The following is a 56,102-nucleotide window of genomic DNA, read 5'->3' on the forward strand; positions in this document are numbered from 1 at the left end:
GGGCGGCGCCCCCCGGTGGGGGGGGTGGCCCACCTCCCCCCCCCAACCCAACAAACGCGCCCCCCCCCCCCCGGGGGCCGCGCCCCCCGGGGGGGGGGGGGGGCCCCCCGCCGCCGTGCCCCACCCCCCTCGGTGATCAAGAGGTTCGCGTCACGACACGCCGGACGTGGTGACGCACACCTCTTGATCACCGAGGGGGGTGGGGTGGGGTGGGGTCACCCGATTCGGGCGAGGTTGGGCTTGCGCGGTGGGGGGACCCGTGCGGGGACGTGCAACGCCGGCCGTGCGCGCGACGCGAGCGCGCCGGGTGGGATCCCGGGCCCGGCCAACTGGGGGGAGTGGACCCGATGGTGGACGCGACCACGAGGTTCTTTGAGGACCTGGACCGGCGGGGGTACGAGCCTCTGCTGGCGAAGACCTCCGGGACACTGCGGATCGATCTGCACGAGGGGGCGCAGACCCGGCACTGGCTGCTCGCGATCGACCACGGGCGACTGAACGTGAGCCAGGAGGACCGGGAGGCCGACACGGTGATCGGCGCGAGCCCGATGCTGTTCGACGAGATCGCGGCCGGCCGTGAGCACGGTCTGGCCGCCCTGTTGCGCGGGGACATGACGGTGTCGGGGGACGCCCGGCTGGTGGTGCAGGTGGAGCGAATCTTCCCCGGGTCGCCGGACGCCCGTGGGCCGCGTCGCCGCTTTGCGGGGGAGGCGCGCTGATGGGCCAGAGCAACACGATCCGGATCCTGGACGGCAACACGTTCGTCGTCTGTGAGGACACCGGTGACATCGAGGCGACGCCGAGTGAGCCGACCGGGCTCTTCTCCATCGACACCCGGTTCCTGTCCACGTGGGTGCTGAGCGTGAACGGCGAACGCCTCAACTCGCTGTCGTACGACGACCTGCAGTACTTCGAGTCGCGGTTCTTCCTGGTGCCGGGGATGGCCACGCACTACGTGGACGCGAAGTTGTCGATCATCCGGGAGCGTGCGGTCGGCGGCAGCTTCCGGGAGCAGCTCACCATCCTCAACCACGACGAGAAGCCGGTCGACCTCGAAGTCCGGATGGACGCGGCGTCCGACTTCGCCGACCTGTTCCAGGTCAAGGACGAGATCCTGAACAAGAAGGGCGAGATCTACACCGAGGTGGAGTCGGACAAGCTGCGCCTGGGCTACCGCCGGGGCAACTTCCGGCGCGAGACGATCATTTCCTCGTCGATATCGGCGCGGTACGACACCCGGGGCTTCGCGTACACCGTCCACCTGGAGCCCAACGAGCAGTGGGAAGCGGCGATCGACGTGCAGACGCACGCCGTCGGCCCCGGCGGCCGGGACCTGCGTCTCGGGCTACGAGTGCACGGCGGCGAGCGGCTGGCCCTGCAACATGACCTGGAGCAGTGGATCGCGGAAGCACCGAAGGTCAACAGTCAGCACGGCCGGGTGGCCAGCACGTACCGGCGCAGCCTGATCGACCTGGCGGCGCTGCGCTTCTCGCCGCTGTCGCTGGGCGGCGCCACCCTGCCGGCCGCCGGCCTGCCCTGGTTCATGACCATGTTCGGCCGGGACAGCATCCTCACCTGCCTGCAGACCCTGCCGTTCACCCCGCAGTTGTCGAAGACGACGCTGCGCATCCTGGCGTCGTTGCAGGGCAGCCGGTTCGACGACTTCCGGGACGAGGACCCGGGGCGGATCCTGCACGAGATGCGCTACGGCGAGACCGCGGCCTTCGAGGAGCAGCCGCACTCGCCGTACTACGGCTCGGTGGACGCCACGCCGCTGTTCCTCGTGCTGCTCGACGAGTACGAGCGGTGGAGCGGGGACGTCGCGCTGGTCAAGGAGTTGGAGCAGGAGTCCCGGGCGGCGCTGCGGTGGATCGACAGCTACGCCGACCTGGTCGGCAACGGCTACATCTGGTACGAGCGGTGCAACACCGAAACCGGCCTGGAGAACCAGTGCTGGAAGGACTCCTGGGACTCGATCTCCTACTCCGACGGCACCCTGCCGCCGTTCCCGCGGGCGACCTGCGAGGTGCAGGGGTACGCGTACGACGCGAAGGTCCGCGCGGCGCGGATGGCCCGCGAGTTCTGGGGTGACCCGGAGTTCGCCGACCAGTTGGAGCGGGAGGCGGCGGAGCTGAAGGAGCGGTTCAACCGGGACTGGTGGGTGGCCGACGGCGAGTACTACGCGCTGGCCCTGGACCCGGACGGCCGCCAGTGCGACGTCCTCAGCTCCAACATCGGCCATCTGCTCTGGAGCGGGATCGTCCTCCCCGAGCGCGCGGAGAAGGTGGCGGCGCACCTGGTCGGGCCGCGACTGTTCTCCGGCTGGGGGGTGCGGACCCTCGCCGAGGGGGAGACGCGGTACAACCCGATCGGCTACCACAACGGCACGATCTGGCCGTTCGACAACTCCTTCATCGCCTGGGGCCTGCGCCGGTACGGCTTCGCCGAGGAGGCCGCCACCATCGCCAACGGCATCCTGGACGCGGCCACCTACTTCGACGGGCGGCTACCGGAGGCGTTCGGCGGCTACCCGCGGGAGCTGACGAAGTTCCCGGTGGAGTATCCGACGGCGTGCAGCCCGCAGGCCTGGTCGACGGGTACGCCGCTGCTGTTGCTGCGCACCATGCTCGGCCTCGAACCGCACGAGGGGCACCTGGCGGTGGAACCACGGTTGCCGGTCGGGATGGGCCGGATCGAGGTGCTGGACATCCCGGGTCGTTGGGGTCGGGTGGACGCCTTCGCCCGCGGCCGGCTCGATCTGAACAGCCTCGCCGACTGAGCCAGGACCGGCGGACCGGCGGACCGGCGGCGGCGCGCCACCCGCGTCGCCGCCGGGCCGCCGCCCAGGCGATCCCCAGCCGGGCAGGGTAGATTCTGCGGATGCCGGAGCTCGTGTACCCGCCCGTTATCGCCGCCGCCAAGACAATGTTCCGGGTCCTCGACCTGAAGATCACCATCGAGGGCGCTCACCACGTACCCCGCACCGGCGGGGCGGTGTTGGCCAGCAACCACGTCAGCTACCTCGACTTCATCTTCGCCGGGCTGGGTGCGAACGCGTCGGGTCGGCTGGTGCGGTTCATGGCCAAGCAGTCGGTCTTCACGCACCGGATCTCCGGCCCGCTGATGCGCGGCATGCGCCACATCCCGGTGGACCGGCAGGCCGGCGCCGCCTCGTTCCGCTCGGCCGTCGACGCGCTCAAGCGCGGCGAGGTGGTGGGCGTCTTCCCGGAGGCCACGATCAGCCGGTCGTTCACGGTCAAGGAACTCAAGAGCGGCACCGTGCGGATGGCCCGTTCGGCGAAGGTGCCGGTGCTGCCGGTCGCGCTGTGGGGCACCCAGCGGCTCTGGACGAAGGGCCGCCCGCGCACCCTCACCCGCCGGCACACACCCATCACCATCCTGATCGGCGAGCCGATCCACCCGGCGGACTTCCCGGACCCGAACGTGCTGGCCGCCGAGCTGACCACCCGGCTGAGCGCGCTCGTCGAGCGGGCCCAGCGCGAGTACCCGGACGCGCCGGCCGGCCCGGAGGACACCTGGTGGCTCCCGGCGCACCTCGGTGGCACCGCGCCGACCCCGGAGGAGGCCGCCGCGCTGGACGCCGTCGGCGAGGAGCGCACCCCGAGCGTCTGAGAATGATCAAGACCGGCCGCGCGGACCGGCTTCACCAACGCCCGGACGCCGCGCCGCCTGCGAAACCGTCCCAGGAGGTCGGCTCCGGTCCCGAGCGGTAGTAGTCGTCGCGGGAGCGGAACTCCACCGGCAGCGAGCCGGGCAGGGTGATCCGGGTTTCCCCGGCGGACAGCGCGGGGTCGGCCCGCAGCAGCAGAACGTCGCGCTCCTGTGCGGAGAGGTCCACGAGTTGCGGGCGGGTGAGCCGGAACATGGCCGCCGCCCGGCGCACCTGCCGGGCCAGCGCGATGATCTCGCCCGGTGACCCGCCGAGGGCCAGCGCCGGCTGCTGGATGGTGCGCAACGCGTCGCAGACGATCATGAGCTGCGCCGGATCGGTGCGGGGAAGCTCCAGCCGGGACGGCCACTGCCAGCGGATCTGGCCGGTCATCAGACCGGTCAGCCGCCCCGCCGGCCGGGACCGCGGGGTGTCGTCGTCGACCAGGGACAGCTGCGAGCCGGTGCCCACCCAGCAGATCCGCTGGTCGGTGACGGTCACCGAGACCGGCCCGGGAAGCTGCCAGCCGCGTCGTGTCTCGGTCGGCCCGAGCAGGTAGCCAGCGACGAGCAGCCGGTGTCTGCCGAGCACCTTCTCGCCGGGCAGCGGGCGCATGTCGTAACGCCGGTCGAGGGTCGGGCCCACGTCGTCGTCCGGCGCGTCGAACCGGTGTGGGCCGATGAAAAAGGGGGACGCGTCGGCGTGCATCGTCACGACCTCCCGGTCAGCTGGCTGTGGGTTGAGCCTCGCCGATGCGCCGGCCGCTGTCATGACGCCCGTTAGGGGGTCGGCCGGTCGTGCGTCGCCTGTGACCGGTAGATGCCGATCTCCTCCGGGCGGACGAGCCCGTCCTCGATCGCACGGGCGAGCAGAGCGGCCTTTGTGGCTGCCGGCCGCCCCGCCCGGGTGTACTTGATCCGCGCGCGGTCCACATACTGCTTCACGGTGTGCTCGCTGATCTGCATGCGACGGGCCACCGACGCCTTCGACATCGACTGGAACCAGAGCAGCAGCGCCTCTCGCTCCTTGTCGGACAGCATCGGCCGGTCCGGCCTCGGGTCGCCGACCATCGCGCCGGCGAGCGCCGGCGGCACGTACGGGCGGTCGCTCGCCGCGGCCAACACGGTCGCCACGCAGTGCTCCCGGCCCTCGTGCTTGGCCAGGAAAGCCACCGCCCCGGCGTCCAGCGCGGCGAGCATCGTCTCCGGGTCGGTGTGTTCCGAGTAGACCACCACCCGTCGCCCGGTGGCACTCAACTCGGCCAGCTTGTCCAGCGCCATCCGGCCGTGCAGCCGCAGGTCGAGCAGGACGACGTCGGCGTCCGGCGCGGCGCGCAGCACCTCGTCCGGGTCGTCCCCGGTGGCCAGCACGGTCAGTCGCGGCTCGCTGGCGAGCCAGGCGCGCACTCCCTCGACGACCACCGGGTGGTCGTCGACGATCGACACCCCGACCAGCCGGTCACCGGTCACCCCAACCACCGGGTCTGCGCCCATCTGATGTCCCCGTCCCGTTCGTAGAGGTGCTGCACCGGCCCGTCCTCGTGCTCCCCGGGCGGAGGGCCGGTCGCGTCCGGCCCCTCCCGGTCCGGCGTGACCAGACTGACCACCACCTCGCCGGGGCCGGACACCACGGTCAGACGCGCCCACCCCCGGGCGTCGGCGAGCAGGCCGGTGAGCGGGTCGGCCAGCCGGCGGCGGATCTGGACTGGCAGCGGCGGTGGGGTGCCGATGGCGATCAGGTCGATCGGCAGCCCGTTGCGTTCGGCCAGGTCGGCGGCGGCCCGCAGCTCGTGCAGCAACGGGTCGGGCACGTCGTCGGACTCGGCGATCAGGCGGCGCAGCCGGGCCGCGGCCAGCACGCAGCGGCGCTGCGCCTCCGGGTCGTCCGGGGCGATCTCGCCGGCGGCCAGCTCGCCGAGCACCCGTCCGGCCGCCGCGCCGACCAGGGCGAGCCGGTCACGGCGTTCCTGCCGGCCCCGCTCGGCGGCCGCCCGCTCGGCGGAGAGCGTGTGCAGCGTGGCAGCCGCGGCGGCCCGGTCCCGGGCCAGGCCGACGATCACCGCGCTGCCGACGAAGACCGCCACCGGCAGCGAGAAGGTGCCGTAGACGTACATGGTGTAGCGGGCCAGGTCGGCCGGGCCGGGGCCGTGCGCGAGGACGGCGGCGAGCGCGATCAACGCGTGCGTGGTCAGCAGCGCGACCAGACCGCTGACCCGCCGACCCCACAGCGCCAGCACGAAGAACCAGCCGAGCGTGCCCCACACCCAGTTCGCGGCGGCGAACAGTTGCCGTTCGCCGACCGCGGCGAAGACGGCCGCGTCGACGGCGAGCAGCAGCCCGGCGAGCGGCCAGGGCGGCAGCGGCGCGCCCCGCAGCAGCCGGACGCCGGCCACCGCCCCGGTCACGGCGACCAGGATCCAACCGCCGAGCACCACCGTCGGCGCGGTGAACTGGGTCCGCGTCGCCAGCACCGCCGGCAGTCCGATCGCGACATGCCAGGCCAGCGCGATGGCGACGGCGACGATCCGGGCACCCCGGTCGGAGGCGTGCGCCACCGCGGCCGGCGCGGCGAGCACCGCGGGCTCGGGCGGCGTGGGCCCGTCGGCCGGGCCGGGCGGCGGCCCCGGGATGAGCGCCTCGCGGGTGCGGGTGCGCTCCGCCGAGGCGCCGAGGTCAGCCGACACCGGGCCACTCCAGTCGGATCCGGGTGCCCGCACCGGGCGCGGAGCGCACCTCGGCCCGCCCGCCGACCGCCGCCATCCGACCGTGGATCGACTCGCGCAGCCCGTACCGGTGCGCGGGGACGGTGTCCGGATCGAAGCCGGGGCCGTCGTCGACCACCTCGACCACGACGGAGACCGCGTCGCGGGTCAGCCGCAGTGTGGCCCGCGCGCCCGGCGCGTGCCGGACCACGTTGGACAGTGCCGCGTAGGCGCTCTCGGTGATCGCGTCGGCCACCCCGGCGGGCACCGCGCAGGAGGCCAGCTCCAGGCCCACCGCCAGTTCGGGCAGCCGGTCGGGCACCGTCCGCAACCGACCGTCGAGGGGAACCGGGCCGTCGCCGGGCACCGGGCCGAGGTCGGTCAACGCGACGAGGGTACGCAGGTCGGCGGCGCACCGGTCGCGGAACGCGGCCGACGGGCCGGCCACCGCGCCGAGCCCCACCATGGTCAGCGTGCCGAGCACGGTGTCGTGCAGGTCCCGATTCTGCTGGCGCTCCGCCTCCCGGGCGGCCCGGGCGACCAACGCCTCCCGGGTCAACCGCTGGTGCTCGGCGAACGCCCGGTCGGCCCGCCCGATCCGGCGGCGCATCACCGCCGTCATCATCGCCGTGCAGGCCGTCTGCACCAGCAGGGTGGCGGCGTGCGCCCGGGCCTCGGCGGGGTTGCCGGCCGCCTGCGTGCCCACCACGTAGGTGGCGGTGACCAGCAGCCCGGCCGGGACGGACCAGCGGGCCGGTGCGGTGGCCTGCGCGTTGATCACCGTGGTGCTGGCGAGCACCGCGATCCAACTGCCCTCGCCGGGCAGCACCTCGGGCGCCACCAGGCGAGGGATGAGCAGACAGGCCAGCGCGGTGAGCCCGACGTCACCGGCGACCAGTGCCGGGGTGATCCCGTGGCGCACCGCGCGGCTGGCGTACCAGAGCGACCAGCCGGTGAGCGCGGCCACGCCGGGCAGCAGCAGGGCCTCATCGACCGGCGGGGTACGCACCGACAGCGCCACCGCGGCGCCGACCAACCCGCACGTCAGCCGCAGCAGCGCCGGAAATGTGGTGAAGATGAGGCTCAACGCCCCGCCGGCCGGGCTGTCCAGGACGGGCGGTGGCACGGTCGGGGCGGCAGTCGCCGGCATCGGGAGCTGTCCTTCCGACAACGACCCGGTCCGGGTCCGCGCGGCATAGATCGACATCGGAGAATAGCATGGCGGACGGTGAGCGTTCACCCACCGTGCGCATGGTGTCGCCTTCTCGTCACTCTGCGCTGCGGGGCTGGATCAGGTCCCACCGATTGCCGTACAGATCGACGAAGACCGCCACCGAGCCGTACGCCTCGTGCCGTGGCTCCTCCAGGAACCGCACCCCGGCCGCGACCATCCGGGCGTGGTCCCGGGCGAAGTCCTCGGTGTGCAGGAACAGCCCGACCCGGCCGCCGGTCTGGTCGCCCACCCGCGCCTGCTGCTCGGCGCTGCTCGGTCGGGCCAGCAGCAGCGCCGTCTCCCGAGCCCCCACCGGGCGCACCACCACCCAGCGCGAGCCGTCCGGGCGGGCCGTGTCCTCCACCAGCTCGAAGCCGAGGCCGCCCACGTAGAACTCGATCGCCTCGTCGTACTCGCGTACCAGTACCGCGACCAGTCCCAGATGTGCCATCGGGCCATCATGCCGACGGATGCGCCGGCCCCGGCGGGCGGCGTCGCCCATGGTCGGCGACGTCACGCCACTCCTGGTGGTCGGAACCCCGGAGCGTCCTCGCCCGTCTCATTCGGCGGCGGAGAGGTGGTGAGCCGGATGCGTTCGGGCGGAACGGCACTGGCGGCGGCGCTGCTCGGCATGGGGCTGTGTGGCCTCGTATTGAGCGGCTGCGCGGGCCCGGTCAACACGCCGAACGATCCCGGCCCGGCCGAGATCGTCGAGAAGTGGACCTCCTGCGCCGAGGTCGCGCCGCAGGCCGGCGTCGTGCTGCCCGTACCGCCGGGGCCGGACGGGCCCGCGGCGCCGACGCCGTCCGGGATCGAGCCGAAGATCGGGCGGATCGACCCCGCGTTCGTGCCGGTCGCCGCCGTGCTCTGCGGTCGCGAGGTCCGGCCACGTGCCGGTGGCGGCCGGGAGCAGGTGGCCACCGAGCGCCGCGCCGACGAGATCGGCGCGCTGGTGGCCGCGTTGCGCCTGTCCGACCAGGGCCGGGGCCGAGGGGAGATCGCCTGCTCCCTCGAGATGCTCGTCCCTCCGTGGCTGGCGCTGCTCGACGACCGGGGCCGCTGGCTGCGGCCGTACCTGCCGACGGACGTCTGCGGCAAGCCGCGCCCGGAGGTGCGCGCGGCGTTGGACGGGCTGCGCCTGACCACTGTCGACTCCCGTACGGTCGGGCTCGTCGAATCGTCGGCGGCCGAGACCGTCGGCTGCGAGCAGCGGTGGTCGGACATGGTGTGGGTGGAGACCAGCTTCGGACGTCCCGGGCGTGTCGTGCCCGCCACGAGTCCGAAGGCCGGGCCGCCGCGCCTCTGCGTCTACGAGGTGCCCCCGTCCGAGCGGGGCGGCGGCAAACCGGCCGGTGACTTCGTGTACGGCGGGCCGCTGCCGCCCGAGCGGCAGGCGACGGCGCTCCGGGCGCTGGCCACCACCCGGCCGGCGGCCGACTGTGCCTCCCCGGCGTCCCGCTTCGCGGTGCTCCGGTCCCTGGATGGCGGTGGGCCCGAGTGGTACGTCGAACTCGACGCCTGCCGGCGCTTCCTGGTCGTGGCACCACCCGGTGGGACGCAACTCGGGCAGGGTGACGCCGCGTTGGCGGCGCTGTTGGGGCCGGTCTGAGCGTGCGCCGATCTTCGGTGGGGCTCAGCCCACCGGCAGCGCCTTCGTGCCGCCGCCGGCGATCGACCGCTTGACGGCGGCGCCGCCCGACCAGAAGTAGCAGCGCACACCCCGGTCGCCGCGCGCCCACAGCTCCTGCGAGGGGAAGCGGTACGCGGTGCCGGTGCGGTAGCGCAGGCTGGCGTCAACGGGCACCTTGGCGTAGCGGGCGACCAACGTACGGCAGGCGGGGTGGACCGCGTCCTCGTCGCGCACGGCGTCGGCGTAGGAGCGATCCGGGGCGGTCCAGACGCCGACGAACTCGTACTGGTGCCCGGCCGTGCAGGCGGCCGGCCGCAGTCGGCCCCACTCGTCCTCGTTCATGCAGCCGTACGTCAGCGGCGAACGGCTGCCGACCGCGTTGCGCAGCGTCCCGGACCGGTGGATGGCCCGGTCGGAGTCGCCGTTGGCGCCGTCCACCTCGTCCAGCTCGAAGATGTCGCACCGGTAGGAGCGGCTGCCACCCGCCCACCCGTCCGGCGAGGTCGGCGCGACCTGGACGGAGAGCCGCGCGGTGCGCCAGTCCCCGCCGACGAACTCCTTGGCCCGGGTGTCGCAGTCGGCGAAGACGCCACGCATGGCCGCCGACTCCACGGTGGGTGGGGTGCTGCGCGCGGCCAGGGCGCCGGTGAAGGTGCCGACGTGGAACGTCTCGACCAGGTGGGTCTTCGCGCAGTCGACGGGGGAGTAGCTGCTCAGGTACGAGCTCGCCTCGGGGATGACGTGGCACTCGCCAGCCTTCGGGGTGAACTGCTGCGCCGCCGCCATCGGCCGCCAGTCGTCGGACAGGTCACCGTCCGTGCCGGCCGGCGTGCCGCAGCCCGCCAATGCCACCGTGAGGAACGCAGCCGCGAGCGCTGCCCTGCCGTACCGTCGCATGTGATTCTCCCCGTGGCCCCCGTGTGGACGCGCGCAGCATATGGCACCGGTGCGACGGGTTGGCATCCGCTTCCGGCGCGGGTTCGATCCGGTCGATCCCGCTGCCCCGGCCGTGCCCCCCGGCCCGGTCGGACACCTAGACGAGTAATTCCTAACCTTTGCTGGGGCGGTGGGCGCAGCCGGCGGCCGGCGGTGACCCTCGGTCAGCTCCGTGGGGGCGGATGCGGTCGTAAGCGGTATACCTCAGAGTCATATTCATACCTCTGAGGTATACCGCTCAACAGCACATCGATACGGCGGGCAGCCAAGCGGATGACCAGCGCCCTTCGCCGCAGCCCCAGCCCCGTCTTGAGTGAGGACTTATTCGTCTAGGCCGTGACCGGCACGCCGTCGGCCCGCAGCCGGTCGGCCTCCGACGACACGTGCCAGCGGTACGCCACCGAGCCGCCGGCCAGGCCCAACCCGGGCAGCAGCATGGCCAGCGCCAGCAGCAGCATCTGCATGCGCGGACGCAGGCCGATCGGAGCGGGTGCCGGCGCCTGACGCCGTCGCTTTGCCACCGGGCCATCGTCCACCGCTGGCGCAACCTGCTCTCAGAGTTGCTGGACGATCTGGATCGGGTTGCCGTCCGGGTCGGCCGTCCACGCGATCAGCAGGCGGTCGAGCCACCGGTGCGGTGCGGCCAGGGCGGGGGCGCCGTTCGCCGTGAGGGCGGCGTACGCGCCAGCGGTGTCGTCGGTCCAGAGGATCACCGCGGCCCGCTGGCCGTGCGGCACGGGGTCGAGGCCGTGGTCATCGCGCGTGGAGGCCACCGAGGCGATGCCGATCTTGTAACCGTCGAGCGCGAGATCGATGTGGATCGGCTCGCCCTCCGTCGGCACCCTGAAGGTCTCGGTGAAGCCCAGGCCGGCGTAGAACTCGGCGGCTCGGCGGACGTCCTCGCTGAAGAGGATCACCTGCGGAGTCCGGAACATCGACACACGGCGACGCTATCAGCGCAGCCGCTGCCCGCGCGCCCGTCCGGGTCACCGCCGTGGTCGGCGACGGTCTGCACCCACCTGATCATCCCGCTCAGCGTGTCCGCCATCGTCGAGTGGGCGCTCGGAGGCAGGCACTGCTGTACGGATTGCTGCACAGCCCTCAGGATGCGATTGTGCTCGCCGAACCAACGATGCTTCTCGTCCACAGCCCGCTTCTCACCGCAGCGACATGGGATGCCCTGCGTCCGCATCTCCAAGCGGCGGGGTGGCGTGTGGAAGTGCTGGACCTTCGCCCCCTCGTCGAGTCGACGTCCTTTCACGCGGCGGTCTGCACGGCGGCTGCCACCGTCACTCCTGGTGCGCACACCGTCGTCGTCGGCCACAGCCGCGCGGGCGCGTACCTGCCGGGCATCGCCGACGCGGTTGGCAGTGACCAGCTCGACGTCGTCTTCATGGATGCCCGCCTGCCACACCCGGGCACGAGCTGGATCGGATCACTGCCGGCAGAACGGGCCACCTGGCTGCGAGAGATGGCGGTGTCGGGTCGGCTGCCACCGTGGGGCACCTGGTTGCCCACGGCCTCCCTGGCCGATGTCCTGCCCGACCCCGAACAGCGGCGACGGGTGCTGGACGGCATACCTGAACTGCCGTGGCAGGTCGTCTCCGAGGTGCTGCCCACGCCGGGCGAGGCATGGGGCTCCGCCCGACACATCTACCTCCAGCTGAGCGCCGCGTACCAGTCCACGGCAGAGCAGGCGGAGGAACATGGGTACCGGGTCCGGAGCCTGGACGCCCATCACCTGGCGATGGTCACGCACCCCGCAGCGGTGGCGGATCTGCTCCTGTCGGCGTTGCATCCGTAGGCGGCGATTGCTCAACCCCACCACTGTCGACCTGTGGTGTGGTGGGTGCGCCGCCCTGCCCTGGTCAGGTCGAGCAGATTGGCCAGGCGGTACCGCAACACCCGCGTCTGCCGGACCGAGAGAAGCAGCCGGGTTGCCATGCGGTCCTCCAGGCGCACCATCGGCTCAGCGGCCTGGTGCAGGGCCTGTACCAGGACCGCTTGCACGGTGATCGCCTCCGGCCGGTCGGTCTCCACGCCGAGGATGCGGGAGTGGTGCTGACCCCGACTCTCACAATCGTCCCGGTCGCACCAGCGCGGATGCGTCAGACCGGCCGGGGCATCGGCAAGGGTGCCGGTCGGGAAGACGAACGTATGGCCGCAGGACCGTACGACGTCCGGTGCCATGCCGATCAGGTGGGCCTCCAAACCGGCGCGGGCGACGGCGGCCGTCGCGCGGATGGTGTGGTCAACACAGGTGTACGCGCAAGCGTCCAAAGAGTCCGCGCTGTACAGCTCGATGCGGATCGTCGCGGGTTCTGGGCAGGCGGGCAGGATCGGTAGGGTGCTCACGGGTCGCCTCCTTGCTAGGCGATCAAGGCCCTCGATCGGCGTGGCTGCGCTGGTCGAGGGCCGCCTCTGTTGGGCCCTCACAAACGTACAGGCTCTAGACGTCTAGTTACTAGACGTCTAGAGCCTGAACATCCCTGAACACGTACAGATCATGTGCGTGTCTAGGCTGCCGCCCATGACGAGCCCGCTCAACAACATGCCGCTCTACCGGCAGTTGGCTGACCTGCTCGCCCAGCAGATCGAAGAGGGCAAGCTCCGCCCTGGACAGCCGTTGCCGAGCGAACTCCACTTGCAACAGACGTACGGCGTGGCCCGAGGAACCGTCCGCATGGCGATGCGCGAGCTGCGCGAGCGTGGCCTGGTCGTCACCGTGCACGCGCGAGGCACCTTCGTAGCCGAGCAAGGCTAACCGCACCTGACATCGGCCAGCCGACAGGCGAGCTGCGCGGCCGCCGAGGGGTTCATCACCACACTGATCAGACCCTCGCCCTTTTCCGCGCGCATCGTCGGCAGCAAGCCGCGGATGGGTTGGCGGCGGCTGCCGGCCTGGACTGGTGCGGCTGCGAGGTCTGCGGCACGCCTGCGCGACGTTCCTGCTCGTCTCCGGGCCATGCCATGCCATGCCCGGGCGTGATGAAGGTGCTCGGGCACAGCCAGATCGGGTTGGCGAGGAACACCTACGACCTGCGGTGAGGTTGGTGCGCCCGGCAGGATTCGAACCTGCGGCCTTGGGATTAGAAGTCCCCTGCTCTATCCGCTGAGCTACGGGCGCGCGGTGTGGAGTCGCGCCCAGAGGGTACCGCCGTCCGGCTGCCCGACGACGAAAAGGGTGCCCGCGTCCACGTTGCCGAGCAGGGTCTCACGGAGTGCACCCGCCCGGCATCCGGGTTCCCACGAGGAGGCCGGCCGTCGGCCCGTACCCTCGGCTGGTGTTGCTGGACCCCGACGCCGAGAGCGGCGTCGCCTACGAGCTGTGCCAGGTCGTCGGCCGCGCCATCCTGCCCTACCGCACGTCCGACGCCTACGGCACCGCCTTCTTCTTCCAGGGCGGCGACGACCCGGTGGGGGAGGCGCTGCTGACGGCGGCCGACCTGGTCGGCCCTGCGGGCGGTGAGCTGGGCCTGCGGGCGAGCGTCACCGAGCCGGCCGGCGTCGCCCCGGACGTCATCGCGGAGGGCGAGATCGTGCCCGGTTGGGCGCGCTTTCCGGGCGACGGGGTCGCGGTGCTGCCGACCGCCGGCCTGCACCGGTACGCCGGCGACGGCGGCTGGCGGTGGCGCGTGCAGCCGGTGCCGGCGGGGATCGCCGCCGGGCCCGAGGCCGTCGCCCGCCTCGGCGCCGACGCCAGTTCCGCTTTCGTGCTGGCCCATGGGGTACGCGAGGACACCTCGCGCCCTCTGGAGGTGGGGATCGAGCGCGTGGTCCGCGACGGGGACGACGTGCGGATCACCACGGAACTGCCATCGGGGTACGTCGGGGCGCCCGTCTTCGTCGTGCAGCCCGACGCCACCGGCGAGGTCTCGCTGTACTGCCTGGGCCTGGTGCTGCCCGGCGTCGACGGTCACCCGGTGGCGACCTTCGACCGGATCCAGGCCGTCCTGTCGGCCGCGCACGGCGACGCCTGAACCCGGCTCGACTGAACTGTCACCGAGCGCCGTAGATTCGGCGCGGCCGGTCGTCCGAGCTGGGACAGGTCAATCGCCGACCGCCGTCGCCTCGGCGTGACCGGGAGACGGGCGTCGGCTCTGCGGCAGCGTGGGCGCATCGGCGGGATCGTCGGCGGCCGGGGCGGTGGGGCCGGTGGCCAGGAACGCCTCGGCCCAGCGGCCGACCTCGTCGAAGACCTTTGCGCGTACGGCGGGGCCGGAGAGCGTGAGGTCGTGCAACCCGCCGTCGAAGCGGGCCAGGGTGACGTGCCGGCCGAGGCGGGGCGCGTACCGCACCATGTGTTCGACGTCCAGCACGGCGTCGGCCAGGGTCGCGTTGTCGTGCCACTTGGTGCCCCGGAAGGAGCGGGTCGAGCAGGCCAGCAGCACCGGCACCGGGATGTCCAGGCCGGCGCGCAGCCGGCGTTGACCGGCGCGGATCGCGTTCAGCCAGCCGGCGCGCACCGGGAACCCGGCCAGCGGCTTCCACGCGAGGTCATAGGTCCACTCGCCGCGGTGGTCGGCGTGCAGGCTCTCGCCGTACACCGTGCCCAGGCCGAACGGCAGGATGCGGTGCGGCGCCCTGCGGCCCAGCCGGGAGACGGCGGCCGCGAGGGGTCGACGGACCGCCCAGGGGGCGTTGAGGTCGAAGAAGGGGCTGTTGAGGACCAGGCCGTCGACGGTGCCGGCGTCGCGGCGGGCATCCGCCCAGAGCGAGATGATCAGCCCGCCGGTGGAGTGGCCCATCGCCAGCAGGGTGTCGTGCCCGTCGTCGGTGCGGATGATCTCGGCGGCGGCGTCCAGCTCGGGGAAGTAGTCGCTGATGTCGCGGCAGAAGTTCGGCGTCTGGTGCGCGAGCAGGCTGCGGCCGTACTTGCGCAGGTCGAGGGCGTAGAAGTCCCAGCCGCGCTCGGCGAAGAAGTCGGCCAGGTGGGTCTGGAAGAAGTAGTCGACGAAGCCGTGCACGTAGAGCACCGCCCGCCCGGTGGGGCGCTCGGCCCGCCGCCGGACCAGGGTCGCGACAACGGGGCCTTCGTCGTCGGTGCCCAGGTCGATCGTCTGCCGCTCGTACGGCGGCCCCAACACGTCCGGTTCCACGAACGCGACGCTACGCCGGCAAGCTACCCGGCGGTAGCCCCACGCTGCATGCCCCGACCGGCCGTGCCTCCCGGCCGGGGCATGACAGGGGTACGCGTCAGGCCGTCTCGGCGTCGGCGCGGCTCGGGTCGGCGGCGGGCAGCGCGTCCGACTCGTCGGTCGGGTCGACCTCGCCCTGCGGCTGCGGGATGTCCCGCAGGTGCTTGTTGTGCCGGGGCTCCTGCCGGGTCTTGGCGTCGTTCAGCCGCCGGCGCAGGTCGTCGCGGACGTCGTTGAGGGCGGCGTGCAGGTCCTCCTCGGCGGAGGTGGTGACGATCTTCTGCCGGCCGGCGATCCAGCACTCCAGGGTGACCTTCTGGCCCCGGGCCTCCCGGTCCTTCACCGACACCTCAAGCTCGGTGGCGTCGGCGTGGAAGCTTGCCAGCCGGGCGTCGAGGGTGGCGAACTGCTCGGCGATCCAGTTGCGGTCGCCCTGGGAGAACCCCGCACCCACCCGCAGGCACTCGCCCACGGTCGCCGGGTTCGCCACGGCGCTCATCGCCGCACCTCGGAAACGGTTGCGGAGCCGAAAGTAGTGATCGTCATGGCGCTGACCTCTCGTCGACGTGGAGCTTGTCGGTGGTGCGTTGATCAAATCCATACCCAGTTCGGGCGGCTCCGGAACCGTCGGCGCCCGGACAGGTGGGTCGGCCGTACCACATCGGGGGTGTGATCAGGGCGTTGTCCACAGGTGGCCTCGTCATCCACAGGCCGGGGTGGTGGCGCTGGCGGCAGCCGACGAGAGCGCACAGGCTCGGTGCCGAGTCGACTCGCTGGCAGACCCCGGATCCCCTGGAGGGACGATGTTCGACACGTACGTCACGATTGTCGGCAACATTCTGACCGCGCCCGAGTGGCGGCGTACGACCCAGAGCAACACCCTGGTGGCCAACTTCAAGGTCGCCTCCACCGCCCGCCGGCTCGACCGCGACAGCGGTCGGTGGGTCGACGGCAACTCGCTGCGCGTCCGCGTCAACTGCTGGCGCAAGCTCGCCGAGGGCGTGGCCGCCTCGGTGATGGTCGGCGACCCGGTGGTGGTCTGCGGCCGGCTCTACACCCGCGACTGGACCGACGACGCGGGCAACCACCGCACCCTCTACGAGCTGGAGGCGGTCGCCGTCGGCCACGACCTGTCCCGGGGGCGGGCCCGCTTCCTGCGCAACCGGCCGACCATGACCACCAGCACGGTCGAGGACGCGGCCATCGAGAGCCGGGTGCACGGCGAGCCCACCGAACCGGTGCCCGACGAGCAGGCGCCGGTGCTGCGCGACGACCGCCCGCTCGACGACGATTTCGAGTTGCCCGAGTACGGCTCGCTGCGTACCAGTCCGCTGGGCCACGGCCCGCTCGACGACGTCTCCCTCGAGGGCGGTGACTCTCTCGACGACGGCTTCTCCGGCGGCGGCGATGGGCCCGCGGCCCTCGACGACGAGCTGGCCCTCGCGGTGAGCGCGGACGACTCCGACCTGGAGGGCGACCCCGACGACGAGTTGGGGCCGGTGCCCGAGGAGGGCCGGCCGGAGGTTCCGCCGTCCGGTCGGGGCCGGCGGGGCCGGGGGCGGGTTCCGCAGCCGGCGTGACGGTTCGCATCGAGCCGGAGTCGGTGTGACAGCTCGGCCCGGTCGCCTGAGGGCGGTGTCGACGACGGTGCGCGCCGGCGGCACGACGGGGGCGGGGTGGCGACGCGACCGGCGTCGTCACCCCGCGTGACGGAGGTGGGGTTCGATGGAGCACGGCGGCCGCGGCTGGCGCACGGGGTGCTCGTCTAGGCTGGCCGGCCGGGGGGTGGTACGCGTGCGACGGACAGCGCCGGTGGCGAACGCGGTGGGCCTGGTGGCCGGTTACGCGCTGGACAGGCTGTTCGGCGACCCTCGCCGGTGGCATCCGGTCGCCGGGTTCGGCCAGGTGGCGGGCGCTCTGGAGAGTCGCCTGCACCGGCCGGACCGGACGGCCGGCGCGGTGTTCACGGCGCTGGCCGTCGGTGGGCCCGTGGTGCTCGGGGCGGTCGCTGCGGCGGCCACCCGGCACCGGCCGGTGAGCCGTGCGGTGCTCGTCGCCGCCGGCACCTGGACCGTGCTGGGCGGCCGTACTCTTCGGCACGAGGCCGCCGTCATGGGCCGAACGCTTCGTGACGGTGACCTGCCCGCCGCCCGATGGCGCCTCGGCAACCTCTGCGGCCGGGACCCCTCGACCCTTGACGAGTCGGAGTTGGCCCGGGCCACCGTCGAGTCGGTCGCGGAGAACACCTCCGACGCGGTGGTCGCCCCGCTGGTCTGGGGTGCGGTCGCCGGCCTGCCCGGGCTGCTGGGCTACCGCGCCGCCAACACCCTCGACGCCATGGTCGGGCACCGATCGGAGCGTTACGCGCGGTTCGGCACCCCGGCCGCCCGGCTGGACGACCTGCTCAACCTGGTGCCGTCCCGGCTGACCGGGCTCCTCACCATCGCCGTCGCGCCGGTCGCGAACGGCGACCGGGAGCAGGCCTGGCGGGTGTGGCGACGGGACCGCAACGATCACCCGAGCCCCAACGCCGGCCAGTGCGAAGCGGCGATGGCCGGCGCGCTCGGCGTCCGCCTCGGTGGCCGCAACAGGTACTTCGGGCGCTCCGAGGTCCGCCCGTTCCTGGGCGACGGCCCCCGTCCCGAGGCACGACACCTCAAGCGGGCAGCCCGCATCTCCGGCGCTGTCGGCCTGGCCGCACTCGGGCTGGCGGCCGCGTACCCGGTGACCGTCGGCCGCCTGGCCGGCGCCGTCGCTCGTCGGAGTCTGCGGGCCGTCGCGGCCGGGTCCGGGAACGGCCTGCGGTCCGGCGGGGTCGGGTCGGAGCGGGGCCTGTTTCGCGGTGCGGCGCGGCGGGTGAGCGGGCGGTGAGCGGCGGGCTGCTGGTCGCCGGCACCACCTCGGACGCCGGCAAGAGCGTGCTCACCGCCGGCATCTGCCGATGGCTGCACCGGCAGGGCGTGAAGGTGGCGCCGTTCAAGGCGCAGAACATGTCGAACAACTCGGCCGTCGTGGTCGGGCCGGACGGGCGTGGCGGCGAGATCGGCCGCGCGCAGGCCATGCAGGCCGCCGCCTGCGGGCTCGCCCCGGACCTGCGCTTCAACCCGGTGCTGCTCAAGCCCGGCAGCGACCTGGCCAGCCAGGTGGTTCTCCTCGGTACGGCGGTCGACACGATCACCGCCGGCACCTTCCGACAGGTGCGGCCTCGGCTCGCCGAGACCGCGTACGCGGCGCTGGCCGAGCTGCGGACCGCGTACGACGTGGTGATCTGTGAGGGTGCCGGGAGCCCGGCGGAGATCAACCTGCGGGCCGGGGACTACGTGAACATGGGGCTCGCGCGGCACGCCAACCTGCCCGCCATCGTGGTCGGCGACATCGACCGGGGCGGCGTCTTCGCCTCGATGTTCGGCACGGTGGCCCTGCTCGACCCGGCGGACCAGGCGCTCATCGCCGGCTTCGTGATCAACAAGTTCCGCGGCGACCTCGGCCTGCTCCAGCCCGGGCTGGACATGCTGCGTCAGGTGACCGGCCGTCCCACGTACGGGGTGCTGCCCTGGTCGCTCGACCTCTGGCTGGACGCGGAGGACTCGCTCGCCTACGGCCGGGTGCTCGGCCGCCCCGCCGCACCGCACGGCACCGACTGGTTGGACGTGGCAGTCGTCCGGCTACCCCGGATCAGCAACGCCACCGACGTGGAAGCGCTGGCCACCGAGCCGGGCGTGCGCGTACGCCTCACCGTCGAGCCGGCCGAACTGGCCGCCGCCGACCTGATCGTCCTGCCCGGCTCGAAGTCGACAGTCGCGGACCTCACCTGGCTACGCGAGACCGGCCTCGCCGACGCGGTGACCAGACACGTGGCGGCCGGCAAGCCGCTGCTCGGCCTCTGTGGCGGCTTCCAGATGCTCGGCCGGGCCATCCACGACCCGGTCGAGAGCCGGCAGGGCAGCGTGCCCGGGCTCGGCCTGCTGCCCATCGAGATCACCTTCGATCCGCGCAAGACCGTCCGGCAGTCGGTCGGCACCGGCCCCGGCGACGTGGCGGTCCGCGGCTACGAGATCCACCACGGGTACGTCTCGCAGACCGACCCGGCCCTGACTCCGTTGCTGACCGGAGCCGACGGCGACGGTGAGGGCGCGGTGCTCGGCGCGGTGCACGGCACGCACTGGCACGGGGCGTTCGAGTCCGACGGGTTCCGCCGCTGGTTCCTCACCGAGGCCGCCCGGCTGGCGGGGCGTACCGGGTTCCGGGTCGCGCCGGGCACCAGCTTCGCCGCGGCCCGGGAAGGCTCGCTCGACCTGCTCGGTGACCTCGTCGAGGAGCACCTGGACACCGACGCCCTCTGGCGCCTCATCGAGAGCGGCGCACCCCCCGGTCTTCCCTTCATCCCACCCGGCGCCCCGCGGCTCTGAGCAGGGTGGTTCAGGGCCGGATGTCGGCGGGGCGGTCCGTGGTGGGCAGGCCGGCCGCCAGCCACGCGTCGACGCCGCCGATCATGTCGGTGGCCCGGCGCAGGCCGAGGGTCTGGAGGCTGGCGGCGGCCAGGCTGGAGCTGTAGCCCTGGCGGCACACCACCACGATCTCCCGGTCGTAGGCGGTGGCCTCCGGGATGCGCCAGGCGCTGGCCGGATCGAGCCGCCATTCCAGCACCGTGCGGTCGATGACGACGGCGCCGGGCAGGTCGCCCTGTTCGCGGCGCTGTGCGTCGGTACGGGTGTCGACCAGCAGAGCGCCACCGCGGACCGCCTCGACGGTCTGCTGTGGAGTCAATCGGTGCAGCCCGGCGCGGGCCTGTTCGAGGAGGGCGTCAATGCCGGGGCTCATCACGTCTCGGAGCACCACCCGATCATGCCGACTCGGGTACCAAACCGCGCGGCGAACGGGCCGCCCGTCACCCGTCGCCCGCCCCAAATCCCCCGGTCGTGAGAATGACCGGCCCGGGGCGTCAGCCGGACGTGTCACCCCACCGAAACCGGCGTGATCGACTCGGTTTCCGTGATGTCGGGGTTTGCTGGCCGACGGGATACCCCGACATCAATGAGGCCGAGTTGATCTGGGCGGTGAACCCCCGTTGCCGGGGTGTGAGCGGGGCATACTTCGGTCGTGCACGACTCGTCACCAGAGGGCTTGCCCACAGGGGCCCGTAGCGGCGCGGCCCCGACCGCACGGGCCGGCACGGGGCTGAGGGCGGGGCTCAGGGCGGGAACGAGGACGGGAACGAGGGCGTAGACGAGGGCGGGGCTGCGGGCGTGGACGGGGCTCAGGCCGGGAACCAGGGCGGGGCCGCGGGCGTGGACGGGGCTCAGGCCGGGGCTGCGGGCGTGGACGGGGCTGAGGGCAGGGCTCAGGGCGGGAACCAGGGCGTAGACGAGGGCGTGGACGTCGGCGGGTCGACCGAGCGATCCGCCGCGCCGGTGCCGCCGGTGGTGGTCGTCGAGGCGTACGCCGAGTTGGCCCGTCGGGTGCTCGCGGGCCCGGCGCGGTTGGGGCGGACCCGGCTGGTCGCGGTGGACGGGCCGAGCGGCGCGGGCAAGAGCCGGTTCGCCGCGCACCTCGCGGACGCCCTGGCGGCGCTGCCCGGCGGGCGCCCGCCGGTGGTGCACACCGACGACCTGCTCGACGGCTGGGACGACCAGCTCACCTTCTGGCCTCGTCTCGACACCGAGGTGCTGACCCCGCTGCGCCAGGAAGAGCCGGGCGCGTACCGGCGCTACAGCTGGGTGCGGCGGTGCTTCCTACCCCGCCCGGTGCCGGTGCCGGTGACGCCGGTGCTGATCGTGGAGGGGGTCAGCGCGGCCCGTGCCGTCGTCCGGCCGGAGCTGACCCTCGCCGTCTTCGTCACCGCGCCCGCGCCGCTGCGGCTGGCCCGTGCGGTCGAGCGGGACGGGCCGGAGATCCTGCCCGAGCTGCGCCGCTGGCATACCGGGGAGCGGGCGCACTTCGCCGCCGACGACACCGCGGCGCGCGCCGACCTGGTGGTCGACGGTGCGCCGACGCTGCCGCTGGACGCGTCCCGGTACTACGTGCGGGTCCGCTGACCGGGCATGGACGCCGGCCACCCGCTGCGGCACGATGCGAGGAGTCACGGCGAAACGGGGGCCCCATCATGACGGCAGCGGACGCGCCGGCGCGGCGCCGGATCACCCTCACCGGCATCAGCTCGCGGGCCTGGGAGCATCCGGCCGACCGGGGCGCCCTGGTCGCGCTGCGTGAGCTGCGTGGTTTCGACGACGTGGTGCGGGCGTTCTTCGGCATGTGGAACGAACGGGGTTTCCGGCTGTCCGTGCTGGCGTCCGGCATCCGCGTCGATCACCGGCAGTATCCGGCGGTGTGGCAGCGCTACACCGAGGCCGCGGCGGCGCTCGACGTGGCCGAGCTGCCCGAGCTGTATGTGACGCAGTCGCCCTGGCTGGGCGCCGAGGCGGTGGGTCTGGACCGGCCGTTCATCGTGCTGAACTCCGCGTGCGTGCAGCAGCTCGACGAGGACGAGCTGCGCTGCCTGCTCGGCCACGAGTTGGGGCACGTGGGCAGCGGGCACGCGGTCTACAAGACGATGCTCATGATCCTCACCCGGTGGGCGGCCAACCTGAGCTGGTTGCCGGTGGGCGCGTTCGCGCTGCGGGCGATCATCGCCGCGATGCTGGAGTGGTGGCGCAAGGCGGAGCTGTCCGCCGACCGGGCCGGCCTGCTCGCCGGGCAGGACCCGGCCGCCGCGCTGCGGCTGCTGATGAAGCTCGCGGGCGGCGGCGACCTGTCGCAGATCGACACGACCGCCTTCCTGGAGCAGGCCGCCGAGTACGCCGGCGGCGGCGACCTGCGCGACAGCCTGCACAAGATCCGGATGACGGCGTGGAGCACGCACCCGGCGCCGGTGGCGAGGGCCGCGCAGTTGCGGCAGTGGATCGACTCCGGGGCGTACGGGCGGGTGCTGTCCGGGGACTATCCGCGCCGCGACGACGACGCCTCGACAAGCGTCTCGGAGGAGATCAAGGCCGCCGCCGAGTCGTACCGGGAGGAGTTCAGCCGCTCCACCGACCCGCTGGTCGGGTTGCTGCGCCGCCTCGGCGACGGCGCCAGCGACGTCGGCGGGTGGGTGGGCGGCACGGCGGGCCGTGCCCGCTCCTGGATGGACGCCGCCACCGAGGCCGCCGGCCGCGCGCACCGCGCCGGCCGGGCCGCCCCGGGCGCGCGGGCGGGCTCCGGCCCGGCGGATGACGGTGACGGTACGGGCTCGGCCGGCACGCCTGAGTAAGGCCGGCATACGATTCCGGTCATGACCTCACCGATCATGTCCGAGTCCGAGGTACGGGCCGCCGTCGAGCGGGAGATGCCCGGCGTACGCGCCGACCTGGAACGCCTCGTCCGCATCCCCGGCATCGCCTTCGAAGGCTTCGACCACTCACACGTGGAGCGTTCCGCCGAGGCGGTCGCCGAACTGCTGCGCGGCTGCGGCCTGGACGTCGACATCGTGCGCTCCGGCGGGCAGCCCGCGGTGATCGGCCGTCGGGCCGCCCCACCCGGTGCGCCCACCGTGCTGCTCTACGCCCACCACGACGTACAGCCGGTCGGTGACCGGTCGCTGTGGGAGTCCGACCCGTTCGAGCCGGTCGAGCGCGACGGTCGCCTGTACGCCCGGGGCGCGGCCGACGACAAGGCCGGCATCATGGCGCACGTCGCGGCGCTGCGCGCGTACGGGGACGCGCTGCCGGTCGGCGTGGCGCTGTTCATCGAGGGCGAGGAGGAGTACGGCTCCGACTCGCTGGAGCAACTGCTGCGCGAGCACCGCGACGAGATCGCCTCGGACGTCATCGTGATTGCCGACTCCGGCAACTGGGACATCGGCGTACCGGCGCTGACCACCTCGCTGCGCGGCGTCGTCAACTGCTTCGTCGAGGTCCGCACGCTGGACCACGCCGTGCACAGCGGCATGTTCGGGGGTGTCGTCCCGGACGCGCTCACCGCGCTGGTCCGCCTGTTGGCAACCCTGCACGACGACGCCGGTGACATGGCGGTGGACGGGCTGGTCAGCCGGGAGGGCGCTGCCGTCGACTACCCCGAGGACCGGATGCGGGCTGAGTCCGGACTGGCCGAGGGTGTCCAGTTCATCGGCACCGGCCGGCTCACCGACCGGGTCTGGACGAAGCCGGCGGTGTCGGTGCTCGGCATCGACGCGCCGTCCACCGGCGAGGCGCCGAACGCCCTGGTCCCGGCCGCGAAGGCGAAGCTCAACGTCCGTCTCGCGCCGGGAGACGACCCGAAGCGGGCGTACGCGGCGGTGCGCGCCCACCTGGAGAAGCACGCGCCGTGGGGCGCCCAGGTGACCGTCACTCTGGAGCACGACGGCGACCCGTGCGTGATCGACGCGTCCGGGCCGATGTTCGACGCCGCCCGCTCGGCGTTCCGCGCCGCCTGGGACGGCACCGACCCGGTCGACATCGGCATCGGCGGTTCGATCCCGTTCATCGCCACGTTCCAGGAGATGTTCCCGGATGCGGCGATCCTGGTGACCGGTGTGGAGGACCCGCACGCCCGCGCGCACGGCCCGAACGAGAGCCTGCACCTCGGCGAGTTCGCCAAGGTCTGCCTCGCCGAGGCGCTGCTGCTGGGCAAGGTGGCCGCGGCAAGCAGTTAGGTGTCGGCACGACAACTTTGCGTCTGATCTGGGAGTTTGCGGCGTGTCGCCGGGCGGCTTGTTATAGCCTTTCGAACATGAGTACGAACGAGGTGATGGCCCGGTTGGGGGCCGCCGTCAGCGCACTGGGGGACGTCGACGTCTCCGCGTGGTCCGAGGACACGCTCAACGACCAGCTCGGTGAGCTGTCCGCCGCCCTGGTCGCCCTCGACTCGGTGCTCTCCCGGGTCGCCGGCGAGGTCCGCGCCCGAGGGTTGCGCATCGAGGAGCCCGTCTCCGCCTGATTCCCGCCGCCCCCTCGTGGGCTGCGGCACCGCGCCGACACCGCCCGGGCACGGCAATGCCCGGGCGGTGTCGGAGGTGGCTGGCAGGATGGGCTTCGTGCGGTTCATCGACCTGGCGGCCACCTCCGCCGCCGTGGGCGCCACCAGCGGCCGGCGGGCCAAGGTGGAGCTGCTCGCCGACGCGCTGCGCCGGCTCGACCCGGCCGAGGTGGAGCCCGGCGCCGGCTATCTCGCCGGTGAGCTGCGTCAGCGGCAGACCGGCGTGGGCTACGCGAGCCTGCGTGACCTGCCGCCACCGGCCACCGAGCCGACGCTGACCGTGGCCGCCGTCGACGCGGCCATCGAGCAGATCGCCGCCGTGCAGGGCGCCGGGTCGCAGGCCCGCCGCCGGGCTCTGCTCGGCGGCCTCTACGCGGCGGCCACCGCCGACGAGCAACGGCTGCTCACCGGCCTGTTCGGCGGTGAGCTGCGCCAGGGCGCCCAGGCCGGGCTGCTCGCCGACGCCGTGGCCCGGGCCGCCGAGGTGCCGGTGGCGATCGTCCGTCGGGCCCTGCTGCTCGCCGGTGACCTGCGTGCCGTGGCGGTGGCCGCGCTGGCCGGCGGCGAGGCCGAGCTGGCCGGGTTCGGCCTGCGGGTCGGCCGGCCGCTGGCGCCGATGCTCGCGCAGAGCGCTCCCTCGGTCGACGAGGCGCTGGCCGCGACCGGCACGCCGGCGGTGGTCGACGTGAAGCTCGACGGCATCCGCATCCAGGTGCACCGCTCCGGCGCCGACATCGCCGTGTTCACCCGCAGCCTCGACGAGATCACCAACCGGGTGCCCGAGGTGGTCGCGGCGGTTCGCGCCCTGCCGGGCCGGGAGCTGGTGCTCGACGGCGAGGCGATCGGCCTGGACGAGACGGGCCGTCCGCTGCCGTTCCAGCAGACCTCCAGCCGGGCCGCCCGGCGCACCACACCGAGCACCACCGGGCGGACTCCGGTCGCCCCGGCGGTGCTCGCGGCCGCCGCCAGCACCGGCGCGACGGTGCTCACTCCGTACTTCTTCGACCTGCTGCACCTCGACGGCCAGGATCTGATCGACCTGCCCGGCCGGGAGCGGTGGGCCGCGCTCGCCGGCGCGGTGGACGCGTCGCTGCTGGTGGGGCGCATGGAGGTCGACGGCCCGGAGCAGGCCGGCGCGGCGTTCGCCGCCGCGCTCGACGCCGGCCAGGAGGGCGTGGTGGTCAAGGCACCGGACGCCCCCTACGACGCCGGCCGGCGCGGCGCCGCCTGGGTCAAGGTCAAGCCACGGCACACCCTCGACCTGGTGGTGCTCGCCGTCGAGTGGGGCAGCGGCCGGCGCAAGGGCTGGCTGTCCAACCTGCATCTGGGCGCCCGTGACCCGCGTACGGGCGACTTCGTGATGCTCGGCAAGACGTTCAAGGGGCTCACCGACGAGCTGCTGCGCTGGCAGACCGAGCGGTTCCTCGACCTCGCCGTGGAGCGCGGCGACTGGGTGGTCCGGGTCCGCCCGGAGCAGGTGGTGGAGATCGCTTTCGACGGGGTGCAGACGAGCACCCGCTATCCGGGTGGGATGGCCCTGCGGTTCGCTCGCGTGGTGCGCTACCGCGACGACAAGTCCGCCGCCGAGGCGGACACCATCGACGCGGTCCGCGCCATCCACGCCGGTCGGCTGAGCGGTTGACGGGCCACACCGGCCCTCGTCTCGCGCCGGGCCGGCCGCCCGCTCAGGCGGACGCGCTCGGCGTCGGCTCGGCCGCCCGGTCCAGCGGGGCGCTCGCGCTGTCGAGCCCGGCGGCCCGGCGTGCCTCGCGTCGGGCCACCCAGCCGTAGCCGAAGAGCGCCATCGCGGCGAAGAGCCACCACTGCACGACGTAACCGAAGTTCTGCCAGTTGTTGGTGTGCCCGACCGGCACGGCCTTGAACGCCCCGTCGGCGGCCGGGGTCTGGTCGTCCAGCAGCAGGTAGCCGCCGTAGACCGGGTAGGGCAGCTCGCGGGCCAGGCGCGGTACGGCGATCCGCCGCGTCTCCAGCCGGCCGTCGCGGCGGTCCACCGTGCCGGCGCCGCTCTCGGTCTCGTGCACCCGGCCGCTGACCGTCACGTCGCCGCCCGGCGGGGCGGGCACCGACGGCTGGGCGGTCGCCCCGCCCGGCGCGGGCGGGATCCAGCCCCGGTCCACCAGCAGCGCGCTGCCGTCGGGGAGCACCAGCGGGGTGAGCACCTCGAAGCCGACCCGGCTGTCGACCGTCCGACCACGGACCAGGACGGTGTTCGACGGGTCGTACCGGCCGGTGGCGGTGATCCGGGTCCAGACCTTGTCCTTCGCGGGGGCCGGGCCGGCGGTCCCGGGGCCGCCGGTGGGCGGGCGGAACGCGGCGGCCAGGGGCGCCGGGGCCATCCGCTCGCCCGCGTCGATCCGCTCGTTGATCTCGGTACGGCCCCGGTAGCGGTCCAGCTGCCAGTTGCCCAGCCACACCATGACGGCGGCGGCGACCAGGGTCAGCGCGAGGGCGCCCAACCAGCGTGGGCTCAGCAGGAACCGGTACACGGCACCGAGGCTACCCGTATGACCGGGGCCACTCACCGCGACCGGGCCGGGACCGTCCGCCGACCCCCGGTTGGCGGTGCTCGCCCGTCGGACCGGACGGGTATCGTCACGCCGACGGATCGACCTCCTCGGTTGTCCGTCGCGTACCCGCCGCCGCCCGCGAGGAGTCGATGATGACCGTCGTGCCGCGCCTGGTGCTCAGCGCACCGTCCTCCGGGCACGGAAAGAACGCGCTGGCGATCGGGCTGCTCGCCGCCCTGGCCGAGCGGGGTGTCGACGTCGCCGGGTTCAAGCTCGGCCCGGATCATGTCGACGCCGCGTACCTCGGTCTCGCCGCCGGTCGGCCCGGTCGGGTGATCGATCCCCGGCTGGTCGGCGTCGACCGGCTCGCCGCGCTTGTCGCACACGGCGCCGCGGGTGCCGCGCTCGCCGTCGTGCAGGGCAGCATGGGCCTGTACGACTCCGTCGGTGGCCGCCCGGAGCAGGAGTCCACGGCCGCCGCGGCCACCGCGCTGCGCAGTCCGGTGGTGCTGGTGGTCGACGTGGCCGCGATGGGGCAGTCGGTGGCCGCTTTGGTGCACGGTTTCCGCTCGTACGACGAGCAGTTGTGGCTGGGCGGGGTGATCCTCAACCGGGTGGCGTCGTCGCGGCACGAGGCGATGCTGCGCGAGGCGCTGGACGACGTCGGCGTGCCGGTCTACGGCGCGCTGCGTCGCCAGGACCTGCCGGCCGTGCTGCCGTCGCGCCGGCACGGGGTGGCGCCGGTGGTCGACTCCTCGACCGACGCGGTCCGTGCGGTGCGCCGGCTGGGCGAGGCGGTCGCCGCCACGGTCGACCTGGAGCGGCTGCTCGGGCTGGCCCGTTCCGCTCCGCCACTGCCGGCGGCGGCCTGGTCGCCGCAGGAGGCGCTCGGCGAGCTGGTCGTCCCGGCGCAGCGCCCGCTGGTGGCGCTCGCCGGCGGGCCGGGCGGCAGCTTCAGCCACCCGGAGACCGCGGAGCTGCTGTCGGCCGCCGGCGCCGAGGTGGTCACTGTCGATCCGCTGCGCGACGAGGCGCTGCCCGTCGGCACCCGCGCGCTGGTCGTCGGGGGTGCGCTGCCCGAGTCGTACGCCGAGCAGCTGTCGGCCAACCGGCGGCTCTGCATCGCGGTGGCCGAGCTGGCCCGCACCGGCCGGCCGGTGGTCGCCGAGGGCGCCGGCCTGCTGTGGCTGGCCCGGGAGCTGGACGGGCTGCCGATGTGCGGTGTGCTGGACGCGGTGGGTGTGAGCCGCGACGGCCTCGTGGTGGGCTACCGGGAGGCGACCGCCCAGACCGACAGCGTGGTCGCCGCGCGCGGCACGGTGGTCGTCGGGCACAAGGAGCACCGGGCGGTGCTCACCCCGCGCGCCGGTCAGCGGCCGGCCTGGAGCTGGGACGGCGGCACGCCGGAGGGTTTCGTGTGGCGCAACGTGCACGCCTCGCAGCTCACCCTGCACTGGGCGGGACACCCGGCGACCGCCGCCCGGGTGGTGGCGGCGGCGGTCAGCGAGCCGGCAGCCGACGCGGTGCCCGCGCAGCCTCCCGTGGTGCCCGCGTGATCGGTGAGTTGGCGGTCCGCCGGTTTCCGGCGTTGACCGTCTCCACCCCGCGTACCGAGGTGCGTCGGCTCACCGCGGCGGACGCGTCGGCCGCCGGGGAGATCTTCGCCGACAAGCTGACCCGGCGGTGGCTGCCGCTGGCCGACGACTCCGGCCCGATCGACGGGCACGCCTGGTGCACGGATCTGGCCCGGCAGCGGCGCGACAGCGGCGAGGGCGACCACTACGCGGTGGTCCGCCGGGAGGACGACCAGATGGTCGGCTCCCTCTGGACGCGGCGCACCGACTGGGGCGCCCGGCTCACCGAGGTCTCCTACGCGATGGCCCCCCACGCGCGGGGCTTCGGCCTGGCCGCCGAGGCGGTGGACGCGGTGGCCATCGCGCTGATCCTGGAGCACGGCTTCCAGCGGGTCGAGCTGCGGGTGGCACCCGGCAACCTGGCGTCCCGCCGGGTCGCCGAGAAGGCCGGCTTCAGCTACGAGGGGCTGCTGCGCAACGCCGGTTTCGTCGGCGGTGGCCGGGCCGACCTCGAACTGTGGTCGTTCGTGGCCGCTGATCTGCGCTGATCCGCGCCGTCATCCCACGATGGCGTCCGACGGTGGCGTGAACTGGCGGGTCGGCGTGCCCTTCAGGCCGTCGCGCAGGGTCTCGGCCACCGCCGCGATCGGGATCTGGGACTGCCCGTCACCGACGGCGTTGAACGGGTTGTCCGGGTCGGAGATGAAGCTCGCCGCGGCCAGCTCCGGGGTGTAGCCGACGAACCAGGCGGACCGGGTGCTGTCGGTGGTGCCCGTCTTGCCGGCGACCGGGCGGCCGACCGTACCCCGCACGCTGTCGGCGGTTGACCAGCCGCCGCAGCCGCCGCGTGCCGGACTGTCCCCGGTCGGGCAGCGGGCGGCGTCGGTGGCCGCCCGGGCGGCGTCGGCGCTGACCACCTGGCGGCAGCGCGGCTTGGCGACCTCACGGTGCAGACCGCCCGGAGTGGCGTACGTGGCCGGAGTGCCGTCCCGGTTCATGATCGCCTGCACCGGGATCGCCTCGCAGTAGCGGCCGTCGGCCGCGACGGCGGCGTAGGCGTTCGCCATCTCCAGCGGTGTGGCGTCGGAGACGCCCAGGGTGAACGCGCCCCACTTCTTGGCCTTGCCCGGGGACGCCTGTTCCCGGTCGACGTCGGTGCGCCAGCGCAGCCCGAGCTGTTCGGCCAGCCGGACCGCCCGGTCCGCGCCCACCTTCTCCTCCAGCCACACGAAGTACGTGTTGACCGACTTGCCGAAGCCGGACCACATGGTCTGTTGCCCGGTCATCGCTCCGCTGGCGTTGGAGGGCGCCCAGCCGTCGTAGACCGACGACTTGTAGCGGTACGGGGCGTTGAACGAGGTGGACAGCGTCATCCCCGAATCCAGCGCGGCCAGCATCGGGAACATCTTGAACGTCGACCCGGCCTGGTAGCCCGGCAGGTCGCCGCCGCCGAGCAGCGGCGCCACCGTGTTCGGATAGTTCGCCTTCACCTTCGGCCCGGCCTCCGGGTTGGAGCTGGGTGGGTTGTCGGCCAGGTCCAGGGAGTAGTTCCGGTTCACCGCCATCGCCTTCACGCGCCCGGTCCCCGGCTCGGAGACCACGATCCCGTTGGCGAACGGGCTGCCGGTGCCCTCCTTGGCGCCGACGTTCTTCTCCGCCGCCTCCTGGATCTTGGGGTCGAGGCTGAGCACGATGCGGTAGCCGCCCCGACGCAGCTTGTCCATCCGCTCCAGCCGGTTGGCCCCGAACGCGGGCTGCGAACTCCACCAGTTCTTCAGGTAGTCGCAGGCGAAGCCCCAGCTCCGGTACTTCTCGATGAGCGAGGCGCAGTCGCTCGGCGGGGTGGTGAGCTTCAGCCGGATCGGCTCGGTCTTCGCGGCGGCGGCCGAGTCGGGGGAGAGGTAGCCGAGCTGACTCATCCGGTCCAGCACATAGTTGCGCCGCCCGGTGGCGTCCTTCTGGTCGGTGTCGGCCGGGTCGTACTCGGAGGGGGACTTGACCAGCCCGGCGAGGGTGGCCGCCTCGACCGGGGTGAGGTCCTTCGGGGTCTTGGAGAAGAAGATCTCGCTGGCGGCGTAGATGCCGTACGCCCGGTGGCCGAAGTACGCGGAGTTCAGGTAGCGCTCGAGGATCTGCTCCTTGCTCAGCTCCTTCTCCAGGTCCAAGGCCATGCGCATCTCCTTGACCTTGCGCAGGCTGGTCTGCTGGGTGGCCTCCTGGACCTCCTTCGGGGTGTTCGCGCTGTCCCGCAGGGCCATCCGGACGTACTGCATGGTCAGTGTCGAGGCGCCCTGGGAGCCGCCGGAGCGGGCGTTGGACACGAAGGCGCGGGCCACGCCCTTTGGGTCGACGCCGTGGTGCTGGTAGAAGCGGTTGTCCTCGGCGGCGACGATCGCCTGCTGGATGTTCGGCGACATGTCCGACAGCTTCGTGTACTGCCGGTACTCCTCGTAGAACATGGTCAGCACGGTCTTGCCGTCCGGGGCGTAGAGGTAGGAGGTCTCGGCGGGCAGGGCGGTGGTCAGCAGTCTGGTCTTCTGCTCTGTGGCGTGCGCGGTGGCCTTCGCGCCGAGCCCGGTGAAGGCGACCACCGGGTACGCGACGGCGGCGATCACGATGCCGGCGATGAGGCCGGCGCGGAGAAGAGGAACGAGTCGACCAGCGGCAGCAAGGGGTCGGTTGCTCACGTGGCCAAGTTATGACATTTCCGATTCGTACATGAGAAGAACTCATAAACCCGCGAGGTGGTGACATGGCTTACGCCGACATCGACTGTCCCGCCGGCCACCTTCCCGGCAGGATCGCGGACATGCGCGATCAGTCTGCTGCCATCACCCCGCCCACCGGGGCCGAGCCGGACCTCGCGCACCACGGCGACGCCGAGGTGGGCGCCGGGCTGATCGACCTCGCCGTCAACGTCCGCCAGACGCCACCGCCGGCCTGGCTGGCCGACCCGATCGCCGCCACCCTCACCGACCTGGCCCGCTACCCCGACCCGGCGCCGGCCCGCGCCGCCGTCGCCGCCCGGCACCGGCGTCACCCGGACGAGGTACTCCTCACCGCCGGCGCCGCCGAGGGCTTCGTGCTGATCGCCCAGGCGCTGCGTGGCATCCGCCGACCCGTGGTGGTGCACCCGCAGTTCACCGAGCCGGAGGCGGCGCTACGGGCCGCCGGCCATCCGGTCGAGCGGGTGCTGCTGGACCCGGCCGACGGGTTCCGGCTCGATCCGTCCCTGGTGCCCGACGACGCCGACCTCGTGATGATCGGCAACCCGACGAATCCCACCTCGGTGCTGCACCCCGCGCGGACCGTGGCCGCGCTCGCCCGTCCCGGCCGGGTGCTGGTGGTCGACGAGGCGTTCGCCGACACCACCGGCGGCGCGCACCCCGGCGAGCCGGAGTCGCTGGCCGAGCGGCGGGATCTGCCCGGGCTGCTCGTCCTGCGCAGCCTCACCAAGACGTGGGGCCTGGCCGGCCTGCGGATCGGCTACCTGCTCGGCGCCCCGGAGCTGCTGTCCCGCCTGGCCGCCGTCCAGCCGCTGTGGGCCGTCTCCACGCCCGCGCTGGCCGCCGCCGCGGCCTGCGCCACCGGAGTCGCGGTCGAGGCCGAACGCGCGATCGCCGCCGACCTCGCCGCCGACCGCGACCACCTGGTCGCGCGCCTGGCCGACCTGCCCGGCGTACGCGTCGCGGGCCGCCCGGCCAGCGCGTTCGTCCTGCTGCACCTGCCCGACGCGAACCGGGTCCGAGAGGGCCTGCGCGACCGGGGCTGGGCGGTACGCCGGGGCGACACCTTCCCCGGGCTCGGCCCGGACTGGCTGCGGGTGGCGGTACGCGACCGGAACACCACCGACGCGTTCATCGAGGTGCTGCGCGAGACCATGGAGGCATGATGCTGGAGACCACGATTTCGGCCATCCGGCCACTCGACGAGGCGGCGATGGCCGCCGCCCGCGAGCTGCACGGCCGGCTGACCAAGCCGCCGGGCTCGCTGGGCCTGCTGGAGGATCTGTCGGTACGCCTCGCCGGGCTGGCCGGGGCCTGCCCACCGCCGGTGCCCGAGCCGGCCGCCGTGGCGATCTTCGCGGGCGACCACGGGGTGCACGCCCAGGGGGTCAGCCCGTGGCCGCAGGAGGTCACCGGGCAGATGATCGGCAACTTCCTGGCCGGCGGTGCGGTCGTCAACGCGTTCGCCCGCCAGGCCGGCGCCTCGGTCACCGTGGTCGACGTCGGGGTGGCCACCCCGCTGCCCGTCCCCGAGGCTTCCGGTCCGGCCGACCCGTCCGCGCCCCGACTGGTCACCGCCTCCGTGCGCCGAGGCACCCGGGACCTCACGGTGACCGCCGCGCTCACCCGGGACGAGGCGCTGGCCGCGGTGCGGACCGGCATCCGGATCGCCGACGAGCTGATCGACGCCGGGGCGGGCATCCTGCTCACCGGGGACATGGGCATCGGCAACACCACCCCGGCCGCCGCGCTGATCGCCGCGTTCACCGGCGTCGACCCGCTCGACTCCACCGGCCGGGGCACCGGGATCGACGACCCGACGTACGCCCGCAAGGTGGCCGTCGTGCGGGCCGCGCTGGCCCGGCACACGCCCGATCCGGCCGACCCGCTGGGCGTGCTCGCCGCCGTCGGTGGCCTGGAGCACGCCGCGCTGGCCGGGCTGATCCTGGGCGCCGCGGCCCGCCGTACGCCGGTCCTGCTGGACGGCGTGATCGCGGTGTCGGCGGCGCTCGCCGCCGCCGCGTTCGCACCGGACGCGGTCGCGGCCATGGTCGCCGGGCACCGCTCGGCCGAGCCGGGCGCGACGGTGGCGCTGCGGCATCTCGGCCTCGACCCGCTGATCGACCTGGGGCTGCGCCTCGGCGAGGGCACCGGCGCGCTGTTGGCCCTGCCGGTGGTCACCGGCGCGGTCCGCGTGCTGCACGACGTGGCCACCTTCGACTCCGCCGGGGTGGCCGAGAAGTGACGGTGCCCAACGAGCGGGCGGTCCGGCTCGGTGGTGCGGCGTGAGCGCCAGCCCGTACCCGCTCGGCCTGCGGCTCGAGGGGCGACGTGTGGTCGTGGTGGGCGGCGGTGCGGTCGCCACCCGGCGGGTGCCGGCGCTGCTGGATGCCGGCGCGGACGTCCTGCTGGTGGCCCCGGAGCTGACCCCGGCGCTGCGGGCCCGGGTGGACGCGGGTCGGCTGCACTGGGTGCCGCGCCGGTTCGTGCCCGAGGACCTGGACGGGGCCTGGCTGGTCCAGGTGGCGATCGACGATCCGATGGCGGCGGCTGCGGTGAGCGCCGTCGCCGCCGAACGGCGGATCTTCTGCGTCCGGGCCGACGACCGGACCGCCGCCACGGCCTGGACGCCGGCGGTGACCCGTCACGGCCCGGTCACCGTGGCGGTGCTCGGCGGCGGAGATCCTCGCCGCGCGATGACCGTCCGCGACGCCATCCGCGACCTGCTCGCCGTGCGCGTCGCTGCTCCGACGCGGGTCCGGCCCGACGCCGAGGCGACGACCGGCGCGACCGCCGGGCGGGTGGCGCTGGTCGGGGCCGGCCCGGGAGACCCGGAGCTGATCACCGTGAAGGGTTGGCGGTTGCTCACCGAGGCCGACGTGGTGGTCGCCGACCGGCTGGTGCCGGGTCTGCTCCTGGACGAACTCCGCGCCGACGTCGAGCTGGTGGACGCCTCGAAGATCCCCTACGGTCCGTCCCGGGCCCAGGAGGAGATCAACCGGATCCTGGTCGACCGGGCCCTGGCCGGCGCCGTCGTGGTCCGGCTCAAGGGCGGCGACCCGTACGTCTTCGGCCGTGGCGGCGAGGAGCTACTGGCCTGCGCGGCGGCCGGCGTGCCGGTGACCGTCGTCCCGGGAGTGACCAGCTCGATCGCCGCTCCGGCGGCGGCCGGGATCCCGGTCACCCACCGGGGGGTGGCGCACGAGTTCACCGTCGTCTCCGGCCACGTGGCACCCGACTCGCCGGCCTCGCTGGTGCGCTGGGACGCCCTCGCGGGCCTGCGCGGCACCCTGGTGATCCTGATGGGGCTCAAGAACCTCGCCGCCATCGCCGAGACCCTGATCGCGCACGGCCGGTCGCCGCAGACGCCGGCCGCGGTCGTTCAGGAGGGCACCACGGGCGCCCAACGGACGCTGCGGTCCACGCTCGGCGCGGTGGCCGCCGACGCGCTCACCGCCGAGGTGCGCCCGCCCGCGGTCGTGGTGCTCGGCGACGTGGTGGGTGCCCTCGACGGGTGACCGGTGGCACGGTCCACCCGGGCGCGGAGCGGCCCCGGGCGGTGCGGGCGGCAGAGCGGACCCCGGGCGGTGCGGGCGGCGGAGACCGGCTGGTCCCCGCGCGCGTCCTTTGCTCTGCTTCAACCGACGCAACACCCAGAAGGCGTTTGTGTTGCGTGGAGTGAAGCAGAGCAAAGGACGCGCAGAGGGCGACGCGAGGGCCGTGACGGCGGCTCTCGGGTGACCGGTACCCGCCGGTGGGGTTCGACCGGCCGGCGTCGGCCGAATGACGAAGGGCCGGAGCAGCGCTGCCCCGGCCCTTCGTCGAACTGACTGTCGGCTACTGCTTGAGCATGTTGTCGAGCAGCAGGGCGCAGCGGATCAGCCCGAGGTGGCTGTACGCCTGCGGGTGGTTGCCCAGGCCGCGCTCGGCGAGCGGGTCGTACTGCTCGGGGAGCAGGCCGGTCGGGCCGGCGGTCAGCACCATCTGCGCGAACAGCTCCTCGGCGTCGGTGCGGCGGCCGGTACGCAGGTACGCCTCGATCAGCCACGCCGTGCAGATGTGGAAACCGCCCTCACGGCCGGGCAGGCCGTCGTCCCAGTGGTAGCGGTAGACGACCGGGCCGCTGCGCAGGTCCGCCTCGATCTTCAGGACGGTGGACAGGAAGCGCGGGTCGTCACCCGGGAGCAGGCCGGAGAGGCCGATCCAGAGCGACGAGGCGTCCATGTCCTCGTCCCCGTACGCGACGCTGTACGCCTCGACGTCGTCGTGCCAGCCGTGCTCCAGCACGTTGGCGCCGATCCGGTCGCGCAGGTCCTTCCACTCCGGCCGGTCCTCGCCGCCGTGCTGGCGCATCACGTGCAGCGCCCGGTCGACGGTCATCCAGCACATCACCTTGGAGAAGACGTGGTGCCGGGGTGGCAGCCGCGCCTCCCAGATCCCGTGGTCGGGCTCGTGCCAACGGCGGCGAACCGCCTCGACCATGTTCTCCAGGACCCGCCACTCGTCGTCGCGGACCGAGCCGCGCGCGTCGGCGACCGCCGCGATCAGGTCGGCGATCGGGCCGAACACGTCGAGCTGGAGCTGGTGGTTGGCGAGGTTGCCGACCCGGACCGGCCGGGAGCCGGCGTACCCGGGCAGCGTGTCGATGACCGCCTCAGCGCCCAGCTCGTAGCCGTCGATGGTGTAGAGCGGGTGCAGTCGCTCCGGGTGGCCACCGGTGCGCTCGATGCAGCCGTCGACCCAGCGCAGGAACGCCTCGGCCTCCTCGATGGACCCGAGGTCGACCAGCGCGCGGGCGGTCAGCGCGGCGTCACGCAGCCAGCAGTAGCGGTAGTCCCAGTTGCGGACGCCGCCCAGCTCCTCGGGGAGGGAGGTGGTCGCCGCGGCCAGGATCGAGCCGGTGATCTCGTGGCAGAGCCCGCGCAGGGTGAGCGCGCTGCGGGCCACCAGGTCGCGGGAGGTGGACGGCAGCCGCAGCGAGGCCACCCAGTCCTTCCACGGCTGCTCGGCCGTGGCCTGCCGCTCGTGGATCGGCACCCGGTGGTGCTCCAGGCTGTGCGTGCCGAAGCGCAGCTCCAGCACGACCTGCCCGCCGGCGGCCGACAGGTCGACGGTCGCCTTGGCGGTCTCGTACCCACCGTCGTTGTTGACCTGCCACTCGACCCCGGGGGAGTAGAGGGCGACCGGTTCGTTCGAGCCGAGCACCAGCAGGCCGTCGCCGAGCGGCTGCAACTGCACGGCGACCTGACCGAACTCGGGGCGCGGGGCGAACTCCACCCGGACCCGACCGCTGCCGGTGAGCACCCGGACCAGGGTCGAGTCGCCGGTGACCACCGCCGGGCCGTCCGGCGTCGTCTCGCGGGCCGGCTTGTCCAGCCAGTCGGTGACGGTGAGCCCGGACCACCGGGTCTCGACGGTCATCGTGCCGGAGCGGTAGCGCTGGCCCAGCGGGATGCCCCCGCGCTCCGGGGCGACGCTGAAGTGACCGGCCGGGCTGCCACCGACCAGGTCGGCGAAGATCGCCGCCGAGTCCGGCTTGGGGTGGCAGAGCCAGCTGACCTTCGCCTCCGGCGTGAGCAACGCGACCGTACGACCGTTGGCCAGCATCGAGTGCCGCTCGATCGGCACCGCCCGCTCGCCGAAGAGCCAGTGGCGGCGGGTCTCCAGCAGCAGCCCGAGCGCGCGGGCTGCCTCGATGGGCTCGGCCACCCGGAAGCCGGCCTTGGTCTCGCCGGGGCCGATCTTGATGCCGAGGTCCGGCCCGTGCAGGTTGCCGAAGGCGTTCTCGTCGGTGACGTCGTCGCCGATGAAGAGCACCGCGCTGGCCGAGAGCTGGGTCCGGAGCTGGTCGACGGCGGTGCCCTTGTGGGTGGCCACCACGGACAGCTCGATGACCTCCTTGCCCTGCGTCACCGTGACGCCGTCGAAGGTGGCCGGGCCGTTGCGGACCGCCTCGATGGCCGCGGCGGCGACCTGCGGGTCGACGCCCCGGGTGTGCACCGCGACGCTGGCCGGCTTGCGTTCCAGCCGGATGCCGGGGTGTTCGGCGGCGATCTCCCGCAGCGCGTTGCGCACCTGGGTGCGCACCGCGACCAGCTCGGGGGAGAGGCGCTCGACGAAGCCGATGTCGAACTCGGAGCCGTGACTGCCGACGAGGTGCACCTCGCTGGGCAACCGGGAGAGCGCGGCAAGGTCCCGCAGAGCCCGGCCGGAGACCACGGCCACGCTCGTCTGCGGCAGCGCGGCGAGCGCGCGGATCGCCGCAACCGACTCGGGCAGCGGTACGGCGGTGCTCGGGTCCTCCACGATCGGCGCGAGTGTGCCGTCGTAGTCGCAGGCGATCAGGAGCTGCGGAACCCGGGCGATCCGGCCGATGGCGGAGCGCAGCTCGGGGTCCAGCACCCCCGTGGTGATCGCCGCTCCGTCGGTGACGGACGTGTTCACGCGGCCTCCGCCTCGGGAACTCCGAGTTCGGAGAGGAAAGACTTGGCCCAGTGCCCCACGTCGTGGGTACGCAGGTGACGTTGCATTGTCCGCATCCGGCGGCGTGCCTCGGTTTTCTCCACGTGCACGGCCCGGAGCAGGGCGTCCTTGACCGCGTCCGGGTCGTGCGGGTTACACAGGAAGGCCTGGCGCAGCTCCGTTGCGGCGCCAGCGAACTCGCTGAGCACGAGCGCACCGCCCTGGTCGGCGCGTGATGCGACGTACTCCTTGGCGACGAGATTCATACCGTCTCGCAGCGGGGTCACCATCATCACGTCCGCAGCAACGTACATCGCGGCCAGTTCACTGCGACTGTACGACTGATGGAGGTAATGCACGGCCGGCACGCCGACTCGGCCGAATTCGCCATTAATGCGACCAACTTCGCGCTCTACCTTGACCCGAAGTGCCTGGTAGTGCTCGACGCGCTCGCGGCTCGGCGTGGCCACCTGCACCATAACGGCGTCCGGAACTGTCAACTTTCCGTCAGCGAGCAACTCGCGGAACGCCTTGAGCCGCAACTCGATGCCCTTGGTGTAATCCAGCCGGTCCACGCCCAGGATGATCGTCTTCGGGTCGCCCAGCTCGGCGCGGATCTGCTTGGCCCGCGCCTGGATCGCCGGGTCGGCGGCCATCCGTTCCATCTCCTGGGTGTCGATCGAGATGGGGAAGGCGCCCGCCTTCACCTGTCGCCCGTCGACCTGGATCATCTGCCCCTCGTAGCGCAGGCCGAGGAGGTGCCGGGCCAGCCGTACGAAGTTCTGCGCGGCCAGCCGCTGCTGGAAGCCCACCAGGTCCGCGCCGAGCAGACCGCGCAGGATCTCGGTGCGGAACGGCATCTGCATGAACAGCTCGATCGGCGGGAACGGGATGTGCAGGAAGAACCCGATCCGCAGGTCCGGACGCAGCTCGCGGAGCATCGCGGGGACCAGTTGGAGCTGGTAGTCCTGCACCCAGACCGTCGCGCCCTCGGCCGCCACGTCCGCCGCGGCCTCCGCGAACCGCGCGTTGACCAGGCGGTACGCCTCGCGCCAGCGCCGCTTGTACGCCGGTGTCTCCACGGCGTCGTGGTAGAGCGGCCAGATCGTCGCATTCGACTGGCCCTCGTAGTAGCGCTCCAACTCCTCGGCGCTCAGCGGCACCGGATGCAGCCGGATCCCCTCCAGGTCGAACGGTTCGGGGGCGGCGCCGGTGCCGCCGGCCCAGCCGACCCAGGTGCCATGCTGTTCGGCGAGCACAGGATGCAGCGCGGTGACCAGCCCGCCTGGGCTGCGTCGCCACTGCCGTCCCTCGGGTGTGCTCACCTCGTCGACCGGCAGACGGTTTGCCACAACGACAAAGGAGCTACGGACGGTCACGATCGGCCACCTCCGGGTGCTGACGGGTCCACCGCGATGAGCGTACTGAGCGTAGCTGCGGCGTCTTGTGCCCCGTGCCGGAGTCTCCTACCCGCCTCGGTCTGGCCGAATCCTACAGGTGATCTTGTCGACAGCCGTGGCGGTCAGAGATCGATGATCGGCCACTCCTTGGGCAGTACCTCACCAAGCAGTTCCCGCCGATCCGTCATGATCGGTACGACCGCTCGGGCTGCCGCTTCGATCGCAACCTGGGCGAGATCGATGCTGCCCAGGAGGCGGGACCAGCCGCCCAGGATGGGGCACATGTTGTGATCGACCGGCGCGACAACTACAGCTTCGAGATCGGAGACAATGTCCAGCAACGGCCAGCCGTCGCTGGACACTCGGCGATATGCGGCTGTCAGGCACATGGCCGGAATGATCACGGACTCCCGGCGGTAGGCAACCTTGGCGATCTGGATGCCCACAGCCGGCTCTCCTTCGGAGTAGGCCAGCAATGCGGTGGTGTCGAGTACGAGTCCCGCGTCAGTCACGAACCTGTAGCCGTCCCCGCGACGCCTCGTTCAGCAGCGCGGCGGCCTTGGCGCGCAACTCGGGAGTTATTGCCTGGCGAGCCTCATCCAACTTGCGCCCGGCCTCCTCGAGGCCCTCGTCGGTGATCTTGAAACCGATCTGCTCCAGAATCCGCCGGGTTCGTTCACCGACCATTCGTTGGCGGATGCTCTCCGTCACGAAGGCGGACACGTTGGGCTCGGTGGCCAGCCGTTCTGCGACGTCGTCCGGGATGCTGATGGCGATCTTTTTGGTCACACTCAAGACGGTAGTGAGTTATACCGACTCCGGCAATGCGGCTCGCCGGCGTACTCCTGGGGCGGGGTGATGTGGGCGAAGCGCGCCGTACCTGTCAGGATTGACGATGGCGTGCGCGCGGCCGGCTCCCGGCCGGCGGCGGCGGGTGCAGGTCCCAGCCCGCGCCGCGCCGCCGACTCAGGCGACAGCAAACCGACGGAGGTAGCCCGCACCGTGGCCCAGTACATCTACGTCCTGGAAAAGGCGCGCAAGGCGCACGGCGACAAGGTCGTGCTCGACAACGTCACGTTGAGCTTCCTGCCGGGGGCCAAGATCGGTGTGCTCGGTCCGAACGGCGCCGGTAAGTCCAGCCTCCTCAAGATCATGGCAGGGCTGGACAGGCCGAGCAACGGCGAGGCCCGACTCATGCCCGGCTACACCGTCGGCATGCTCGCCCAGGAGCCCCCGCTCAACGAGGCCAAGACCGTGCTCGGCAACGTCGAGGAGGCGGTCGCCGAGACCAAGGCCAAGCTGGAGCGGTTCAACAAGATCGCCGAGCAGATGGCGACCGACTACACCGACGAGCTGATGGAGGAGATGGGCAAGCTCCAGGAGGAGCTCGACCACCTCGACGCCTGGGACGTCGACTCCAAGCTCGAACTGGCCATGGACGCTCTGCGCTGCCCGCCGCCGGACGCCGACGTGACCCAGCTCTCCGGTGGTGAGCGCCGCCGGGTCGCGCTCTGCAAGCTGCTGCTGGAAGCTCCCGACCTGCTGCTGCTCGACGAGCCCACCAACCACCTGGATGCGGAGAGCGTCTCCTGGCTGGAGCAGCACCTGGCCAAGTACGCCGGCACCGTCATGGCGATCACCCACGACCGGTACTTCCTCGACAACGTGGCCAACTGGATCCTGGAGCTGGACCGGGGCCGGGCCTACCCGTACGAGGGCAACTACTCCACCTACCTGGAGAAGAAGGCCGCCCGACTGGCCGTCGAGGGTCGCCGCGACGCCAAGATGAAGAAGCGCCTCACCGAGGAGCTGGAGTGGGTCCGCTCCAACGCCAAGGCCCGCCAGACCAAGTCGAAGGCCCGCCTGGACCGGTACGACGAGATGGCCACCGAGGCGGAGAAGACCCGCAAGCTCGACTTCGAGGAGATCCAGATCCCGCCGGGCCCGCGCCTGGGCAGCACGGTGATCGAGGCGAACGGCCTCAGCAAGGGCTTCGGCGACCGGCTGCTGATCGACAACCTGTCGTTCTCGCTGCCCCGCAACGGCATCGTCGGCATCATCGGCCCCAACGGCGTCGGCAAGACGACGCTGTTCAAGACCATCGTCGGGTTCGAGGAGCCGACCGACGGCGAGGTCCGGGTCGGCCCCACCGTCTCGCTGTCGTACGTCGACCAGAACCGTGAGGGCCTCGACGGCGACAAGACCGTCTGGGAGGTCGTCTCCGACGGGCTGGACTACCTGATGGTGGGCAAGGTCGAGATGCCCTCGCGGGCGTACATCGCCGCGTTCGGCTTCAAGGGACCGGACCAGCAGAAGCCGACCAAGGTGCTCTCCGGCGGTGAGCGCAACCGGCTCAACCTGGCGCTGACCCTGAAGATCGGCGGCAACGTCATCCTGCTCGACGAGCCGACCAACGACCTCGACGTGGAGACGCTCTCCAGCCTGGAGAACGCCCTGCTGGAGTTCCCCGGCTGCGCCGTGGTCATCTCCCACGACCGGATGTTCCTGGACCGGGTCGCCACGCACATCCTGGCCTGGGAGGGTGACGACCAGGACCCGGCCAGGTGGTTCTGGTTCGAGGGCAACTTCGAGGCGTACGAGAAGAACAAGATCGACCGCCTCGGCGCGGAGGCCGCCCGGCCGCACCGGGTGACCTACCGCAAGCTGACCCGCGACTGATGTCCGACCGGTTCGTCTACCACTGCACGCTGCGCTGGTCCGACCTGGACGCGTACGGCCACGTCAACAACTCGCGCTTCCTCACGCTCTACGAGGAGGCGCGGGTGGCGTTGATGTTCGCCGGCGGCCGGGCCTGGGGAGTGGGCTCGTTCGCCGACGGCGTGGTGATCCGCCGGCACGAGGTCGACTACCTGCGCCCGGTCGACTACGCGCTGGGTCGGGCCACCGCGGAGGCCGCGCCCACCGTCCGCATCGAGCTGTGGGTGGAGGAGATCAAGGCTTCACGGTTCACCGTCGCGTACGAGCTGTACGACGGCGAGGTGCTGGCCAGCCGTGCCCGCTCGGTGCTGGTGCCGTTCGACCTGACCCGCCAGGTGCCCCGGCGGATCACGCCCGAGGAGCGGGATTTCCTGCTCACGTACGCCCCGCAGGGCGGCGGGGCGTGACGCTGCCCGGCACCGCCGGCCCGGACCGGGTGGCGGCGTCGCCGTCCGGGCACGGCGTGACCGGCGTGGCCGACGCGGGTGCCTTCCTGGCCCGGCTGGTCCGGCTGGACCCGGCGGCGCCGGTCCGGCTGCGGCCGGCCGGCGCTCCCGGCCGGGTCGCCCTGTTCGCCCGGCTGCCCTGGCAGGTGCTGGTGGCCCGGACGGTCGCCGGTGGGGCCGCCGGAGACGTCACGGTGGGCGCCGCCGACCTGCTGGCCGAGCTGGAACGCGGTGGCGCGACGTTGCCGGCCCGCCGCGACGCGCAGTGGCGCTGGCCGCTGCCACCGGCGCGAAGCGAGCCGGTGGAGGTGCTGCCCGCAGTCGAGCTGCGGCGGATCGCCGACGCGGCGGCGGGCACCCTGCGTACCGCGAGCGAGCAGGGGGTGGCGGGCCGCGCGGTGGGTCAGCGCGCGTTGCGCGACGCGCTGCTCGACCACGTGGCCGTGCTGGTCACGCCGGACGATCCGCCGGGCCCTGCCGTCGAGGTGCCGCAGCGGCTGGTGCAGGGGCTGGTCCGGATGGGCTTCCTCGGCGCGATCGACGATCCGGCCGGTCCTGGCGCGCGCTCCGAGGTCCAGGTGCGGGTGGCGGGCCGTTGGGTGGGCCTGGTGGGACCATACGGAGCGGCCTGGTTGCAGAAGGCCACCGATCTTGCCGTGACGCCCCTCGCCACTCGTCCGAACGGATGACCCCTGCTCATTCTTCTGGGCCGGTGCGGCCGTTGGGGGGATGCTTCAACCCGGCTGTCCGGGTACCGTCCATCCTCGGATCCAACGCACCGTAGGCGGCTGGATCCGCTGGGGAGTGAGGTGCGACGAGCGATGCCGTGGTGGTCATGGCGCCCCGGTCCCGCCGACGGCGGCGATCCGGAAACCCGAAGCGGGATCACAGTGGAGAGCGCGGTCCGGGTCGGCCCGCCGAGCCCTCGCCAGCCGGGGGACGACTGCCCGGGCAGCGACCGGCCCGTACTGACCGAGATGCCGGCGACCATCGAGCCGGTGAGCCTGCGCCGCGTCTGTGACGCACTCGACCTGCTCGACGTGCGCTACCTGGCCGACGGCGACGGCAACCTGCTGGCCATGTGGGAGCGGCACGCCGTGCTGGTGACCCTCGAAGGCCCCGAGGACGAGATCCTGGTGATGCGGGCCCGCCCGCACGCCACGGTTCCGCCGGACTGGGCCGACCGGGCCTACCGGGTGGTCAACGAGTGGAACCACACCCGCCGCTTCTGCAAGGCGTACATCGGCGACCCGACCGAGCGCGGGCAGCTGCCGATCTACGCCGAGTTGCAGGTGCCGCTGGGCGCCGGCACCCACGACGCTCTGCTGGTCGAGATGCTCGACTGCGGCGCGGCCGTGGCCGCCAGCTTCGTGGACTGGCTGCACGACGAGGGCGCCCTGCTCTGAGGCGCCCCGCGGCGTCCGTGCCGGAACGCGCCGTCAGGCGCCCTCGGCCGGGTCCTCCATCACGTTGACCATGAAGTACGCGGCCCGCTCCAGATAGTCCCAGAGAGCGACGGCGAGCTGCGGCTCCAGGTCGAGCCGGTCCACCGCCTGGCGCATGTGCCGCAGCCAGGCGTCCCGCTCGGCCCCGCCGATCCGGAACGGCGCGTGCCGCATGCGCAGCCGCGGGTGCCCGCGCTGTGCGGAGTACGTGTTCGGCCCGCCCCAGTACTGCATCAGGAACAGGGTGAACCGGTCGGCCGCCGGGCCCAGGTCCTCCTCCGGGTACATGGGTCGCAGCAGGGGATCGGTGGCGACGCCGGCGTAGAACTCGTCCACCAGCCGGCGGAAGGTGGGTTCGCCGCCGACCGCTTCGAAGAGGGTCATCGACGCATCGTTACGGTCGGATTCACCTGCGGGGTTCACCGTTCCATCCTGCCAGGTGCGTCGGCCGTCGGCCCGACCCGGAGGCCGTGCGCCGGCTCACGCGGTGGATCAGGTGACCGCGTGCCGGCGGTGGCCGTCCGCGGGCCGGAGGTCGGTGCCCGCCGGCGTGCCGTCGGCGATGGTGCCGCCCGGATCGGGGGTCGGCTCGGCGTTGGCCGCGGCGGCCTTGGCGATGGCGTCGTCCACCGTCTGCTTGCCCGGCCAGCGCAGGGCGGCGATCGTCATCAGCAGCACCCCGGCGGCGCTCCAGACCCCCACCACCACCGGAATGGAGAACCGCTCGGCGAGCAGCCCGGTGACCAGCACCGCGAGACCCTGGATGACCTGGACGCCGGTGGCCATCACGCCGAACGCGCGGGCCCGGAATCCGTCCGGCAGCGCCTGGACGAAGAGCCCGTTGGCCATCGGCATCATCCCGGCGACCGCGAACCCGCACAGGGCGGCCAGCAACGCCACCACCAGCGGTGGAGGGTCGAACAGCGCCGGCACCAGCACCAGCGGGGAGAACACCGCGAGGGGCCGCATCAGGGCCAGTCGGCGGGTCGGGCCAAACAGCCGGCTCACCAGCAGCCCACCCAGGACGTAGCCCACCGGGTTGGCGACCATGATCACCGCTTGCGCGGTGCCCGGGGCCATGCCGCCGGAGGAGCCCTTGTTGGCCCAGGCCGCGGCCAGCCCCTCCGGAACGATCGAGAACAGCAGCGCGCTGAACACCAGCACCGCGATGGCCCGCAGCACCGGCGTGCCGAACACGATCTGGAACCCCTGGGCGGTCTCCCGGAGCAGGTGAGAGCGGTGCGCGCTGGTCATGGTCGCTGGCCGGTTCCGCACGCCGAGGCGGACCAGCAGCGCCGAGAGGCCGAACGTGACCGCGTTGAACAGCAGCGCGACCGTCGGGTCGATGGAGGCGACGGCGGCGCCGAGCAGGTAGCCGACGACCTGGGCCGCCTGACCGATGCTGGCGTTCAGCGACAACCCGACCACCAGCCGGTCCCCGGCGAGGATCTGTGGCATCAGCGCGGACTTCGCGGCCTGGCTCGGCGGGTTGGCGAGCGTGGCCGCGAAGATGAGCACCAGCAGCGCCGGAACGGGCAGGTCGGGGAGGGCGATGAGCAGCATCAGCGCCATCCGGATGACGTCACACGCCACCATCACCCTGCGGTACGGGTGCCGCTCGGCCAGGGCGGCGAGCAGCGGGCCACCCAGCAGCCACGGCAGGTAGCTGACCGCGAACGCGGCGGCGGAGAGCGCGACGGACCTGGTCTGCTGGTAGACGAGGAGGGTCACGGCGGCCTTGGCGACGTAGTCACCGACCCAGGAGAGAGCCCCGGCCGCGAAGACGGCCCGGAACTCGCGCTGGGCGAACACTTCGCGAAAAGTGGCCGGGCCTTCCGCGGAAGGTCGCTCGTCGGGCACCGTCGCCTCCATCGGCCCCCGGAACGGCAGCTCGTGGCGGCCGGGCCGGGAACACTCGTCAGATCTACGGATCAGCGAGGATGTGACCACGCTCCGGCGGGAACGCGTGCTCCGGATTCTGCCCGATCGTCTGACAACTAGCTAGGGCGAACGGATCGTTCGTCGCATCCCCGACTGAACGAACGGACGATACTCCAGGGGCCGGGCGGCTGGCGACCCCTGTATTGCCGGCCAGTCTCGCCGGTGTCAGGTGGCGCCGCCCTGGCCGGTCTCACCCTCCGGCGACGGCCGGCTCGACACACCGGGATAGATGCGGGCGGCGGCGATCTGCGCGGTGATCCCCGAGTTCTCCAGCGCCTCCGCCAGCCTGCGGCGCAGCTCCCGGCTCACCGCGAACTGGCCGTCGGCCGTCGTCTTCACCACCGTACGGATCACGGCGCCATCCACCGTCATCTGCTCGACACCCAGCACCTCCGGGGCCTCCACGATCTCCGGCGACAGCTCCGGGTCCAGCGCCACCGAGGCGGCGGCCGTCCGCAGCACGGCGCTGGCATCCTCCGTACCGCTGAAGCCGATCGGCAGGTCCACGACCACCAGCGCCCAGCCCTGGCTCTTGTTGCCCACCCGGATGATCTCGCCGTTGCGGATGTACCAGAGCACGCCGCGTCCGTCGCGGACCGTGGTGACCCGCAGCCCCACCGACTCCACGACACCTGTCGCCTCGCCCAGGTCGACGTTGTCGCCCACGCCGTACTGGTCCTCGATGAGCATGAAGAGCCCGGCGATCAGGTCCTTGACCAGGCTCTGCGCGCCGAAGCCCAGGGCGACGCCGGCGATCCCGGCGCTGGCCAGCAGCGGGGCGAGGTCGAAGCTGAACTCGCGCAGGATCATCAGCAGCGCGATGCCGAAGACGAACGCGGTGGTCAGGCTGCGCAGCACCGAGCCGATCGCCTCGGCCCGTTGCCGGCGGCGCTCCGGCACGAACTCGGCCGGGTCGACCGCGGCCGTGGGCACCCGCTCGCGCAGCGGCCGCAGCATGGTCGGCACGGCGCCGTTGGTGGTCGTCCGGACCAGTCGGTCGATCGTCCGGTGCAGCGCCCAGCGGGCCACCATCGCCAACGCCACTATCAACAGCACCCGCAGCGGCTTGAGCAGGATCCAGTAGCTGCCCTCGGCGAACCATTCCGACCTGGTGATCCCGTAGATCCACTCGCAGGAGGTGCTGCCCTGACAGTTCACCGACACGGCGTCGGACAGGGCAAGGGGCGTTTCGCTGGCGGCACTCACCCTGTCTTCGTACCGCAACGCTCCGGACCGGCCGCCGCCGACCCACCGGCCGGGTGAGATGCGCCCGAGCGCCGGGTCGGACCGGGGCGAACCGGCCATCGTGACAGGTGCGGGAAAGAGCTTCACGTCCGACCCCGGATTAGTACGTGCAATCCGGGGTCCGATCAGGGACTATTGGCGCAACGGACGTCGGTGATCGAGCGGGCGTCGACGGTGCGGGCCCTCGTGCCCAACTCCGGTCGGCGGCGGTTCGCAGCAGCCGCTGAACCGGGAGGGTGAGCGCGATGCCTGACATACGACCCACGGTGGGCTCCGGCGCGCTGGTCCTCAACGCCACCTACGAGCCCCTGTGTGTCGTGTCGGTGCGACGCGCCGCGATCCTCGTCCTCTCCGCCAAGGCCGTCTGCGTCGCCGACGGTGACGGCATCCTGCACAGCGCCCGCGACGCGCTGCCCGTGCCGTCGGTGGTCCGTCTGACCCGCTTCGTCCGGGTGCCCTACCGCACCCACGTCGGGCTGTCCCGCCGAGCGATCTTCGCCCGGGACGGCTGGCGGTGCGCCTACTGCCGAGGGCCGGCCGAGACCATCGACCACGTCTTCCCGCGCAGCCGGGGTGGGCGGCACGCCTGGGAGAACGTGGTCGCCGCGTGCGCCCGGTGCAACCACACCAAGGGCGACAAGACCCCGGCGGAGCTGGGCTGGCGGCTGCACGCCCTGCCGACCGCGCCGAAGGGCACCGCCTGGCGGGTCCTCGGGCACCGCGCTCCGGACCCGCGCTGGGCCGACTGGCTCGACCTGCGCGAGCCCGAAGCGGCCGCCTGACCAGTCTGCGCGAGCCCGAAGCGTCCGCCTGACCTGCCCGGCGGCGCGGAACCGCCGGTCGGGCTCAGTCCTGCTGCGCGGCCGCTCGGCGGGTCGCGCGCTCGTGCCGGTCGACCGCCCGGGTGTGCGCGACGGTCAACAGCCGGTCGATCTCGGGCAGCATCTGCGGCCCCGGCATCACGATGCTGGCGAAGCCGTACAGCGCGTACCCCGGGTGCGGCGTGACCGTGTCCAGCCGGGCGAAGTCGAAGGCGTCCCGGTGCTCCTCGAACGCCTTCGGTGGGAAGCCGAACATCCTCTCGAACTCGGCCCGGCCCAGGTCCAGGTTGAGGCGGAAGACGCCGGGGCGGTCCAGCTGCGCGGCTTCGTCGAAGCCGGGCACGTCGTGCTCGACGATGGTGGCGAACGGCTGGCGGCGGTCCGGGCCGACGTAGAAGAACCGGTCGCCCCAGGCGCCCTCGGGTGATCCGTCCTCCTCGCTCGCCATCACCTGCTCGACGTCGGGCAGCGCGCGGATCCGGTCGGCGAGCACGGTCGCGTCGACGCCGGTCGGGATGTGCAGCACCGCGTCGGCGTGGTCGATGGTGGCCTGGTCCAGCGGGAAGTAGCGGTAGTCGTGCGCTCGCCGCTCGGCCGGCCCGATCTCGGCCGCCCGGACGTACCCGGGGAGGGTGAGCTTCTGCTGGAGCCTGCCCTCGTAGGTCGACGCGGCAGGCACGTCGATGCCGAGCGCGGGGCTCGCGCCGAGGCTGCCGACGATCACCGCGTACCGCTCGCCCAGCAACGCTCCGACGATCGCGCCGGCACCGGCCCACGACACCTCCGTCGCGCCCACCGTCATCGTGCTCGGGTGGCGCTGGAGGTGCGTGTTGTGCGCGAAGACCAGCGTGGGTCCACGGTGTGCCTCGACCGCCCGGATCGCGAGCAGGTTCTCGGCCATCAGCGCGTCCCGGACCGCGGCCAGGTGGGCGAAGCGTTCCTCCTGGACCAGTGGCGCCGCGGCCGCCGCGTGGTAGCGCAGCACCGCGACCGCCGACGTGGCGTGGACGAATGCCGCAGGCCAGCCCTCGGGCCGTCGGTGTGCCCGCAGGTACAACTCGGTCAGCAGGTCGTCGGTGAGCACCCGCAGTCGCTGGGCGTCGGACGAGCGTCCGACCGACCGGCCCGGCTCCCAGATCGCGGCCGTGTCGCTCCAGCGGGCCTCGTCCCCGACGAGGTCGTCGATCTCGACCGACCGGTCGAGGTCGAGGTCGAGGAATTCGCACACCCGCAGCAGGTGACGCCGCGGGCTCGGGGCGCCCTCGATCTCCAGCGGGGCGTCGAAGCCATGAAATCTCAGGCGCTCGGCGTCGGGCCGTCCGTCGTTCCACTCGCGCATCCGCAGCAGCAGGTCACGGTTGGCCGGCGCGGCGCCGAACCCGTGGCTGAACCCCTCGGCGAGCGCGCGGTCGAGCGTCATGGCCCCGCCCTGCACGAACGCGTCGGCGAGCAGTCCCGCGGCCCGGTCGCTCTCCAGGGCGATCGACCGGTAGCCGTGCTCGGCCAGCGTCAGGAAGGCGTCGTTGCGGATCTGGAGGAACGCGGATTCACCGTGCGTCGGCTCGCCGAGCGCGAGCAGCGTCGGCGAGCCGGCAAGCAGGTCAACAAGGGTGGTCATTGCATCAACCGTATCGTTGCACCAGCGGTGGAGACTTCAGACCGATGGAGCGCGGGTGACAACCACAAAACCCTCAAAGCCCGGGGTACGCCGACCGGTCGATCTCGCGCGCCGGCACGGACTGTCGGCGCAGGCCGTCCGCAACTACGAACGGGACGGCGTGCTGCCACCTGCCGAGCGCACCGCGACCGGGTACCGCCGGTTCACCGAGGTGCACGCCACAGCACTGAGCGCCTACCTCGCGCTCATCGTCGGTCACGGTCACGCGGCCAGCGGCGACATCATGCGCGCCGTCAACCGGGGCGAGATCGACACGGCGTTGCGCACGATCGACAGCGGTCACGCGCTGCTGCAACGCGATCGGGAGACCCTGGACGCGGTCGAGGCGGCGGTCACCACTCTCACCGCGAGGGAGCCCGCGCCGCAGGGCCGGAGAGCCGTGCCGATCAGCGTGCTCGCACACCGGCTCGGCGTACGACCCGCGACCCTTCGCAAGTGGGAGGCGGCCGGAATTCTGCGGCCGGAGCGCGACCGGGTGACCCGCCACCGCGTCTACTCGCCCGACGACGTCCGGGACGCGGAACTCGCCCACCTGCTGCGCCGGGGCGGGTATCGGCTCGACCACATCGCCGACGTGCTGCGACGGGTACGCGACGCCGGTGGCGCCGAACCGCTCGCCGCGTCGCTCGGCCAGTGGCGCCGACGGCTCACCGAGCGCGGTCGGGCCATGCTCACCGGGGCCGCCCGGCTCGCCGAGTACCTCGACGCCGGCGCCGGCGATCAACCACCACGGGCCTTGACCAGCGAGGCGAAGACCACCAGGTTGTCCGAGTAGCCCCTCTCGCCGCCCACCCACCGGCCGCCGCAGGTGATCAGCCGCAGGCTGGGGCGGCTGAAGTCGCCGTACACCTCGTCCACCGGCAGTCGGTCCTTGTCGAACCGCTCCATCGAGTCCACCTCGAAGACCGCGACCCGGCCGTCGGAGCGGGTGACCTCGATTTGGTCTCCCGCGCGCAGTTCCCGGAGCTGGTGAAAGACGGCCGGGCCGGTGGTGGTGTCCACGTGTCCGACGATCACCGCCGGCCCGTACTGGCCGGGGGTGGGGCCCTGGTCGTACCAGCCGGCTTCCTGGGCGCGGCCCACGTCGGGCACGGCGATGGTGCCGTCCGGGGCGAGGCCCACGTCGTGCAGCGGAGCCCGCAGGTCGATCTTGCTGATCGAGAGAGCGGTCGGGCGGCTGGCCGGCAGCACCGGGAACTTCTTCGGCGGCGGCCGCAGGCCGGCGCTGATCCGGTCCGGCAGCAGACTCACCCCGGTCACCTGCTCGACGCCGAGCATCGCCACGATCAGCACCATCAGCGTGGCCACGGCCAGGACCGGCAGTCCCGGCCCGGTGCCGAGCCGACGCCGGAGCAGCGGCGACCCGGCGGGACGGCTCGGCGGCAGCGGGCGGGCGTCCGGATCAGTGGTGGCGACGCTGGCGGACACCGCCTGTCCGGCGACCCGGCGCAGCCGAACCGAGACCCGGGCCACCAGCCGTCCGGAGGCGCGCAGGGCCGCTGCGGCCCGGAGGCGGGCACGGTGGTCCGACCGCGCACGCGCGGATCTGCGGGTCATGGCAGGTCCGGCTCAGGAGCCGGCTCCGGTCCGACGCCGACCGCCCACCATGCCGAGCGCGACCGCGGCGGCCACCACTGCCACGCCGCCGATGACCAGGATCGATCCGATGCCCCGGCCGCCCGCGGTGCCGCCGCCCCCCGTCGCCGGCCCCTTGCTGGGCGAGGCCATGTTCAGCACGGTCAGCATCGTCTGGGCCGTCTGGTTGTTCTGGCACCGCAGGTCGACCTGGTAGTCACCGGGTTCCTTGTTGCCCGGAACGGTGACCTCCCCCTTGAGGAAGCCGTTGTCCGGTCTGAGCACCACGCGCCCGAACGCGTCGGACTGCACGGTGGCCTGTCGATTGTTGCTGTTGTTGTTGTCGCAGCTCGCGCGGATCGTGACCCGGCTGCCCGCCGGGACGCTGTTCGGCGTCACCTCGACGGAGGTGTTCTCACCGGCACGCGCCGGTGCGACCGACAACAGGACGAACGCCCCGATGAGCCCCACCAGTGCCAGTGCGGACGAGAGTGCGCGGTTGATCGTGCGAAGTCCCTGCATGATTTCCCCCCAACCGGCGACGACCGCCGGAACCCTCCCCTGGGCACGCGGGCTGAGTTCCCGTTGGCCAGGAGGCAAACCAGCGGGCGGGCAGGGTCAGCGGCGGCGGGAGCTGGCACCGGCGGGCGGGAGCGGGGTGATCGGCTGCCAGTCCAGCGGGGACGACAGGACCATGGTGCTCGACGGCTGCCCGTACGGGGCGAGCCGGTCGATGACCGCCTCGAAGTCGCCGATCGAGCCGGCGGCCACCTTGAGCATGCTGCACGCGTCGCCGGTGATCCGGTGGATCTGGAGAATCTCCGGCCAGCCGGACACCTCCGGGTCGTGCAGGATGCACCGCGCGCCGTAACAGGACATCCGGATCAGGGCGACCACCGTACGGCCGGCCCGGGTCAGGTCCACGTGGGCGTGGTAGCCGGTGATCACCCCGGCCTCCTCCAGCCGGCGGACCCGCTCGGCGACCGCTGGTGGGGACAGGTGCACCCGGCGGGACAACTCACTGAAGGAGAGCCGGGCGTCGGCCTGCAACTCGCGCAGCAGCGCCCAGTCCATGTCGTCCACGCTCGAACCTTACTTTCGTGAACCGGATTCGCCCAGCTGCCTTTGGTTCGCCAGGTCAGGCCGACAAGTGCCGTTGATCCGGCATTCCGCAGGCCGATCCAGCCGCGAGATCATGGCGTCGGCAGCTTCGGGGGAAGGGAGACGACTGGTGGATCAGACGGACCGGCGGGCGCCGAACCGCGTCGCCACGGTACGACCGGTGACCCCGCGCCAGCGGGCAGCCCGCGCCGCGCGCAACGGCGGCGAGCCGACGCTGGAGTTCGCCGAGCTGGTGCCCTACGACGCGTACGTGCGGGCCACCGCCCTGCACCAGTTGCAACAGCCCCTCAGCGACGACCCCGGCGAGATGTCCTTCCTCATGGTCAGCCAGATCATGGAGCTGTACTTCGGGCTGACCTGCCACGAGCTGCGGGAGACCCAGCGTCTGTTGCGCGCCGACCGGATCTGGGACGCGCTGGCCCCGCTGCGCCGCGCCACCCTGCACCTGGAAGGGCTCAACGCCGCCTGGCAGGGCCTGCGCTGGATGACCCCGGCCGACTTCAACCGGTTCCGCAACCTGCTCGGCGAGGGCTCCGGCTTCCAGTCCGCGATGTACCGGCACCTTGAGTTCCTGCTCGGGCTGCGCGACCCGGCGCTGATCCGGCCGTTCCGCCGGCAGAGCGAGGTGCACGCCGCGCTCAGCGCCGCGCTCGCCGCCCCGAGTCTCTGGGACGACGTGGTCGCGCTGCTGGCCCGGCGCGGCTTCGACCTCCCCGCCGATCTGTTGAACCGGGACGTGGCGGTCGAGCACGACCCGCAGCCGGAGGTCGAGGCGGCCTGGGTGCGGATCTACGCCGACGGCGGCCCGGACAACCACCTGCGGCTGCTCGGCGAGGCCCTGAGCGGCGTCGCCGAGGAGTTCGGCGACTGGCGGTGGAACCACGTCAAGGCGGTACAGCGGACAATGGGCGCCAAGGTCGGCAGCGGCGGCTCCGCCGGGCTGGCGTGGTTGCAGCGCAGCATGGCCCGGGTGGTCTTCCCGGAGCTGTGGTCGGCCCGCACCGCGATGTGACCGGAGAGCGAGACATGCACACCCCAGAGAGCGAGGCACACCGCCTCGACCAGGCCGACCCGGGCCACCGACACCTCTTCCACGTGCCGCCCGCCGACGGCGGCGACCACCCCGAGTCGGCGTACCTCGCCGGCAACTCGCTCGGCCTGCAACCCCGGGCCACCCGCGACGAACTCCTCGCCGACCTGGACGCCTGGGGGCGGCTCGGCGTCGAGGGGCACCTGGAGGCGGAACGCGCCTGGCTGCCGTACCACGAGCTGTTGACGGGCCCGGCCGCCCGACTGGTCGGCGCCCGGCCCGCGGAGGCCGTGGTGATGAACTCGCTCACGGTCAACCTGCACCTGCTGATGGTCAGCTTCTACCGCCCGGCCGGCGTCCGCACCCGCATCGTCATCGAGGACAGCGCGTTTCCCTCGGACAGTTACGCGGTGCGCAGCCAGGCCCGCTTCCACGGGCTGGACCCGGACGACACGGTGGTCCGGCTGCGCCCGCGTGCTGGCGAGGACGCGTTGCGCACCGAGGACGTCACCGGCTACCTGGCCGCCGAGGGTGACCGGGTGGCACTGGTGCTGCTGGGCGGGGTCAACTACCTCACCGGCGAGCTGCTGGACATCCCGGCGATCACGGCGGCCGGTCGGGCGGCCGGCGCGGTGGTCGGCTGGGACCTGGCGCACGCCGTGGGCAACGTGCCGCTCGCCCTGCACGACTGGGACGTCGACTTCGCCGCCTGGTGCTCCTACAAGTACCTGAACTCGGGGCCGGGCGCGCTGGCCGGCGTCTTCGTGCACGAGCGGCACCTCGGCGATCCCGACCTGCCGCGCTTCGAGGGTTGGTGGAGCACTGCGGCGGCGACCCGGTTCGAGATGACGCCGGTGTCCCGGCCGCCGTCCACCGTGGAGGCCTGGCAGATCTCCAACCCCCCGATCTTCGCGATGGGCCCGGTGCGGACCTCGCTGGAGCTGTTCGACGCGGTCGGCATGCCGGCGCTGCGCGCGCGCAGCCTCCGACTCACCGGCTGGCTGGAGTCACTCCTCGACGAGATCACCGCCGACCGGCCGCTGCGCGTGGTCACCCCGCGCGATCCGGCCCGCCGGGGTTGCCAGCTGTCGGTACGCGTCGGCGCCGGCAACGCCGCCGAGCTGACCAAGCGGCTGCGGCACGAGCACGGCGTCATCGCCGACGCCCGGGAGCCGGACATCGTCCGCTTCGCCCCGGTGCCGCTCTACTCCACGTACCTCGACTGTTGGCGGGCCGCCGCCGCACTCGCCGCCACCGTCGGGCCGGTGAACCCGTGACGAAGCGGCGCGACGAGATCGCGATCATCGGCGCCGGCCTGGCGGGCTGCCTGGCCGCCTGCTTCCTGGCCCGGCGTGGCTACCCGGTCGCCCTCTACGAGCGTCGGCCGGACCCGCGTGCCGGCGCGGCCGAGCGGGGACGCTCGATCAACCTGGCGCTCTCCGAGCGCGGGTTGGACGCGCTGCGCCGGATTGGCCTGGCCGAGCAGGTGATGACCGACGCGCTGCCGATGCGCGGCCGGATGATCCACCCGGTCGAGGGGCAGCCGCAGTTCCAGTCGTACAGCGCGGCCGGTGACCGGGCGATCAACTCGATCAGCCGGGGCGCACTCAACAACGCCCTGCTGGACGCGGCCGCCGCGCTGCCCGGGGTCCGGATCGTCTTCGACCACCGGCTCGTCGGGCTCGATCCGGCCGACGGCACCCTGAGCTTCGACACCCCGCAGGGCACGGTTGGCGCGAAGGCGTCGGTCGTGTTGGGCGCCGATGGCGCCGGCTCCGCGGTACGCGGACAACTGCTGGCGTACGGGCTGCTGCGCGAGAGCGTGGACTTCCTCGACTACGGCTACAAGGAGCTGACGATTCCGCCGCTGGGCGGCGACTTCGCCCTGGATCCGGACGCGCTGCACATCTGGCCACGGGGCACCTCGATGATGATCGCGCTGCCGAACCCGGACCGGTCCTTCACCTGCACGCTGTTCTGGCCCAACGACGGCGCCGGCAGCTTCGCGTCGCTGACCAGCCCGGCCCAGATCGAACGGCACTTCACCGAGCGCTACCCGGACGTGGTCCCGCTGGCCCCGAACCTGGTCGACGACTACCAGCACAACCCGGTGGGCGTGCTCGGCACGGTGCGCAGCGCTCCCTGGCAGGTCAACGGGACTGTCTGCCTGCTCGGCGACGCGGCCCACGCCATCGTGCCGTTCTACGGCCAGGGCGCCAACTGCGCCTTCGAGGACGTCGTCGAGCTGGACCGCTGCCTCGACGAGTGTGCCGACGAGTGGTCGGCGGCGTTGCCGCTGTTCCAGCGCCGCCGGCAGGAGAACGCCGAGGCCATCGCGCAGATGGCCCTTACCAACTTCGTGGAGATGCGCGACAAGGTCGCCTCGCCGGTGTTCCAGACCCGGCGGCGGGTGGAGCACGCACTGGAACGGGCACTGCCCGGCCGGTACGTTTCCCAGTACGAGCTGGTGTCCTTCTCCACCACCCCGTACGCCGAGGTGCGCCGCCGGGTCCGCCGGCAGCACCGGGTGCTCGGCGCGGTCGCGGGTGGGGCCGCGCTGCTGCTGGTCGGCGCGATCGGCGCTGCACTGAGCCGAGGGAGGCGGGCATGACCGGCACCTGGGATCCGCGACTGATGGCCGGCCACGCGCCACGTGGCCCCCAGCGGCTGCGCAACTTCGTGGGCGGCGAGTTCGTCGACGGCGGGTCGACGTTCACCAAGGTCAGCCCGGTGACCGGCGAGCCGGTCTTCGAGGTGGTCGAGGCGGAACGGTCCACGGTGGACGACGCGGTGGCCGCCGCCCGCGCGGCGCTGCGCGGGCCGTGGGGCCGGATGGGGGAGCGGGAACGCGCCGAGGTGCTGCGCCGCGTCGCGGACGAGCTGGAACGTCGCTTCGACGATCTGGTCACCGCCGAGGTCGCGGACACCGGCAAGTCCATCGCCCAGGCCCGCACGCTGGACATCCCGCGCGGCGCGGCGAACTTCCGGGCGTTCGCGGAGATCGTGGCGACCGCGCCCACCGAGTCGTTCACCACGGTCACCCCGACCGGCGGCCGGGCGCTGAACTACGCCGTCCGCAAGCCGGTCGGCGTGGTCGCGGTCATCGTGCCGTGGAACCTGCCGCTGCTGCTGCTCACCTGGAAGGTCGCCC

The 56,102-nt window shown here is 72.9% G+C and carries 55 protein-coding genes and 1 tRNA gene (1 of these 56 running past the window's edge); 30 read left to right on the forward strand and 26 right to left on the reverse strand.

What is annotated here, in order from left to right; all coding sequences use genetic code 11:
• Positions 1–347: 347 nt before the first annotated feature.
• The 3 genes from ACFYPH_RS27415 to ACFYPH_RS27425 all read left to right on the forward strand — a co-directional run bounded on the left by ACFYPH_RS27415 (position 348) and on the right by ACFYPH_RS27425 (position 3,633).
• On the forward strand, positions 348–719 hold the full coding sequence (locus tag ACFYPH_RS27415) for an SCP2 sterol-binding domain-containing protein (RefSeq protein WP_355066115.1): 372 nt from the start codon (positions 348–350) through the stop codon (positions 717–719).
• On the forward strand, positions 719–2,779 hold the full coding sequence (locus ACFYPH_RS27420; RefSeq protein WP_387185799.1) for a glycogen debranching N-terminal domain-containing protein: 2,061 nt from the start codon (positions 719–721) through the stop codon (positions 2,777–2,779). Before ACFYPH_RS27415 ends, ACFYPH_RS27420 begins: the two co-directional genes overlap by 1 nt.
• 101 nt (positions 2,780–2,880) lie before the next feature.
• Positions 2,881–3,633, forward strand: a complete 753-nt coding sequence (locus ACFYPH_RS27425; RefSeq protein ID WP_354858746.1) for a lysophospholipid acyltransferase family protein — start codon at positions 2,881–2,883, stop codon at positions 3,631–3,633.
• A gap of 31 nt (positions 3,634–3,664) precedes the next feature.
• Here ACFYPH_RS27425 and ACFYPH_RS27430 read toward each other — a convergent pair whose 3' ends face one another.
• The 5 genes from ACFYPH_RS27430 to ACFYPH_RS27450 all read right to left on the reverse strand — a co-directional run bounded on the left by ACFYPH_RS27430 (position 3,665) and on the right by ACFYPH_RS27450 (position 8,035).
• A complete protein-coding gene (locus tag ACFYPH_RS27430; protein ID WP_387185802.1) occupies positions 3,665–4,378 on the reverse strand; it encodes a hypothetical protein in 714 nt (237 codons plus the stop codon).
• Positions 4,379–4,449: 71 nt separating this feature from the next.
• Positions 4,450–5,163: a response regulator transcription factor gene (locus tag ACFYPH_RS27435; protein WP_354858750.1), complete on the reverse strand. Its 714-nt coding sequence runs from the start codon at positions 5,161–5,163 to the stop codon at positions 4,450–4,452.
• Positions 5,136–6,299, reverse strand: coding sequence for a hypothetical protein (locus tag ACFYPH_RS27440; RefSeq protein WP_387185900.1), 1,164 nt, complete (start codon positions 6,297–6,299; stop codon positions 5,136–5,138). The genes ACFYPH_RS27435 and ACFYPH_RS27440 overlap by 28 nt, the downstream gene beginning before the upstream one ends.
• A 43-nt stretch (positions 6,300–6,342) precedes the next feature.
• A complete protein-coding gene (locus tag ACFYPH_RS27445) occupies positions 6,343–7,521 on the reverse strand; it encodes a sensor histidine kinase (protein ID WP_387185806.1) in 1,179 nt (392 codons plus the stop codon).
• Positions 7,522–7,639: 118 nt separating this feature from the next.
• On the reverse strand, positions 7,640–8,035 hold the full coding sequence (locus ACFYPH_RS27450) for a VOC family protein (RefSeq protein WP_363940019.1): 396 nt from the start codon (positions 8,033–8,035) through the stop codon (positions 7,640–7,642).
• A 138-nt stretch (positions 8,036–8,173) separates the two neighbouring features.
• Between ACFYPH_RS27450 and ACFYPH_RS27455 the strand changes: the two genes are divergently transcribed.
• A complete protein-coding gene (locus ACFYPH_RS27455; RefSeq protein ID WP_387185809.1) occupies positions 8,174–9,193 on the forward strand; it encodes a hypothetical protein in 1,020 nt (339 codons plus the stop codon).
• Positions 9,194–9,217: 24 nt separating this feature from the next.
• Here the strand turns inward: ACFYPH_RS27455 and ACFYPH_RS27460 are convergent, their stop codons facing one another.
• The 3 genes from ACFYPH_RS27460 to ACFYPH_RS27470 form a co-directional block, all read right to left on the reverse strand.
• Positions 9,218–10,111: a septum formation family protein gene (locus tag ACFYPH_RS27460; protein WP_355066125.1), complete on the reverse strand. Its 894-nt coding sequence runs from the start codon at positions 10,109–10,111 to the stop codon at positions 9,218–9,220.
• Between the two features lie 368 nt (positions 10,112–10,479).
• The gene (locus ACFYPH_RS27465; RefSeq protein ID WP_355137864.1) at positions 10,480–10,671 is read right to left on the reverse strand and encodes a hypothetical protein; all 192 of its coding nucleotides are present in this window, start codon (positions 10,669–10,671) and stop codon (positions 10,480–10,482) included.
• 33 nt (positions 10,672–10,704) lie between these two features.
• A complete protein-coding gene (locus ACFYPH_RS27470) occupies positions 10,705–11,085 on the reverse strand; it encodes a VOC family protein (RefSeq protein WP_387185903.1) in 381 nt (126 codons plus the stop codon).
• Between the two features lie 278 nt (positions 11,086–11,363).
• Between ACFYPH_RS27470 and ACFYPH_RS27475 the strand changes: the two genes are divergently transcribed.
• On the forward strand, positions 11,364–11,954 hold the full coding sequence (locus ACFYPH_RS27475; protein ID WP_355137862.1) for a hypothetical protein: 591 nt from the start codon (positions 11,364–11,366) through the stop codon (positions 11,952–11,954).
• 11 nt (positions 11,955–11,965) lie between these two features.
• On the opposite strand, the gene ACFYPH_RS27480 is transcribed toward ACFYPH_RS27475, so the two are convergent.
• The gene (locus tag ACFYPH_RS27480) at positions 11,966–12,505 is read right to left on the reverse strand and encodes a hypothetical protein (protein ID WP_355137860.1); all 540 of its coding nucleotides are present in this window, start codon (positions 12,503–12,505) and stop codon (positions 11,966–11,968) included.
• A gap of 175 nt (positions 12,506–12,680) precedes the next feature.
• Between ACFYPH_RS27480 and ACFYPH_RS27485 the strand changes: the two genes are divergently transcribed.
• Positions 12,681–12,914: a GntR family transcriptional regulator gene (locus ACFYPH_RS27485; protein ID WP_355137858.1), complete on the forward strand. Its 234-nt coding sequence runs from the start codon at positions 12,681–12,683 to the stop codon at positions 12,912–12,914.
• Between the two features lie 287 nt (positions 12,915–13,201).
• Here the strand turns inward: ACFYPH_RS27485 and ACFYPH_RS27490 are convergent.
• Positions 13,202–13,277, reverse strand: a tRNA-Arg gene (locus tag ACFYPH_RS27490).
• A 157-nt stretch (positions 13,278–13,434) separates the two neighbouring features.
• On the opposite strand from ACFYPH_RS27490, the gene ACFYPH_RS27495 reads away from it, so the two are divergent.
• Positions 13,435–14,130 carry a hypothetical protein gene (locus ACFYPH_RS27495; RefSeq protein ID WP_387185815.1) on the forward strand — a complete coding sequence of 232 codons (696 nt, stop codon included), beginning with the start codon at positions 13,435–13,437 and terminating at the stop codon, positions 14,128–14,130.
• Between the two features lie 69 nt (positions 14,131–14,199).
• Here the strand turns inward: ACFYPH_RS27495 and ACFYPH_RS27500 are convergent, their stop codons facing one another.
• Both ACFYPH_RS27500 and ACFYPH_RS27505 read right to left on the reverse strand, forming a co-directional pair.
• Positions 14,200–15,249 (reverse strand): alpha/beta hydrolase, encoded by a 1,050-nt coding sequence (locus tag ACFYPH_RS27500; protein WP_387185818.1) that lies wholly within the window; start codon positions 15,247–15,249, stop codon positions 14,200–14,202.
• A 97-nt stretch (positions 15,250–15,346) separates the two neighbouring features.
• Positions 15,347–15,787 carry an HPF/RaiA family ribosome-associated protein gene (locus ACFYPH_RS27505; RefSeq protein WP_363939295.1) on the reverse strand — a complete coding sequence of 147 codons (441 nt, stop codon included), beginning with the start codon at positions 15,785–15,787 and terminating at the stop codon, positions 15,347–15,349.
• 304 nt (positions 15,788–16,091) lie between these two features.
• Here ACFYPH_RS27505 and ACFYPH_RS27510 point away from each other — a divergent pair, with 304 nt between their 5' ends.
• The 3 genes from ACFYPH_RS27510 to ACFYPH_RS27520 all read left to right on the forward strand — a co-directional run bounded on the left by ACFYPH_RS27510 (position 16,092) and on the right by ACFYPH_RS27520 (position 19,697).
• Positions 16,092–16,868, forward strand: coding sequence for a single-stranded DNA-binding protein (locus ACFYPH_RS27510; RefSeq protein ID WP_354858781.1), 777 nt, complete (start codon positions 16,092–16,094; stop codon positions 16,866–16,868).
• 214 nt (positions 16,869–17,082) lie between these two features.
• Positions 17,083–18,159, forward strand: coding sequence for a cobalamin biosynthesis protein (locus ACFYPH_RS27515; RefSeq protein ID WP_387185822.1), 1,077 nt, complete (start codon positions 17,083–17,085; stop codon positions 18,157–18,159).
• Positions 18,156–19,697: a cobyric acid synthase gene (locus tag ACFYPH_RS27520; RefSeq protein WP_387185825.1), complete on the forward strand. Its 1,542-nt coding sequence runs from the start codon at positions 18,156–18,158 to the stop codon at positions 19,695–19,697. Before ACFYPH_RS27515 ends, ACFYPH_RS27520 begins: the two co-directional genes overlap by 4 nt.
• A 10-nt stretch (positions 19,698–19,707) precedes the next feature.
• Here the strand turns inward: ACFYPH_RS27520 and ACFYPH_RS27525 are convergent, their stop codons facing one another.
• Entirely contained in the window at positions 19,708–20,109 is a 402-nt protein-coding gene (locus ACFYPH_RS27525; RefSeq protein WP_354858820.1) for a rhodanese-like domain-containing protein, read from the reverse strand.
• Between the two features lie 551 nt (positions 20,110–20,660).
• Here ACFYPH_RS27525 and ACFYPH_RS27530 point away from each other — a divergent pair.
• The 5 genes from ACFYPH_RS27530 (at position 20,661) to ACFYPH_RS27550 (ending at position 25,882) form a co-directional block, all read left to right on the forward strand.
• A complete protein-coding gene (locus ACFYPH_RS27530; protein ID WP_387185906.1) occupies positions 20,661–21,323 on the forward strand; it encodes a uridine kinase in 663 nt (220 codons plus the stop codon).
• A gap of 68 nt (positions 21,324–21,391) precedes the next feature.
• Positions 21,392–22,537 (forward strand): M48 family metallopeptidase, encoded by a 1,146-nt coding sequence (locus tag ACFYPH_RS27535; RefSeq protein WP_387185828.1) that lies wholly within the window; start codon positions 21,392–21,394, stop codon positions 22,535–22,537.
• A 36-nt stretch (positions 22,538–22,573) separates the two neighbouring features.
• Positions 22,574–23,917, forward strand: coding sequence for a dipeptidase (locus ACFYPH_RS27540; protein WP_387185908.1), 1,344 nt, complete (start codon positions 22,574–22,576; stop codon positions 23,915–23,917).
• Positions 23,918–23,994: 77 nt separating this feature from the next.
• Positions 23,995–24,201: a hypothetical protein gene (locus ACFYPH_RS27545; RefSeq protein WP_007464240.1), complete on the forward strand. Its 207-nt coding sequence runs from the start codon at positions 23,995–23,997 to the stop codon at positions 24,199–24,201.
• Positions 24,202–24,289: 88 nt separating this feature from the next.
• Positions 24,290–25,882 carry an ATP-dependent DNA ligase gene (locus tag ACFYPH_RS27550; protein WP_355066226.1) on the forward strand — a complete coding sequence of 531 codons (1,593 nt, stop codon included), beginning with the start codon at positions 24,290–24,292 and terminating at the stop codon, positions 25,880–25,882.
• A 43-nt stretch (positions 25,883–25,925) separates the two neighbouring features.
• On the opposite strand, the gene ACFYPH_RS27555 is transcribed toward ACFYPH_RS27550, so the two are convergent.
• On the reverse strand, positions 25,926–26,747 hold the full coding sequence (locus ACFYPH_RS27555; protein ID WP_387185832.1) for an SURF1 family protein: 822 nt from the start codon (positions 26,745–26,747) through the stop codon (positions 25,926–25,928).
• A gap of 173 nt (positions 26,748–26,920) precedes the next feature.
• On the opposite strand from ACFYPH_RS27555, the gene ACFYPH_RS27560 reads away from it, so the two are divergent.
• Complete coding sequence (locus tag ACFYPH_RS27560; protein WP_355066156.1) at positions 26,921–28,324, forward strand: cobyrinate a,c-diamide synthase; 1,404 nt, start codon at positions 26,921–26,923, stop codon at positions 28,322–28,324.
• Positions 28,321–28,890, forward strand: coding sequence for a GNAT family protein (locus tag ACFYPH_RS27565; RefSeq protein ID WP_354858796.1), 570 nt, complete (start codon positions 28,321–28,323; stop codon positions 28,888–28,890). The genes ACFYPH_RS27560 and ACFYPH_RS27565 overlap by 4 nt, the downstream gene beginning before the upstream one ends.
• 9 nt (positions 28,891–28,899) lie before the next feature.
• Here ACFYPH_RS27565 and ACFYPH_RS27570 read toward each other — a convergent pair whose 3' ends face one another.
• Positions 28,900–31,029, reverse strand: coding sequence for a transglycosylase domain-containing protein (locus ACFYPH_RS27570; protein WP_354858798.1), 2,130 nt, complete (start codon positions 31,027–31,029; stop codon positions 28,900–28,902).
• A 122-nt stretch (positions 31,030–31,151) separates the two neighbouring features.
• Between ACFYPH_RS27570 and cobC the strand changes: the two genes are divergently transcribed.
• From cobC to cobA, 3 genes are read left to right on the forward strand one after another with little or no spacing between them, the layout of a single operon-like run.
• Entirely contained in the window at positions 31,152–32,234 is a 1,083-nt protein-coding gene (cobC, locus tag ACFYPH_RS27575) for an Rv2231c family pyridoxal phosphate-dependent protein CobC (RefSeq protein WP_354858830.1), read from the forward strand.
• Positions 32,234–33,313, forward strand: a complete 1,080-nt coding sequence (gene cobT, locus ACFYPH_RS27580; RefSeq protein WP_355138220.1) for a nicotinate-nucleotide--dimethylbenzimidazole phosphoribosyltransferase — start codon at positions 32,234–32,236, stop codon at positions 33,311–33,313. Before cobC ends, cobT begins: the two co-directional genes overlap by 1 nt.
• Positions 33,314–33,353: 40 nt before the next feature.
• The gene (cobA, locus tag ACFYPH_RS27585; RefSeq protein ID WP_355137839.1) at positions 33,354–34,586 is read left to right on the forward strand and encodes a uroporphyrinogen-III C-methyltransferase; all 1,233 of its coding nucleotides are present in this window, start codon (positions 33,354–33,356) and stop codon (positions 34,584–34,586) included.
• Positions 34,587–34,905: 319 nt separating this feature from the next.
• On the opposite strand, the gene otsB is transcribed toward cobA, so the two are convergent.
• The 4 genes from otsB to ACFYPH_RS27605 all read right to left on the reverse strand — a co-directional run bounded on the left by otsB (position 34,906) and on the right by ACFYPH_RS27605 (position 39,719).
• Positions 34,906–37,512 carry a trehalose-phosphatase gene (gene otsB, locus ACFYPH_RS27590; RefSeq protein ID WP_355137837.1) on the reverse strand — a complete coding sequence of 869 codons (2,607 nt, stop codon included), beginning with the start codon at positions 37,510–37,512 and terminating at the stop codon, positions 34,906–34,908.
• Complete coding sequence (locus ACFYPH_RS27595; RefSeq protein ID WP_355066161.1) at positions 37,509–38,909, reverse strand: trehalose-6-phosphate synthase; 1,401 nt, start codon at positions 38,907–38,909, stop codon at positions 37,509–37,511. The genes otsB and ACFYPH_RS27595 overlap by 4 nt, the downstream gene beginning before the upstream one ends.
• Before the next feature lie 143 nt (positions 38,910–39,052).
• Positions 39,053–39,376, reverse strand: coding sequence for a hypothetical protein (locus ACFYPH_RS27600; protein WP_354858808.1), 324 nt, complete (start codon positions 39,374–39,376; stop codon positions 39,053–39,055).
• Between the two features lie 58 nt (positions 39,377–39,434).
• Positions 39,435–39,719, reverse strand: a complete 285-nt coding sequence (locus ACFYPH_RS27605; RefSeq protein ID WP_355137835.1) for a hypothetical protein — start codon at positions 39,717–39,719, stop codon at positions 39,435–39,437.
• A gap of 213 nt (positions 39,720–39,932) precedes the next feature.
• Here ACFYPH_RS27605 and ettA point away from each other — a divergent pair, with 213 nt between their 5' ends.
• From ettA to ACFYPH_RS27625, 4 genes are all read left to right on the forward strand, one after another.
• Entirely contained in the window at positions 39,933–41,609 is a 1,677-nt protein-coding gene (ettA, locus tag ACFYPH_RS27610; protein ID WP_355137833.1) for an energy-dependent translational throttle protein EttA, read from the forward strand.
• Complete coding sequence (locus tag ACFYPH_RS27615; protein ID WP_354858814.1) at positions 41,609–42,055, forward strand: thioesterase family protein; 447 nt, start codon at positions 41,609–41,611, stop codon at positions 42,053–42,055. The genes ettA and ACFYPH_RS27615 overlap by 1 nt, the downstream gene beginning before the upstream one ends.
• On the forward strand, positions 42,052–42,783 hold the full coding sequence (locus ACFYPH_RS27620) for a hypothetical protein (protein WP_355066167.1): 732 nt from the start codon (positions 42,052–42,054) through the stop codon (positions 42,781–42,783). The genes ACFYPH_RS27615 and ACFYPH_RS27620 overlap by 4 nt, the downstream gene beginning before the upstream one ends.
• Positions 42,784–42,915: 132 nt before the next feature.
• The gene (locus ACFYPH_RS27625; RefSeq protein ID WP_234582140.1) at positions 42,916–43,500 is read left to right on the forward strand and encodes a YbjN domain-containing protein; all 585 of its coding nucleotides are present in this window, start codon (positions 42,916–42,918) and stop codon (positions 43,498–43,500) included.
• 33 nt (positions 43,501–43,533) lie between these two features.
• Here the strand turns inward: ACFYPH_RS27625 and ACFYPH_RS27630 are convergent, their stop codons facing one another.
• The 3 genes from ACFYPH_RS27630 to ACFYPH_RS27640 all read right to left on the reverse strand — a co-directional run bounded on the left by ACFYPH_RS27630 (position 43,534) and on the right by ACFYPH_RS27640 (position 46,704).
• Positions 43,534–43,962 (reverse strand): globin, encoded by a 429-nt coding sequence (locus ACFYPH_RS27630; protein ID WP_387185842.1) that lies wholly within the window; start codon positions 43,960–43,962, stop codon positions 43,534–43,536.
• Between the two features lie 69 nt (positions 43,963–44,031).
• The gene (locus ACFYPH_RS27635) at positions 44,032–45,411 is read right to left on the reverse strand and encodes an MFS transporter (protein WP_354860607.1); all 1,380 of its coding nucleotides are present in this window, start codon (positions 45,409–45,411) and stop codon (positions 44,032–44,034) included.
• A gap of 234 nt (positions 45,412–45,645) precedes the next feature.
• The gene (locus ACFYPH_RS27640; protein WP_355138218.1) at positions 45,646–46,704 is read right to left on the reverse strand and encodes a mechanosensitive ion channel family protein; all 1,059 of its coding nucleotides are present in this window, start codon (positions 46,702–46,704) and stop codon (positions 45,646–45,648) included.
• 266 nt (positions 46,705–46,970) lie between these two features.
• Between ACFYPH_RS27640 and ACFYPH_RS27645 the strand changes: the two genes are divergently transcribed.
• A complete protein-coding gene (locus ACFYPH_RS27645; RefSeq protein WP_354860605.1) occupies positions 46,971–47,507 on the forward strand; it encodes an HNH endonuclease in 537 nt (178 codons plus the stop codon).
• A gap of 64 nt (positions 47,508–47,571) precedes the next feature.
• On the opposite strand, the gene ACFYPH_RS27650 is transcribed toward ACFYPH_RS27645, so the two are convergent.
• A complete protein-coding gene (locus ACFYPH_RS27650) occupies positions 47,572–49,164 on the reverse strand; it encodes a DUF6194 family protein (protein WP_387185845.1) in 1,593 nt (530 codons plus the stop codon).
• A gap of 55 nt (positions 49,165–49,219) precedes the next feature.
• On the opposite strand from ACFYPH_RS27650, the gene ACFYPH_RS27655 reads away from it, so the two are divergent.
• Positions 49,220–49,999 carry a TioE family transcriptional regulator gene (locus tag ACFYPH_RS27655; protein ID WP_355137829.1) on the forward strand — a complete coding sequence of 260 codons (780 nt, stop codon included), beginning with the start codon at positions 49,220–49,222 and terminating at the stop codon, positions 49,997–49,999.
• Here the strand turns inward: ACFYPH_RS27655 and ACFYPH_RS27660 are convergent.
• From ACFYPH_RS27660 to ACFYPH_RS27670, 3 genes are all read right to left on the reverse strand, one after another.
• Positions 49,945–50,718 carry a class F sortase gene (locus ACFYPH_RS27660; RefSeq protein WP_354860612.1) on the reverse strand — a complete coding sequence of 258 codons (774 nt, stop codon included), beginning with the start codon at positions 50,716–50,718 and terminating at the stop codon, positions 49,945–49,947. The genes ACFYPH_RS27655 and ACFYPH_RS27660 overlap by 55 nt on opposite strands.
• 75 nt (positions 50,719–50,793) lie before the next feature.
• Positions 50,794–51,321, reverse strand: a complete 528-nt coding sequence (locus ACFYPH_RS27665) for a hypothetical protein (protein WP_387185849.1) — start codon at positions 51,319–51,321, stop codon at positions 50,794–50,796.
• A 96-nt stretch (positions 51,322–51,417) separates the two neighbouring features.
• Entirely contained in the window at positions 51,418–51,882 is a 465-nt protein-coding gene (locus ACFYPH_RS27670) for an Lrp/AsnC family transcriptional regulator (protein WP_354860599.1), read from the reverse strand.
• 148 nt (positions 51,883–52,030) lie between these two features.
• On the opposite strand from ACFYPH_RS27670, the gene ACFYPH_RS27675 reads away from it, so the two are divergent.
• The 4 genes in view from ACFYPH_RS27675 to ACFYPH_RS27690 are tightly spaced (at most 23 nt apart) and all read left to right on the forward strand, a layout consistent with a single transcriptional unit that may run on beyond the window.
• The gene (locus tag ACFYPH_RS27675; RefSeq protein ID WP_355137827.1) at positions 52,031–52,933 is read left to right on the forward strand and encodes a tryptophan 2,3-dioxygenase family protein; all 903 of its coding nucleotides are present in this window, start codon (positions 52,031–52,033) and stop codon (positions 52,931–52,933) included.
• A 14-nt stretch (positions 52,934–52,947) separates the two neighbouring features.
• Positions 52,948–54,228, forward strand: coding sequence for a kynureninase (gene kynU, locus ACFYPH_RS27680; RefSeq protein WP_387185852.1), 1,281 nt, complete (start codon positions 52,948–52,950; stop codon positions 54,226–54,228).
• Positions 54,225–55,562, forward strand: coding sequence for an FAD-dependent oxidoreductase (locus ACFYPH_RS27685; protein WP_387185855.1), 1,338 nt, complete (start codon positions 54,225–54,227; stop codon positions 55,560–55,562). Before kynU ends, ACFYPH_RS27685 begins: the two co-directional genes overlap by 4 nt.
• 23 nt (positions 55,563–55,585) lie before the next feature.
• On the forward strand, positions 55,586–56,102 hold the start of the coding sequence (locus ACFYPH_RS27690) for a 2-hydroxymuconic semialdehyde dehydrogenase (RefSeq protein WP_387185913.1). The gene runs 965 nt beyond the window's last position; the window shows 517 of its 1,482 coding nt (coding positions 1–517); the start codon lies at positions 55,586–55,588; the stop codon falls past the right edge of the window.

It is taken from the genome of Micromonospora sp. NPDC005252, assembly GCF_042872475.1.
GTDB lineage: Bacteria > Actinomycetota > Actinomycetes > Mycobacteriales > Micromonosporaceae > Micromonospora.

Bases quoted from the DNA above. Each gene is read 5' to 3' on its own strand.
- ACFYPH_RS27415 (WP_355066115.1), top strand. From the start codon at position 348: ATGGTGGACGCGACCACGAGGTTCTTTGAGGACCTGGACCGGCGGGGG.
- ACFYPH_RS27420 (WP_387185799.1), top strand. From the start codon at position 719: ATGGGCCAGAGCAACACGATCCGGATCCTGGACGGCAACACGTTCGTC.
- ACFYPH_RS27425 (WP_354858746.1), top strand. From the start codon at position 2,881: ATGCCGGAGCTCGTGTACCCGCCCGTTATCGCCGCCGCCAAGACAATG.
- ACFYPH_RS27430 (WP_387185802.1), bottom strand. From the start codon at position 4,378: ATGCACGCCGACGCGTCCCCCTTTTTCATCGGCCCACACCGGTTCGAC.
- ACFYPH_RS27435 (WP_354858750.1), bottom strand. From the start codon at position 5,163: ATGGGCGCAGACCCGGTGGTTGGGGTGACCGGTGACCGGCTGGTCGGG.
- ACFYPH_RS27445 (WP_387185806.1), bottom strand. From the start codon at position 7,521: ATGCCGGCGACTGCCGCCCCGACCGTGCCACCGCCCGTCCTGGACAGC.
- ACFYPH_RS27450 (WP_363940019.1), bottom strand. From the start codon at position 8,035: ATGGCACATCTGGGACTGGTCGCGGTACTGGTACGCGAGTACGACGAG.
- ACFYPH_RS27455 (WP_387185809.1), top strand. From the start codon at position 8,174: ATGCGTTCGGGCGGAACGGCACTGGCGGCGGCGCTGCTCGGCATGGGG.
- ACFYPH_RS27460 (WP_355066125.1), bottom strand. From the start codon at position 10,111: ATGCGACGGTACGGCAGGGCAGCGCTCGCGGCTGCGTTCCTCACGGTG.
- ACFYPH_RS27470 (WP_387185903.1), bottom strand. From the start codon at position 11,085: ATGTTCCGGACTCCGCAGGTGATCCTCTTCAGCGAGGACGTCCGCCGA.
- ACFYPH_RS27485 (WP_355137858.1), top strand. From the start codon at position 12,681: ATGACGAGCCCGCTCAACAACATGCCGCTCTACCGGCAGTTGGCTGAC.
- ACFYPH_RS27505 (WP_363939295.1), bottom strand. From the start codon at position 15,787: ATGAGCGCCGTGGCGAACCCGGCGACCGTGGGCGAGTGCCTGCGGGTG.
- ACFYPH_RS27510 (WP_354858781.1), top strand. From the start codon at position 16,092: ATGTTCGACACGTACGTCACGATTGTCGGCAACATTCTGACCGCGCCC.
- ACFYPH_RS27525 (WP_354858820.1), bottom strand. From the start codon at position 20,109: ATGAGCCCCGGCATTGACGCCCTCCTCGAACAGGCCCGCGCCGGGCTG.
- ACFYPH_RS27535 (WP_387185828.1), top strand. From the start codon at position 21,392: ATGACGGCAGCGGACGCGCCGGCGCGGCGCCGGATCACCCTCACCGGC.
- ACFYPH_RS27540 (WP_387185908.1), top strand. From the start codon at position 22,574: ATGTCCGAGTCCGAGGTACGGGCCGCCGTCGAGCGGGAGATGCCCGGC.
- ACFYPH_RS27545 (WP_007464240.1), top strand. From the start codon at position 23,995: ATGAGTACGAACGAGGTGATGGCCCGGTTGGGGGCCGCCGTCAGCGCA.
- ACFYPH_RS27550 (WP_355066226.1), top strand. From the start codon at position 24,290: ATGGGCTTCGTGCGGTTCATCGACCTGGCGGCCACCTCCGCCGCCGTG.
- ACFYPH_RS27560 (WP_355066156.1), top strand. From the start codon at position 26,921: ATGACCGTCGTGCCGCGCCTGGTGCTCAGCGCACCGTCCTCCGGGCAC.
- cobC (WP_354858830.1), top strand. From the start codon at position 31,152: ATGCGCGATCAGTCTGCTGCCATCACCCCGCCCACCGGGGCCGAGCCG.
- cobT (WP_355138220.1), top strand. From the start codon at position 32,234: ATGCTGGAGACCACGATTTCGGCCATCCGGCCACTCGACGAGGCGGCG.
- ACFYPH_RS27615 (WP_354858814.1), top strand. From the start codon at position 41,609: ATGTCCGACCGGTTCGTCTACCACTGCACGCTGCGCTGGTCCGACCTG.
- ACFYPH_RS27625 (WP_234582140.1), top strand. From the start codon at position 42,916: ATGCCGTGGTGGTCATGGCGCCCCGGTCCCGCCGACGGCGGCGATCCG.
- ACFYPH_RS27635 (WP_354860607.1), bottom strand. From the start codon at position 45,411: ATGGAGGCGACGGTGCCCGACGAGCGACCTTCCGCGGAAGGCCCGGCC.
- ACFYPH_RS27645 (WP_354860605.1), top strand. From the start codon at position 46,971: ATGCCTGACATACGACCCACGGTGGGCTCCGGCGCGCTGGTCCTCAAC.
- ACFYPH_RS27650 (WP_387185845.1), bottom strand. From the start codon at position 49,164: ATGACCACCCTTGTTGACCTGCTTGCCGGCTCGCCGACGCTGCTCGCG.
- ACFYPH_RS27665 (WP_387185849.1), bottom strand. From the start codon at position 51,321: ATGCAGGGACTTCGCACGATCAACCGCGCACTCTCGTCCGCACTGGCA.
- kynU (WP_387185852.1), top strand. From the start codon at position 52,948: ATGCACACCCCAGAGAGCGAGGCACACCGCCTCGACCAGGCCGACCCG.